A 57,671-nucleotide genomic window follows, 5' to 3' on the forward strand; every position below is an offset into this window, starting at 1 on the left:
CTTTCGGACGATTTCAAGCGAGATGTCCGAGAAAGTCGGATAACGCCGACACATTCGAAGGATTTCAAGCGAGATGTCCGAGAAAGTCGGACAACGCTTCCCTATTAGCCAACTCCAACTCCAACTCCAACGCCAACGCCAACGCCAACGCCAACTCCGAATCCGAATCCGAATCCGAATCCGAATCCGACTCCAACGCCAACTCCAACTCCAACTCCAACGCCAACGCCAACGCCAACGCCAACTCCCACTCCGACTCCCACTCCGACTCCGAATCCGAATCCAAAATCCGATAACCAGCCTATTTTCTGCGATGTGACGGGCTCTGTCACTCCTTCTGCCGGCACGTCATCCGAATGTTTTCTCAAATACGGAAAGTTCTTCGCTTCATCCGAAGTTCGAACTTGAATTTTCCACCCCCTAAAAAAACAAACATGTTCCCTTAAGGAATTACATTGTTTGCGTTTTCCATCCCCCTCATAATGGGAACATCGCAGTTATCATCCATCCAAGGGGGATGTACCAACCATGAAGACAAGCAAAAAAATGTTTGCGGGTGCCCTCGCAGGCGTGCTTGCCGTCAGTCTGGCGGCTTGCGGCAAGTCCGACTCGGACGGTTCGAGCTCCAGCCCGGCAGCCAGCAACCCCGGCTCCGGCGCGAGCCCTTCCGCCTCAGCTCCGGCCTCGGAACCGGCGAAAGAGAACATTACGATCACGTTCCAGAACATTTACCCGGACCCGACCGATCCGAAGTACAAAATGCTGCACAAGCTGGTCGACCAGTACCAGGCCGATCATCCGAACATCAAGATCGAGCTGGACTCCCTGAACACCGATCAGCAGAAGCTGAAACTCAAAACGCAAGCCGCTTCCAAAGAAGTGCCGGACATCACGATCGTCAACCCGGCCGCGCAAATGCAGCCGTTCGTAGACGCCGACCTGTTCGAGCCGCTGAACGCCATGGTCGAGCAGAACGGCCTGAAGGATACGTTCCAACCCGGCCTGCTGGATGCCTATACGTTCAACGGCAACCTGTACGCGCTGCCGGACGGCAACAACATCGCCGTCGTCTACTATAACAAGTCCCTGTTCCAGCAAGCCGGCATCGCCAACCCTCCGGCCACGTTCGAAGAGCTCGTCGCCGACGTGAAAACGCTGAAATCCAAAGGCATCACGCCGCTCGCCATCGGCGAGAAGGACAGCTGGACCGGATCGTTCCTGTTCATGAACATCCTGCTCCGCACGAACAACGGCCCGGGCTTCCTGAAAGACGTGCTGGCCGGCACGAAGAAATTTGACGATCCGGCATTCCTGGATGCGGTGAACGCGTTCCAAGACCTGGTGCAAGCCGGCGCGTTCCAAGAAGGCGCGACTTCCTTCGACTACAACGCAGGCGAGAACCTGTTCAAGACGGGCAAATCCGCGATGTATTTCATGGGCTCCTGGGCAACGGGCGGCATCGAAACGTCCGACGTCGGCAAGGACAACAACGTAGGCGTGTTCAAGTTCCCGACGGTAGGCGGCAAAGGCAACCCGGACGAATTCATGCTGGCTCCGGGCTCCGCTTTCGCGGTCTCCAAGAACAGCAAGCATAAGCAAGAAACGCTGGACTTCCTGAACTGGTTCATGCTGAACTATCCGAAAGAAATTTTCGAACTGAAAGGCGCGGTCGGCATCGGCCAGAAAGTGGAAGGCGACTTCAAAGCCGCCGGTTACTCCCAAATGGCGATCGACGTTCTGAATATGTTCACCCAAGTCAAAGGCGGCGACCTCGCGTTCGACAACACGATGAACCCGGGCACCGCGCAAGCGCACCTGACCAGCATCCAGAACCTGTTCGTCTCCAAGAAGGACGCGAAGGACGTCGCGAAAGAACACCAAGACGCGTTCGACGAGAACTACAAAAAATAACCGGTTGCCGCAAGTTCGATTGCGAAGGGGACGCCCGGCGTCCCCTTTCGGCGTCGGCGGGAGAGAGGAGGCCTAGGCCTTGAAAGTGTTAAGAGTGAAACCATGGACGATCGCGGCTTTCGTAGGGCCCGGCTTGCTGCTGTACGTCTGCCTCGTCTTCGTGCCGATTCTCGTGTCCGTGTACAACGGCATGTTCGATTGGAACGGCATCGGCGCGTCGGAATGGGCAGGTTTCGCGAACTTCCATAAAATGCTGTTCAACGACAAAGTATTCTGGCCGGCGGTCAACCACACGCTGCAAATGGCCATCCTGTCTTTGGTCATCCAGCTTCCGGTCGCCCTTTTCGTGGCCATCCTGATCAGCCGCCACGTTCGAAGAGCCAATTTCCTCGTCACCAGTTATTTCCTTCCCGTCATCCTGTCGGTCGTCGTCATCGGGCAGCTGTGGAAGACGATCCTGAACCCCGCCTCCCAAGGCGGCATGATCAACCAGATTCTCGATAAAATCGGTTTGCATGCCTGGACGCATTCATGGCTCACGGAGCCGAAATACGCCATGTACTCCATTATCCTCGTCGGCTTGTGGCAGTACCTGGGCTATCACGTCCTGATCCAATTCACGGGAATCCAGAACATTCCGGCCGATATCTACGAAGCCGCCAGAATCGACGGCGCGGACGGTTTCAAGGCCGATCGATACATTACGGTTCCGATGATCGTGCCGATTTTCAAAATCTCCGTCGTGCTTTCCTTCATCGGGTCGCTGCAGTCGTTCGACCGCATTCTGGTCATGACGGCAGGGGGGCCGGCGCATGCGACGGAAGTGCTCGCCAGCCACATGTATTACCAGTCGTTCCTGTCGCTGAAATACGGTTACGGAAGCGCGATCGCCTGCTTCCTGGTCGTCTTCAGCCTCGCGGCGACCGTGGTGGTCAACCTGGTGTTCAACCAACTGGAAAAACGGTACACGTAAAGAAAGGGGGCGCACCTGATGAGTCAGACCGCGGTCGCATCGGCCCAGCAAACAACCGCCGCGAACCGGCGCCGCTTCTCCGTCAGCCGGATCCTGATCTACGCCTTGCTCGCGATTCTGTTCGTGACGCAGCTGTATCCGCTCTTGTGGCTGGTCATCTACTCTTTCAAAACGAACGAGGAAATATTGTCCGGCAGCTTCTTCTCGCTGCCCGCGAGCTGGCAATGGGTCAATTACGAGAACGCGCTCGGCGGCGGATCCTATTGGAAGTACTTGGGGAACAGCGTCATCGTCACGGCGGTCACGATCGCCGCCGTCATCGTCCTGTCCGGCATGGTGGCGTTCGCGATCTCCCGTTTCCGGTGGAAATACGGCCAGTACGTGCTGCTGCTCTTCTTGGTCGGCATGATGATTCCGTTGCAAAGCACGCTGCTTCCCCTTATGCTTATGTTCAAGCACATCGACATTCTCAACACGCGATGGTCGATCATTTTGCCGTATATCGCGTTCCAGACACCGATTTCCGTGTTCATTCTGGCCGGTTTTTTCCAGACGTTCCCGAATGAAATCGAAGAATCCGCCATCGTGGACGGTGCCGGCGTCTGGCGCATCTTCACCCGCATCATCCTTCCGGTCTCCGTACCGCCGGTCGTCACCGTCTGCATCCTGACGTTCATCAACATCTGGAACGAATACGTGCTTGCCGCGACGTTCATCTCTTCCGAGCGCCTGAAAACATTGCCGTTCGGAGTGTACAGTTTCGTCAGCCAGTATTCCGTCAACTACGGCGCGATCGGCGCGTTCCTCGTGCTTGGCGCCTTGCCGGTCGTCATCGTGTACTTCCTGCTTGCCGAGAAAATTACCAAAGGCATGGTAGCCGGTGCCGTAAAAGGTTAGGATGACACCCCATGACGAGTCTTCGTACGATCCATGGCCGACTCTTCTTGATTTTCTTATTCAGCTTGCTCGGGTTGCTCCTCATCGTCAGCTTCGTCTATTACCAGAGGGCAACCGAACAAATCCGCGACAAGGTCGCCGTCATTGCCGAGAAGAACATCTCGCAGACGGTCGGCCTTTTTGACCTGATGCTGAAAAGTTATGACAGCGTTACCAAATCGCTCAACAGCAACAATGAGCTGATGAGGCTGCTTTGGCAGTCGCAGGAACCGGTCTCCTCCGACGTAGCCGTGGGCCTGGAGCGGCGGATCACCGACATCCTGGGGGCGATTTTCTATTCCCGCTACGACATCGTGGGCATCTATATCCTCACGAACCAGGGCGAAGTGTTCAGCTTCGACCGCTCGGTCGGAGGAGCCGTCCGCCCTTACGCGGAGAAAGATTGGTTCTCCCAACTCAAGCAGTCGTCCGGCGAGATGATCTGGCTGGGCGTCTACCCGCATTCCCTCGTCAGCGAAAGCATTACGCAGCCGGAACAAAAGGTGTTCGCGTTCGGTCGGGAGCTGTTCGAGCTCAGCACGATGCGGCCGATCGGCACCGTGCTGATCGAGACCGAAGCCGACGCCATCGCCTCGGCGCTGACCAACGCGAGCTTGGGTCCGGGAAGCGACGTCATCATCCGGGACCAGTCGGGCCGCGAGATCATGCGCGCGGGACCGCCCGATCCGCAAGCGGGGGAATCGAGCGCCATCCCCGCGGATTGGCCGGGTCCGCTGAAGCGAGGGCAGGTCATCGTGACCGACCGGAAGGACAAACTCGTGACCGCGGCCCCGATTACCATGGCGAATTGGACCGTCATCGGGGAGACGCCGAAACGGGACTTGCAGCTCGAGCTCAAGCAGACGCAGCAATTCCTGCTGACGGTCATCGTCGTCCTCGTCTTCGCGGCTACGCTGCTGGCGACGTTCGTCTCGCGTTCCTTCTCCTCCCCCTTCAAGCGGCTCATCCAGCAGATGAAGCAGGTCGAGCTCGGCAACTTCAAAGGGATCGTGCGCGTGCAGTCCTACCAGGAGCTCAACGTGCTCGTCGGTTCGTTCAACCGGATGGTGTACCAGATGGACGAGCTGATCGAGCGGATCAAGCTCGCCTCCATCAGCGAGAAGAACGCGCAGCTGCAAGCGCTCCAGTCCCAAGTGAATCCTCATTTTCTGTTCAATACGCTCGACATGATTTACTGGATGCTGGACGAACGGGAGAACGACCGGCTCGGCAAGGTCATCCTGGCGCTGTCGCAGATGTTCCGGTACAACAGCGACTGGAAGGAAGCTTCAAGCGCGACGCTCCGCATGGAAATCGAGCAGCTGCAGCACTATTTGACGGTCATCGAAATGCGGCTCGGCAAACGGGTGAACACCAGCTTCGATATCGAGGAACGGCTGCTGGACGCCGAAGTGCCCAAAATGATTTTGCAGCCGATCGTCGAAAACGCGGTCAAATACGGCCTGGAGCCGTTGAACCGCCCCGGTACGCTCCGCGTCTATTCGCGGGAACAAGACGGCAAGCTCGAAATCGTCGTGGAGGACAACGGGGTCGGCATGGACGAAGAGACGCTGGAACGGCTCCGGCAACTGATGGATGACGGGCCGGGCCTGCACTCCTCCTCCCCCGCCGTCTCGGGCGGCCGCCGGGGAGTCGGCCTGCTCAACGTTCATCAACGCATCCGGCTTCGTTACGGCGAAGCATTCGGCGTGCGGATCGACAGCGAAGCGGGCCGGTTCACGAAAGTCGCCGTATCGTTTCCGGCACCCGCGAGAGAGGGGGATGCGGCATGAACATTCTCGTCGTGGACGACGAAAGCCACATTCGCAAAGGAATCGAGAGGACGATCCGCAAGCATTATCCGGAGCACGGAGTCTGGCTGGCCGAGAATCCGGAGCAGGCGCTGGAGACGCTGAAGGACGCGGCCATCGATCTCGTGCTGACCGACGTGCTCATGCCCGGCATGACGGGGCTGGAATTGATGAAAATCTCGCGGACCCGCCACGCCCACGTCAAATGGGTCGTCATCTCCGCCTATTCCGAGTTCGAATACGCCAAGGAAGCGGTCCGGCTGGGGGCGAGAGACTATTTGCTCAAGCCGATCGGCAAAGACACGTTGATCGGCATGATCGGCAGCCTGGGCGAGGAAATCGCGCAAGACAACGAGCGCACGAAGGAAGCGTTTCTCTTGAAGCGCAACCTCCGGTTTTTGCGGGAGGCGGTCTTCGCGCGTTGGGCCGCGGGCCTTGATCTGGGCGGCACCGATCTGGCGGCGTTCACCGGCCGTCACCCGTATTTCCACCTGATCATGGTGCGGATGGAAAGCGATTCGGACCTGAAGCTGGAGCATTTTATCGTGGAGAACGTGCTGTCCGAGCTGATCGAGAACGAAGGGCACGGGTTCGTCGCCAGCTTCGACGCCAAAAGCCTGCTCGGCCTCATGACGCCGCGGGGCGAAGACGGACCGGGCAAACTCGTCGAACAGCTCCGCAGCCACCTGAAACGTTACCTGAAAATACCGTTTCAAATCCTGCACTCCGAACGTCTGACCGACTTCGCCGAAGTGCCCGCCATCGTCCAGCATATGCGCAAAAGCTCCGCCTCGCAGGTGTACGAGTTCTACGCCGGCGGCGGAGAGAAAGCGATCGAGGTCGCGCTGCAGTATATTTCCGCCCATTATGCCGAGGAGCTGACGCTGGAGAAGGCCGCCTCGGTCGTGTACTTGAACCCGGTGTATTTCAGCCAGCTGTTCAAGCAGAAGACGGGCGTCGGGTTCAAGGACTACCTCACGCAGCAGCGGCTCGACCGCGCGATGGAGCTGCTGCGCGACTCCGAACTGAAAGTCGGCGACATCTCCGAACGCGTCGGCTATCCGGACGTTCGCCATTTCTCGCAAATCTTCCGGAAGAAAACCGGCTTTACGCCGTCGGAATACCGGCAGAGCGTAGGCGGCAAGGAAGCCGGGGAATCGTAGGCCTTTGAGGAACACATCGGGTAATGGATCATGGAAAAACCACAACCCCCAACATCATGAGGTTGTGGTTTTTCGTGCATTTAATTTTTCTGGAATCGTACTACCGTTCCATATGCAAAGATCTCCATCACTTGTTTCTTGCTCATCAAACCGTCTGAAACGGCAACACGATATTCGAACTGACAATTGATCACGGCATCACCGCGAAGTTGTGCGCATTTTTTTCTCAATTGATCTTTGACCCCCTCGAATGCCAAGTTGGGGTCAGCGGATTTCAAAAATCCTTCTTTGTGCGAATCCACCGCAAAAATCGTATCCACCACTTCATAACTCCCTTTCAGGTCGCCTGTTGCAATCAGAATTGACATGTTCTTCCCTCCGTCATTTTTTTCAACAAATTCAATGATTCAACAAATTTTGACAATTTCCTGCTTTAAGCCGCTGCAATTGGGACCAAAAAAGGAAAAATAGTTGAGCAGGCGTGGACCTCTGCGCAACCATTTTTCCTCACGTGAACTTATCGCTTCCGGCGGATCGTCGTTTCGATCGCGTGCTTCAGAGCCCTGCCCGCCCGGTCCCAGGAATACCGGAGCGCGTCCCGCCGAGCCAGACGGCCTTTCCTCCGGCAGAGCACCGGATTCCGATAGGCCCTTCTCATCTGGCTCCGCAGGCTCCGAAGGTCCGGTTCCGCCCACAGCTGGCCTTTCTGCGCGAACAAACGCCGGAACGGCCTGGAGATCGCCGAACGGCGGTTCATGCCGATCGCGGGGGGCCGAAGGCGATAGCGGACCAGGAACCCGTTCTTCCGGTTCACGAAATCCATATGGCCGCCCCAGCCGGTCGCGATCACCGGCACCCCGCTCGCCATCGACTCCAAGAACGGCAAGCCTACGCCTTCGCCCCGCGTCGGGAGCACGAAGGCATGCGCGCGGCCGTATAAGCGCCTCAGCTTGGCGCGGCTCAGATGCCCGGCGATGATCCGCACGGGCGCCGTTCGTTTGCGGAGGTTCAGGCGGGACTTGTACGCCCGGATCCGGCCGCGGATCCAGCGGCCGTTCTCGCGCGGGGAATAACCGTTCGTTTTGATGATCAGTTCGACGTTATCTTCGTCGGAGAACTCGGCCCAATAAGCTTTAAGAAGGCCCTCGGGATTTTTGCGGTGCTGGAATCCGAAGACGGAGAGAAACGTAAACCGGCGCTTCGATTTCCTTGAAGGATGCCGTTTCCTTACGGGCCGGAAATCTCGGGCATGCACGCCATGGGGCACGAGGAACACGGGAACCCGTACGCCGCTGCGCCGGAGGGCCCTCCGGTTGTGGACGGTCGGGACGCACACGGCATCGGACGCGTTGATCGGCTTGACCCAGCTTCTCGGAATCCGGGTCGTCTCCCAGACGGTGTTCACGAGAATCGTATGGAACCGTTTCCTCTCTTTCCTGGGGCGAAGCGTATTGGGAAGATGGTGGTAAACCAGCACCCTCCGCCCTTCCCCGCCCGTTCGACTTCGCGCCGCCCCGACCGTCGTCTGCACGCCTTGGCTTCTGAGCGCCTTGACGTACTCCCGGCTGGCGATGCCAAGCCCCGAGAGCCGACGGACAGGCCCTTTCCACACGACATGATAAACCGGCTTCATGCGCGTTTTACGCCCGGTTTGCGAACGTAACCGCCGCGCTTATGGAACGAGAGGGAGCGGTATTTCTTGGCGAGAGCCCGCAACCGTTCCGCGGAGATCCGCCTGACGTCCGTATGAAGGCTTTTGTTGAGGGTGCTTCGGAAAATGGCACTCCGGGGGTTATTCGCATATACGTAGTTTCCGTAGGTTTCGTATTCGGAGAAGGCAAACGGCTTCGACCGGTCCATCTTGCGCAAGATCGCTCGGTACCAACGGGTATGGTGTTTCGCCTCGATCGTTTTTTTCAGCCGGGCCAGCTTCGCCCGGTTGAACAGCATGTAGTGGGCCACGAAGGAGACGCGGGCGGTCCGCGGTTTTCCCATTAACCGGCGATAGGTACGGAAATACTCGGGCTGGCTCCATTTGCGGCAATAATAGACCGTCTTCTTCCCTTTCATGAACGTATGCGGGCGGATCAGGACGGTATCGGCATCCATGACGAGGAAATTCGGCGTGGCGCACAAGACGTCGCCGCTCATTTTGAGCAGCTGCTGAAGCATCCATCCGGACCGTTCCCACTTCTTCGAGCGGTGACGGATATCGGCTTTCCGAAGCGGAAGCACGGTGGTCTCGTCTACGAACCGGCAGTTTTTCTTCTTGCACAGCCGGCGGATTTTATCGCTTTTCGGCGCGACAACGAAAATCCGGCGAATGGGATGCCGGATCTGCGCTCTGGCGGAGTCGATGACGCGGGGCAGGGTCGCCAAATCCTTCTCGATCGCGGGAATCAGAATATCGATCGCGGGCATATCGGCATCTCTCCATGTTCGGGAAGTCGGAAGTCATGAGATCAGGATATGCCGGACGAGGTCGAAAGGAATGGTTGCATGACGGTCCTGCTCCGCGGAAAAGCGAATTTGCCGCAATCCGGTTACCAGGGAAGGGGACCTTCCTCGTTGTAGAAACCGCCTGTCGGGCCATCCGCTGGAAGCGTGGCCAGCCATACGGCCGCCCGGGCGCCTTGCTGCGGCGCGCGATAGCCCGTGAATCCGTTCATTTCCGTGGCGCAATAGCCGGGGTCGGCCGCGTTCACCTTGATCGGCGTATCCATTAATTCGTTCGCGAAAAACCGGGTCAATGCGTTCACGGCCGTCTTGGACGTGTTGTAGCCGAGCACGAGGAAAGGGGCCAGTTCGAAATTCGGATCGCCCATCAGCGTGAGAGAGCCCAAGGAGCTGGACGCGTTGACGATGCGGCCTTGTTCGGACAACCGAATGAGCGGCAGCATCGCCTTCGTCACGCGGAAAACGCCGAATAGGTTGGTGTCGAATACTTGCTGCATCGTCCCGACGTCGTTCCGGCTCGGCAACGGCTCCTCCAGGAAAATGCCCGCGTTGTTAACCAGAATATCGAGCTTGCCGAACTTGTCCGCTATGTAATGATAAGCTTCGTCGATCGAAGGCTGATCGGTGACGTCGAGCCGGACGAAGCGGGCTTCGATTCCCTGATCCTTCAGCGAACGCTCCGCCTCTTGGCCGCGTGCCGCATCCCTAGCCCCGATGAGCACCGTGATCCCTTTTTCGCCCAACTGTTTCGCGATTTCGTACCCGATTCCCTTGTTGGCTCCCGTCACCAAAGCGACCTTTAACGTGCCGTTCATCCCAACCTCTCCCCATCGCGCGTTTTCCCGTTTTTTCGGAATTCGCTTAATTTTTGCAATTTTCCTCGTCATTTTAGGGGGGAGCGGCTGCCACCGTCAATCATACGATCGTACGGATTCCCACGATGACAAGTCACGGCCGGCATGCCAAAAAGGCGGTCCGAAGACCGCCCCTTGGCGATTGCCTTGCGATTAAACGATCATTCCGGACGCGAGGATAATGACCAGCAGAATGAAAAGCACCAGCACGAATGCAGCAACTCCGCCGATTCCCGTACCAACTCCGTGACTCATGACGATCACCGCCTTGTCGGAATGTGCGTGATTTATCATCACGTCCCTAACATACGGCATGGACACGGATTCGGACAGGACTTCCGCACAATCGGCCGAAATTTACGCGGTTGTCCGAACTTCCTCGACCGCCGCGGAGCACCGCGTCCTTCTTCCCGAAATACACTATACGTATCCTAACGAAGGAGGACGAGCAATGGGGGTTTCCGAAGCGCTTTGCCGTCAACTGGCCCGCATCTTGGGCGGGAAAGAACAGCATGAGGACAACCAATGCACGATCATGGTCAAGCGGAACCTGAATGCGAGAATCTTGGGCAGGCCGTACGACACGGAACATGAGATCGTCATCCAATCCCTGAAGAACGGGAAAACGTTAAACACGGGCGAAATCACTCTTCTGCAGCGGGAGGTCCAGTTCTTCGTCCTCCGTGCCGTAAGGCTCGGACTCCGCGTGACCGCCGTCCACAACCATTGGCTGTTCGATAAACCTAGACTGATGTACGTTCACGTAGAATCGGTGCAGAATCCGATCCGGTTCGCGAGAAATCTGGCCTCCATTCTTCGAAGTTTAAAATAGCCGGCACCCCAAAGAACCGTCAGAACCCGCTTCTGACGGTTCTTTCGTCTATCGGACAACCAGACCGGACGGCTTATCCGGCTCGAACGCCGGTCTCCGCCTTGGGTTTCAACCGGTAGCCCAGCCCCATCGTCAGGAGCAGAAGCACGCCCGTCACCCAGAAGATGCTGTGGACCGAGAACACGCCGCTTAACGCCCCGCCGGCAAGCGGTCCCAGCATGCCGCCGATCTGGTTGGCCGTCTGGTTCAAGCCGAACGCCCGGCCCCGGAAATCCTCCGCCGTCGATCGGACGACGAGTCCGTTAAGCGCCGGGAACACCGCGCAGAAGAAGGCGCCGTACACGAAGCGAAGAATGGAGAACCCCCAGATCTCGTGAAACAAGAGCTGCGCCAGCGTTCCCAAGCCCCCGAACAGCAAGCCGGCCATCAGCACCTTCTGAAACCCGATCCGATCCGCCAGCTTCCCCCACCGGGGCGCGAAAATGATGCTCGAGATCCCCGACAAGGAGAACACGAGCCCGGCGAGCAGCGAAGCGTCCTCGACCGATCCGCCGAGATCCACGATATAAAGAGGCAGGACGGGTTCGATCGTCATGATGGAGAAGGACGTGAACATCGTCAGCGACAGCACGGTGATCAGCGTCCGGTTATGGAAGGCGGCCCGCAGCGAATCCGCGATGGAGCTTCGCGTCTTGGCCGGCACGAAGTTCTGCTCCTTCACCCACAAAATGACCAGAATCGTAGCCAGGAACACCAAGACGCCCGCGCTCGCGAATGCCGCCCGGTGACTCGCCAATCGGGAGATCAAGCCGCCGAGCAGCGGTCCCATGATATTGCCCGTGGCCGTCGCGGTGGACATCATCGACAAGGCGTAGCCCACCTTGGTTTCCGGCGTATTCGTGCCGACCAAGGCGATCGCGCCGGGAATGAAGCCCGAGAGCAGCCCCTGCGTCAGGCGAAGCGCGAGCAGCTCGTACGGATTGGTTACGAAGGCCGTCAGGATATAAACAAAAAACAGGACAAAGCCGGCCCGGATAATCATCGGCTTTCTCCCGTATCGATCCGCCAAAGAGCCCCAATATGGAGAGGATAACGCGCCCGCGAAGAACGCCGAGCTGAACAATAGTCCGGACCACAACTCCGTATGCGAATGCACGCCGATCTGCAGAAGGAACAACGGCAAGAACGGAACGACCATCGAATAGCTGGCCGACGTGATGAACGATCCGATCCACAGCACGAATAAGTTCCTTTTCCATACTTCCACGAAAACGACTCCTTCCTGCGCCCGCCCCGATGCCGAGTCGCTTGTGACTTTTCCGTAACATTCGAACAAATGATAGTATAGCACAAGCCATTCCGGGCGGGACATGGGCACGGCCTGTGCGGATCGCGATCCGGACACGTCTTCCGCGCATGCCGAAAAGACCGCAAGCCTGCTCGGTTGCGGTCTTTTCGCCTGTCGATACGGGCGGGGTGATCGGCTTACGCTCTTGCGCGGTTTTCGTCGCCGACTTCGGAGAAGAACCGGATGCAGTAGATCGCGCACAATCCGACGACAGTGTAGACGATGCGGGACATCAACGAATTCGAGCCTCCGAAAAGATCGGCCACCAAGTCGTAACGGAACAATCCGACCAGCAGCCAGTTCAACCCGCCGACGATGAGCAGCGCGAGCGCGATGACGTTCCAAGTTCTCATGACGTCAACTCCTGTTCCCTGGATTCGTTCGTGACATAAATTTCCCAGCCGAACGAATTTTATGCAGGGAGCGGTCGTCAGCCGAACGCCGTATACGGAATGCGGAATTCCGGTATGCCGGCCGCGTACGGCGTATATTCGTACTGCTGGAAGAAGATGGACAAGCCTTCATGGGTCAAATAGAAGGGCTGGTTCGGCTTGATGGTGACGAAAGGCGTCAACATCGGCACGTTTCGCGCCTTGATTTGCTTGGAGATTTCCGCATTGATGATCTTCACGTACCCGGGATTGCCGCCCGCCGCCTCTTGCAGCGTCAGCTTCTCGCCCGTGGCGAGATCGAAAGCGTAGGGCACGCGCACCGTAATGCCGTGGGCTCCGCCCGTATATTGGTAATAGTCCACGTATAGGCTCAACCGGTTATTCTCGTTATACGTGACATAGTACGAGCCTTGGAAACTGACCGGCCGGATCGCCTCGTCCGGGCCCCCTTCCATGTCGGCGACGGCCCTCTCGAGCACGAATTTGCCGGAGCTGGCGTGGGATTCGGCTTCCGATTTGAGAAAAGCGTTGATCTTGTCTTGCACGGCGGGATCAGCCAGCCCGGAAAGGACCGGGTAATTCACTTCCAAAGACAGCTCGGGCTTGTCCCGGCTCTCCGCGATTTTGGCCGTAGCGATCGTGGCGGCGTTCTCCGCGATCTTCCCGATTTCGATCCGCCGGGTCGCCGGGTCGTAATCGACGCCATAGCCCATTCGTTCCATTAAGAAACGCAGCGGCAAATAGGTCCAGCCGTCCTGATTAACCGTCGGCAGACCATGGATGGATTGATCGTTCAACGTCGTCTCGCCCGTCTTCAATTTCAGGACGAGCGTGCGGCCGTTGCCGAGTACCGTGATCTTCTTCGCGGACTCGTCCCACTCCGTGGTAAGCCCCAGTTTTTCGTTCAACACGCGCAGGCCGACGTAAGTCGAACCTTCTACGTTGATCGCCGGGATGGTAGAAGATACGCCCTCTACCCGGATCGGCTGGTCGATAACCTTGAAGGCCTCGGCCGCCGCCGCCCGATGCGCGCCCGTATCCGCCAGTTGCGTCGCGATCGCGATCGCCGCCGCCGCCAAAACCGCCGCCAGCGGCGGCTTCTTGCTTTTTTCTCGCGCGAAAAACGAACGGTTCCTTCTCATCTCCTCGACATCCTTCCCTGAATTTCAACACCGTTACTTATGAGACGGTTCACGGGGGTTGCAAGTTGCGCCGGCATGCCTGGAAAGAGGTTCCGACCCGGACGAATTACCCAAAGTCTGACGCATTGCCCTGCAATTCGCTAAAATTGGAATCAGATACAGGATTGTGATCAAAAATGTCGAAATGGTTGATTGCCAGTATTTATCGCACGAGGTGCAAGATGAAATCATCCCGCTTAACGGCGTTGTTATCCATGATTGGCGTGATGGTATTTGCGCTTATGGTCCTAAGTCCTAAGTCCGCCTTCGCCCATTCTCCGGATCTCCCCATAACCGAATGGAACATACAGTGGATTCGCGCAGACGATCGGACGGCAACCGCCCCGCCCGAAGGCGGAGCCTGGCTGCCTTCCGGAACCGGCCGCCCTCTCACGGCCATACCGGAAGGGGCCGTCGGCGCGTGGGTACGTCTCGTGATTCCGCCGACCTCCGCATGGAATCATCCGACGCTGCTCATCGAGCGGTTGTATGGCCTCGATGTGTCCGTTTACGAGGAAGGCCGGGTTGTCTACCGAATCAAACGAAATTTTGATTACGAAAGAACCAAGTTGCTTCTCCCGGTCGCGGCCAAGGGCGATTCTACAGACGTGATCTTGCGAATCGAATCGAAAACGCGTGCAGGGCTGGTCAGCGGCGCAAGGATCGGGGAATTCAACGCAATGTCGGAACGATTCGTCCGTAAGGAGTTGCCCGACCTTCTACTCGGCGCGTCGATCGGGTTTCTGGCGATGATCATGATCCTGTTCACCGGGTACCTGAGCCGCCGCCAACGGGGACCTTGGGTGGCGTTAAGTCTGATCGCCTTGTCCACTAGTATTATTCTCATAACTTATTCACCATTGCCCAATATCTATTTCAACGAATACGGACGGATTTTTCAGTTGCTGTTCGACACGTCGATGTGCGTGCTTTTTCCCGCGTTTTGCTTTTACGTCGACTCCGTGTTTGAAGGCCGCTACGCCTTTTTCACGACATTCGGCCGGTGGCTGATCGGTTATTGCGTCTGTTGCTTCGCCATTGACGTCCTGTACCAGGTGTTTGGAGATCCCGTATACCCCATCTATCGACTGTTCACCGGTATGATCTTCGCCGCATGGATCTTCGTCGAATTGTTGATGATTCTCGTCCTGTCCATCATGAACGCCGTTCGGGGCAACCGGGATTCCATTATTCTTTCCCTGGGCTTCCTGTCCCTTGCGATCGCCGGCGTCGCCGACCTCATCCTTTTGTTTGCGTCTCACAGCATGCATGTTCTTTTCATATGGAAATACGGCGTTATGCTGCTAATCGGCTCACTTGTCATGATTTTGGCCCGGCGCATTTCGGCGGATTATGCGAAGCTGCTTTCCTATTCAAAGGAATTGGAGCTGTATAACCATCGGCTACAGCGGACGGAGAAAATGAAAATCATCAGCGATTTGGCAGCATCCGTCGCCCACGAAGTCCGCAATCCGATGCAGGTCACGAGAGGATATTTGCAATTGCTCTCGAGCAAAACGGACGAGGAGACGAAACGTCAATTCTCGATGGCGATCAACGAATTGGACCGGGCGTCGACGATCATTACCGACTTCCTGACGTTCGCCAAACCCGAGCTGGATACGATCGTACCCTTGAACGTGAAGGAAGAGATTCAGCAGATCGAGACGATCATGAGTCCGCTCGCGGCCATGCACGGAGGTGTCCTGATCGTCCGCATTCCTGACGGCCTCTATATCAACGGCAACTCCTCGAAGTTCAAGCAAGCCTTTATCAACATGATCAAGAACAGCATTGAAGCTCTGCAATCGGAAGGGATCATCGAAATCGAGGCGTTCGCGGAAGGGGATACGGCGGTTATCCGCGTCAAAGACAACGGGGAGGGCATGGACGAAGGGCAAATCGCCAAGCTGGGCGAACCTTTCTTCAGCACGAAGTCGAAAGGAACGGGCCTCGGCACGATGGTGACGTTCCGGATCATCGAAGTCATGAAAGGAACGCTCGAATACCGCAGCACCAAAGGAAAGGGAACCGAAGCGATCGTCCGGTTCCCTCTAGTAAGTCGCGATCAATTCCAGTAAATTTGCGGGGCGCTGGATTCGCCGCCCAAGTCCTCCGGTTTCGGCGGAATGACCAGGTAAAATTTCGCCGAGGATTCCGCCACCGCTTTCAAATCGACATCGGCGGGAAACTCGACTCCAAATGCCTGCCGGATTGCGCCTTTCGGATCGGAGAGCAAACTCTGCTTGAACGACGGATCATCCCACGATTTCTTAATGATCTGCATTTTCAGAGTGTCAACGGACATGGCGGCTCACAATCCTTTCTATCAATAGAATAAATTGCTATATCTATGATAGCATGTCCATCGGGAAAAAGCTTCAAATTTTTTTAAAATTTCGACAAATAATAGTCCAGTCCGCCGCCATCCGCCAACCTTCTTGTCGATTCCTCGGCGGTTATCGCGCCTTTGCGGATGTCTTTCGCGATGGTGCTCAGGAAATCGATAAGATCCACGGGCGCGCAAGAACTCCGCCCAAGCCGTTCGCCATAGGCTTCCGCGATATCCGCCAGCTTGTCCAGCGCCTGATGCCGGAAGATCGCCTGCCTCACCGACCGCTCGTCCAGCGGATCCGAGGCGGACATCGAAAGCCGCTCCCGCACGAGCGTCAAGAACGCGTTGCGGTTCGATTCGGGCAAGTCTTCCCGCCAATCCGCCCAGTCGTCGGACAGCTGCAAAACGGCCAGCGCGAGTTCGACGGCTTCTTCCGCATCGGGGATGCCCTCCGCCTGCCCCGCGCGCAGCAGCATTCCCGCCGCGCCGATTTTGACCGGAGCCGCCTTGCCGGCCAGCTGTCCGATCTCCCTCGGATTCGCCTGGATTTCCGGTTCCCGGTGGACGGCGAAAGCCCACTCCTGCAAGTATTTCCGATAATAATCCCACAACGGAGAGCCGCTCGGGAAATGCCATTCGTACCTTTGCCGAAAACGCTCTTGCAAGAGCTGCCCAAGCGCCAGCGGCCAACGGATGCCGCCATGCCGGGTATCCGTTCCCCGGTCCATCGCGTCGTCCAGCACGAAATAGTGGAGCATCATGAGGAGGCTCCCGACGGCCAAATCCCGGCAGAGCTCGATCGGGCCTCCCGTTCGTTCCCGGAACCAGTAGGGGAGCAAATAGCTGATTCCGTTCGTTTTCCCGCCGTTTTTCGACGGGTCGCAGCGCGCCAGCATGTCCAGGCCGATCCCGCTCAGCCCGGCGGGGAACGCCGCGATTTCCTCGGCGGCTTCCGCGAATATCCGATTCGTCTCGTCACGATAGCTTTCTATCGCGCGCAAAAGAAACCCTCCATTTCGCCGCAATTTTTCCAGTTGCCTCCATTATAACGGGATATGGCGGCGAATGTCGCGTTTTATGTTCGAATGTGGTAGTCCCGGTACTCCTGGGGCGTCGCGGAACGGAAAAAGACGCCTCCCGAGAAGCGTCCCAAACGGATCGAGAACCCGTAAAGCCCTGCGGTCCTCTAGACGGATCAGCGTCGTTTTCACGATCCGCATGAATTCCTCATCACCGTTCTCCCGGGCTCCCGCCCGTACCGCGATGACTAACTCGCCTTTCTTATTCTCCGCGTATGCGCGAAATGGGCGGCCAGGATGACTAAGATGACCGGGTAACATACCGCGGAATACCACAGCTTCCACCCGTGGTAGGAAAAGAAACCGGATTGTATCGCCAGCCATTCGTACACGAGCGATGCGGCCGTCGCCGCGCCGATATAGAGGACGTGATAACGGATCGCCTTGCCGTAAGGATAGAAATTCAGATAGATCATGTTCGAAACGGGGAACAGGAGAATCACCAGGTACCCTTTATTCTCAATTCCTTGGCCGAAATACCGATACAAATCCAGCTGCAGGTTCAGCCAAATGTCCGTAATCAGTTCCAACACGAGAGCGAACAGCGACGTGTAGTGCAATTCGAAGCCCGTCATCCGCTTCGGCATCCAGAACGCGAACGCATAAAGGATCACCAGGCTTGCCGCCAAAAAGACCATCCATTCGGTCACCTCATATCGATTGTTGCCGAAGCAAGGAAGACGTAAACCAACCTAACTTTCGCTTCAAGCAAGCAGCGCCTCTTTCCGTTCCGTCCCCGTCTCCTGTTTCCGATACAAATCCCGATAATATCCCCCAAGCCGGAGCAATTCCCCGTGACTGCCCTGCTCGACGATCTCGCCGTGCTTCATCACGAATATCGTATCCGCATGCACGACCGTGGAGAGCCGGTGCGCAATGAGGAGAACCGTCTTGTCCCGGCCGATCCCCTGGATCGACTCCTGCACGAGCTTCTCGCTCTCGTTGTCGAGCGCGCTGGTGGCTTCGTCCAGAATGAGGATCGACGGGTCCTTCAGGAACACGCGCGCCAGCGCGAGACGCTGCTTCTGGCCGCCCGACAGCTTGACGCCCCGCTCCCCGATCTCCGTGTCGTAGCCCTGGGGCAGCGCCGCAATGAAATCGTGCGCATAGGCTTTCTTCGCCGCGGCGGCGATTTCCTCGTCCGTGGCGTCCGGCTTCGCCAGCTTCAAATTGTCCTTGATCGAACAGCTGTATAGGAAGTTGTCCTGGGTGACGACGCCCATCTGCCCGCGCAGGCTGGACAAGGAATACTCGCGAATATCCACGCCGTCGATGAACACGGCGCCTTCCTTCGGGTCGTACATCCGGAACAGCAGCTGGAGCAGGGTGCTCTTGCCGCCGCCGCTTTCGCCGACGAACGCGTAGGTCTTGCCTTTCTCCAGCTTCAGGGACAGGTTCTTGAGCACCGAATCCCGCCCCGCGTACCCGAACGACACGTTCCGGAAGCGGATGGATTCGCCGAACGAACGGAGCTCCGCCGGCTGTTCCTTCTCCTTGATCTCGCTCGGCGTACGGAGGAAATCGAAAATCCGCTGCAGCGCGACGCTGCCTTCCGTGACGGCGGGGAAAGCTTGCACGAGCGCGGCGACCGGGCTTCTCATCTTGTCCACGTACGCATAGAACGCCAGCAAGCTGCCGAGCGTCAAGTGGCCGCCGATGACCAAAACGCTGCCCGCCAGCACGACGAGGAAAGGCGTAATGTCGCTCAGCACGTTCACGGAAGACAAGGTGATCGCGTTCAGCTTCGCCTGCCGGTCGGTCAGCTTCTCGTACGCCTTCAGATGGCGATCCAACTCTTGCCGGTCCCGGTCTTCCGAAGCGAACAGCTTGGCGATGAAGGCGCCTTGGATTTTCTCGAACACGAAACCGCTGAGCACCGAACGGTATCTCATCATGTCGGCCGTGGAGGCTTTGAATCTCTTTGACAGCAGGTAGGCGAGGAAGAATTGGAACCCGACGAGCAGGACGGCCAGCGCCGTCAGCTTCACGTTCATGAACGCCATGGCGCCGACGACGAAAAGAAGCACGACCGTTTCGATCCAGATGTTGGACAGCGCGGCGGTCAGATAACCCCGGATTTTCTCGATGTCGTCGAAAAACCGGGTCCCGATTTCCCCGCTTTTATGGTCCGCCAAATATTTCGCGTCCAGCGCATGGACCTTCGCGAACGTGTCTCTGCGCAGCGCCTTGATCACGTTGTTGTTGGCCTTATGCAAGAAGTACTGCCGGACGAATTCCATGGGCGCCCGGACCAGGAAAAAGACGGCGGCGACGACGAGCGCGATGAGCGTCAGCCGCGCATAACGTTCGGAAGCGGAAAGGGCTCCATTCTGCAGCAATTGATCGAAAATGTACTTGATGATGAGGGGAAGCGCAAGCGGGATGAGGAATCGGAACAGGCTTCCGGCGAATCCCAAGAGGTACAGCTTCAATTCTTTGCGGATGTAAGGTAAGAATGCGGCCACGTAAGGGACCTCCCGTTGTCTGGTATCTCCCGCCCTCCGTCGGAGGGAAAACTTCTGCCTTCAGGATACCGCGCGAGAGTTCCGCCGAACGCGCAAAAAAACGGGGTCAACACGCAAAAACGAACGAGGCGAGCGCAAGGAACGCCGGTCCTACACTTTGAAGCGGTAACCGGCGCCCCAGACGGTATCGATATATTGGGAGTTCGAAGGGTCGGCCTCGATCTTCTCCCGGATTTTGCGGATATGCACGGTGACGGTGGCAATGTCCCCCAGCGAATCCAATCCCCATATCTGCTCGAACAGCTGCTCCTTGCTGAACACCCGGTTCGGGTTCGAAGCCAGGTAAGCGAGCAGATCGAATTCTTTGGTCGTGAAGGCAACTTCCCGCTCGTTGACGAACACCCGGCGCGCCGCCTTGTCGATGAGCAGCCCGCGGATGCGGATTTCTTCCTTCCGCTGCCCGCCCCCGGACAACCGCTCGTACCGCGCCAGATGGGCGTTCACCCGGGCGACCAGCTCGCTGGGGCTGAACGGCTTCATGATATAGTCGTCCGCGCCGAGGCCTAACCCCCGGATTTTATCGATGTCTTCCTTCTTCGCGGACACCATCAAGATCGGAATGTCGAGCTTGGCGCGCAAGGTGCGGCAAATTTCGAACCCGTCGATTTTCGGCAGCATGAGGTCGAGGAGGATCAGATCGAATCCGCCTTCCAGCGCCCGCTTGAGCCCCAGGTCTCCGCTCGTTTCGATGGCGACGTCGTAATTATGGATGGTCAAATAATCCCGCTGCAGCTCCGCGATGCTCGTATCGTCCTCGATGATCAGAATGCGTTTCAAGATGGATGCCCCCCGTTGATCCGTCTCTTCAAGGAAATCATGATGACCGTGCCGACGCCCGGTTCGCTGGCCGCCGAAATCGCGCCTCCGTGCTCCTCCACGATATGCCGGGCGATCGCCAGCCCCAGCCCGCTGCCCCCGGTATCGGAATTGCGCGCGGGATCCGCCCGGTAGAACCGGTCGAAAATATGCGGCAGCGCCTCCGGCGAGATGCCTTGCCCGTTATCCTGCACCACGATGCGGCAAATGCCCGGCTCGGCGTTCAAGCGGACCCAGATGCGGCCGTCTTCCTTATCCATGTATTTCACGGCGTTCTCGATGATGTTCACGAGCACCCGCTTGAGCTTCTCCCGGTCCGCCAGGACGAAGGCCGGCCCGCCGTTCTCCGGCGGTTCGTAAACGAGCTTCGCGCCGCGTTTGTCCGCGTCCATCTGCAGTTCGTCGGTGCAATCCTGCAGGAATGCGTTCAGCTCGACCTCTTCGAAATGGAACGGAAGCCGCTTCAGGTCCAGCTTCGAGAACAGGAACAGCTCGTCGATCATCCGGTCCAGCTGCTCGGTTTTGCTGTGGATCGTCTTCAAATACCGGTCCAGCTTCTCCGGCGAATCGGCCACTCCGTCCATGATGCCTTCTACGTACCCTTTGATGGCGGTCACCGGCGTTTTCAAATCGTGCGATATATTCGAAATCAATTGTTTTCGGTTGTCCTCGAATTGCAGCTGCAGGTCGATCGATTCCTTCAGCTTGACCCGCATCTCCTCGAAAGCCGCGGCAAGCTCCCCGATTTCGTCCCGGGACTCCGGCGTCACCCGATAGGCCAAGTTGCCTTCTTTCAGCTCGCCTGCCGCGCGTTTCAACGACCGAAGCGGCCGGATAATGCTGCGGGACACATAATAGGTCAGCACGCCGTTAAACAAGATCAGAATCACGAGGAACGCGATAAAGACCAATTTAAAAAACTTGGAGAAAAACCAGGCCACGAAATCCAGGTTCATCCATACGAAGTAGCTGCCTTTGGAGCCGTCGGAGAATACGACGTCGTATTGGCGGGTCAGGACCCAACTATTTTCGCCATGATTCATCCCAGGTTCGTGGAGGTTGCCCTCCGCCCCGCTTCCATAGGCAGGCAGACGCGATGCGATATCCGTCCCCTGGAACTTCGAAGAAGCGTATACCACCTGATCCTTCACGCGGACGATCAGCCCCATGTTGATCCGATCCAGGCGGTCGTTGTACGCCCGCATGCGGTCGACGTCCCGAAGAGAGTCCGGGTCGTTGCCGATCCGAAGCCGGATGTCGGCGGCCACGTCCGATTCTTCGCGCAGGACGGCCGCGATCGGATTCTGATTCTGCATGTTCACGGGCAAGAAAGACTTCTTCACGTCCCCGAACACGACCCCGACGATGACCGCGATGGAAATGCCGAGCAAGACCAGCGGGACGACCAGCATGGTCAGGTAGGATAGCAAAAGCCGAATCCGGATCGACATGGCAAGTCTCCTAGACCTCTTTTTTCTCGAACAGGTAAGAACCCGACGTATAGAACACTATACCGCAACCCAGCAGAAAGCTGAAGATGGCGGCGATTTTTCCGAAGGACACCGCGCCCCCGATCCAGAGCTGATGCCAATCCGTGTAAGCCGTGGGAAGGAACGCCGCGATCTGCGGAAACGCGAAGGCGACCAGCTTGGCGGCTGCGTAGACCAGGATGGACACGGCCAAGGCGCCGCTGGCATTCCGGAATCCGAGTGAGAGGAAAGCCGAGACCGTTCCGAGCGCGAACATCGGCACCGCGGCGGCCGCATAAGCTAAGGCCGATTCCGCGACGCCGCCCCATCGGCCGTCCGGGGCGTCCATGAACAGGGAAGCCGCCGTCGAGGAGATCCACCCCAGCAGCAGGCCGAGCGCGGTCACCCCGAAAATGGCCAGCAGCTTGGAAGCGAAAATCTTATATCGGTTGACGGGCCGGACCAGCACGGAGCGGATCGTCCTGTCTCCCAGCTCGCCGGCGAACATGTCGGAGGCCGACAGGAAAATCAGGAGCGGCAGCACGAACAGCGTTAGGCCGCCCAGGAAGGCGATCGGATAGTCGGCGCCGGAGAAAGCCGCGATGCCGACGCCGTTCTGCAGGCGCTGGACGGCCATCAGGCCGAGGAAAGGCAGCACTGCGATCAGCGCCAAGAAGAAGACCGTTTTCTTGCGGGCTCTCAATTTGACCCATTCGTTAATGGTAGCGGACATTAGCAGGCTCATGATCGGCCGCCTCTCTTTCTGCGCGAATCTGTTCGATAAAATACGTTTCAAGGGAGGAAGAAGGACCCGAACCCTGCAGCAGCTCTCCCATGCTGCCTTCCCGGATCAGCTTCCCTTCGTGGAGAATGCCGATCCGGTTGCAGATCATCTCCATCTCCGAGATGAGGTGGCTGGACAGGAAGAACGTCGTCCGCTCCTCCCGGGCCAGCTTTCGGACCAGCTCCCGGATTTCCACCATGCCTTCGATGTCGAGGCCGTTCGTCGGTTCGTCGAGAATCAGCAGCTCCGGCTTGGAAACGAGAGCGCCCGCGATCGCCAGCCTCATCTTCATGCCCAGCGAGTAATGACCGGCCTTCTCCTTGCCGTGCTTGGAGAGGCCGACCAGCTCCAGCACCTCGTCCACCCTCGTCTTCGGGAGGCCGGGATAGAGCCGGGCGGCCAGTTCCAGGTTCCGGCGGCCGCTGAGATATTCGAACGCTTCGCCTTTCTCGATCAGCACGCCGACCCGGCTCATCGCGGGCTCATACTGCTCGTTCACGTCGTAACCGAACAGCCGGACGCTGCCCCGGTCCGCCCGGATCAGGCCGCTGGCGATTTTCATCACCGTCGTTTTGCCCGCGCCGTTCGGTCCGAAAAACCCGTAAATGTCGCCTCTGCGCACCTGCAGCGTAACGTTCTCGATCCCGCGGCGGTTGCGATACGATTTGGTCAACCCCTGGATGTCCAGGACGATGTCCCCGTTCATGAAAGTCCCTCCCTCAAATACCCCCAAAAGTGAAGCAAAGCTCTGCAGCAAATTCCGATTACTTTTGGGGGAGCCCCCGATTATCCACAGGAGCGGCCGCGCGGGCCGCTCCCCGTCTTTCGTCCGTTAGTCGCGCATATCCTTTACCGTTTCGATTTTCTTCCCGGTCAGGTCGATCGTATCCGGCGTAGTAGCGCCCAGTCCCGTCGTCTCGACGGCCGCGCGGATGACGACTTCGTGGCTCTTGCCGGAAGCGTCTTTCCCGGACACCGTAAAGTCGATTTCCTGGCTGCTGACGATATCGTTCTCGTCAATGACGGCGTGCAGCTCGATCTCGTCGAGGTTGACGTCTTGGGTCAGCTTCGGAAAACGTTCGGCGATTTGAGGAATGTCGAGGCCCAGGGCGTCTTTGGCCGGCGAATGGCGGTCCCACCGATCGGCATGCTTCCCGCTCAGCCCTTCCTTCACGAACAGCGAGCCGATGACGTTCACGGCCGCCGGAATTTCCGAGCCCGTCAGCTTCGCGTCGATCGTGCTCGTGCCGTCCGCTTCGGATTGGATGTCGAACTGGTTTTTCAGGTTCCCGACCAGCGCGTCTACCACTTTCTCCATTTCCGCGCTGAATGCCGGATCCCGGAGCGCCTGCTCATGCTCCTTCCATTCTTCCCGGCTCCTGTCCTCCATCACTTCGTAAGTATCGCTGCCGCCGGCTTTGAAAACGTGCTTGCCGTCCTGCTGGTAGAATTCGAAGGTTTGCGAAACGGAGCCGGCCTTGATCTCCGCTTGCCCGCTGGCCGTCCCGGCTGTCTGATCGGATTTGACCGTCGTCGAGACGTTCAGCAGCTCCGTTCCGTTATCCCTCATGGACAACGTAACGCGATCGGTGGAGCTCGCGACGGCCGCCGTCGTTTTCAGCGCGGTTTTGTATGCCTCATAGCCTTTCGCCTCTCCGATTCCCGCGAACGCGGAAGTCGCGACCAGCGCGCTTCCGATCGTCAGCCCGACTCCCAGCATCATTACTTTCTTTTTCATCGATATAACCTCCTAATGGCTTGTGATTTCGGCGCATTCCCTGCTGCCTGTTCCTTATGATAGACCCCGAATCTTAACTCCCGAGAAACCGAGATTAAGCCGATCTAATGAAATTATTAACAAAATCTAAACTTTCGGCCGGGAGGTGCGGAACGGATGACGAAACGAACCGGGCTAACGGACTCCACGGACGTTATTTCGCGTAAAGCGGGCTATGCCAGGTTGTAACGGACACCACGGACCTAATCGACTCTTCATGGCCGCCGCAACCGACATTCCTCCCCGAATAAGCGCATCCGTGTCCGTTAGCGAGACGGGGGGACGAAAAATCCTCTCTTAACGTCCGCTCTGTCCGTTAGAAGCGGTGCAGGGAAGGTCCGGGCGGCGCGAAAAAGGACCGAGAGGGCGGGGCGATGCAAGAGAGGGAGGTCCGGGCGGCGCAGGCGGTGCGGAGAAGGTGTGATTGGGGGCGGACAACAGCGCCTCGATCCGAATCGGCAATAGAAAAGCAGCCTGAGCTCCCTCGGGAAGACGGGACAGGCTGCCTGCCTGAATTTCCGTTGTGGCGAAAAACGGGTTGGGATAAAATATCGACATCATAAACGAATCGGGGAGTTCGATGAAAAACCGGATCCTGGAAATCAATTTCGTCAAGGCCGTCGCCATCTTCGCCGTGCTGGTCATCCACGCGACGGCGACTCCCTCCGTCAAGGTGCCGTGGGGCAGCTTGTCGGCGCTGTTCTACGTGCTGGCCAACCAGCTAAGCATGTTCGCCGTCCCGCTGTTCCTGCTGGTCAACGGGCTCGTTCTGTTTTACCGTTACCACGGCGATTGGAGCGGCGCCCAGGCGCTGGCCTTCTATAAAAAACGGCTCCAATATATTTTAGTCCCTTATTTATTATGGTCGTTATTCTATTACGCGTTTAACCAATGGCTCATGGACCGGCGGATCGAGTTCGATCCCGCTTTCTTCTGGCGGCTGCTCTTATGGGGGCACTCCAGCTACCACCTGTACTTCATGGTGATCGTCATCCAGGTCTACGCGGTGTTCCCGCTGCTCATGTCCTTGGTGCGGCGATTCCGGCTGCAATCCCGGCACGTCGCATGGATCGGGCTGCTGGGGCAAGCCGCTTTTTATTCCGTGAACAAATGGGATCATCCGATCCCGCACATCGCTGCGCTGATGCCGAACTATTTGCTCGTCTTCAGCGTCGGGGCGGCGATCGGGATGGATTACCGGGCGTTCGCGGAACGTTCCCGGCATCTCTGGTGGACGTTCGGCGCCGCCGTCGGAACCGGCTTGCTGTACGTTCTCATGCTCGCGGCGTCCAAAAGCGGGGCCGTCTATTGGTCTCCCCTGTATGCCGCGCTTTACAATCTATATGCCGTACTGGTCGGCGTCAGCGCCCTCTGGATCGGACGGAAAGCCGTCGCGCTGGGCAGCCGTCTCTCCCAAGCCGTGCTGGCGTTCGGCGCGGCCTCTTTCGGGATTTATCTCGTGCACCCGGCCGTTCAATCGATCTGGAGACACTTGTACAATCCGGGGCCGGGCGGAGCCGTTTACCATGCCTATAACGCGCTCACGCTGCTGCTGGACGCGTTCGTCTCTTGGGGGATCGTGCTTCTGCTGAAAAAAATCAAATTTTCGTGGGTATGGTTCGGCAAGTCCTGATCGGTCGCCGATTCCTATTTTTGCATACTTCGGGTCCGTTTGCCGGAAACTAAGGTCAACCTCAACCCGGAGGGACCTCCGTGGACCGCAGGGAAATGATCGAACGCGTCAGGTCGCTGGCCGAACAACGAAACATCGTGGAAAGTGCCGATCAAATGAATCCCCCGAAAGTGACGAGAAGCTCTGCGGCTCATTCCGATTACTTTTGGGGGAGCCCCCGGATCATGAATTCAACGCGAAAACGAGCGGCGCGCGGGTCGAACCCCTTCCGCTCCGCTCGTTTTTTGCGTTCAATACAAATCCTCCGCCGGCAAGATCCCCAAGCTTTTCGCCTTCTTGATCGCTTGGACCCGCGAGTTCACGTGAAGCTTCTGGAACAACTCGGTCAGGCCGTATTCGAGGGAACGCTGGCTGATCATGAGCGTTTTGGAAATCTCCTTGTTGCTCTTCCCTTTGACCAGCTCCCGAAGCAGCCGGTCCTCTTCCTGGGTGATCGTCGTCGGCTCCCGGCCGGTCTCGTCCTGCACCGTGATTTCCTGCCGCCTGAGCTGGCGGAGCAGCTGCATCGGGATGATCGCTTGCTTCCTCCCCGCGCAGCGGATCGCCTGGATCAGCTCCTCCCGGGTCGACGTCTTGGAAACGAAGCCGGACACGCCGGATTCCATCAGCAGGTTGAAGTGAGGCGCGATTTCGAAGCCCGAGTAAATCAGGATCACCGCGTCCGGCACGTAATCGAGCAGCTTGCGGGTCAAGTCGGCTCCGTTGATGTTCGGCATGTACAGATCCAGCAAAATGACGTCGAACTTCTTCAGGCGGACCAAGTCCGTCACTTTGTATACGTCGGTCTCGATCGTCACCTGGATGTCCGGTTCCGATTCGATCAGCATTTTCGTGCCTTCGACGACCGACCGGTGATCGTCGACCAATAAAACTTCCATCCTTCCTCACCTTTCCGTCGTTTGCTTGGGTATTCGAACCGCAACGTGAAAGCCCTGACCCGGGGCCGACCGGAAAACCGCTTGGCCTTCCAAGCTCTGCACCCGCTTCTCGATGCCCGTGATGCCCATATGCTGATAGGATCCTTCCAGGCCGGACAGGTTCGTCCCCACGCCGTCGTCGGAATATCGGAAATGGACGAAGCTCCCGTCATCCGTCAAAGCCATCGATACTTTGTCCGCCTTGGAGTGCTTATTCGCGTTGTTGAGAAGCTCCTGCACGATCCGGTACATGCCCAGGATCTGGTCTTCGTTCAGCGCGACGTCCAGTTGATCGGAGGAGAATTCGATCTCGTAGTTGGCGAACATTCTCGCATACGAGAACAAGCTCTTCAGCGATTCCACCAGACCCATTTTCAGCAAAAACGGCGGCCGCAACTCGTTGCACGTGATCCGGATTTGATGGATGGAGTCCAGCAAACCCTCTTCGATCTGCCCCAGTGCCGCCCGGTTGCGTTCGTCGAAGGAGCCGGCGGAACGGAGCGATTCCAGCTTGCGGTACCAGATGATCAAATCCTGCAGCACCGAATCGTGCAAGTCGCTGGACAGCGAAGCCCGTTCTTTCTCCGACAGCCGGAACAGCAGCCGCAGCATCCAGGTCGGCGTCTCGTCCGCGGCCACCAGGTCCTCTAGCCGTTTCATGAGATCTTCGGTGCGATGGAGATTGTCGTATAGGATGGTGACGTAACGGACGGCCGTTGCCAGCCACTCTTCCTCGCTTTTGTGCAGGGGATGGGCGGCCGTAATGGAAAGGAAGACGGGATGCGGCTTCTCGCCGATCCGGACGCGGATCGTCCCCGGCGGCGGGTCCGGCGTTTCCCCGACGTCCGGCGCCTCGTCGATCGAAACCCCGGCATCCGGGAGCACGGCGCGGACTTCCTCGAGCAGCCGGCTTTCCAGCTCCGACACCTTCATGACGCCGGCCAAATCGTTCGAAAGCCGGTTGAGGCTGGCCTGCAGGAACTTGGTCCGTTCCTCGCTCCGGATCAGATCCCGCTCCTCCTGCTTCCGCTTGGTGATATCCTTGAGAATGCCGTGAATGCCGGTGAGTTCGCCCGATAGGATAATCGGCACGAAGGTGATGCTCACGATCCTTTCCCCGCGGTCCCAATCGGCGAGCCGGCATTCCAAATCGCGCGGTTCCCCGTGCTGCATGACTTCATGGAGCGTTTCGTATACGGAAGCATGGTCCTCGTCGAAGATCATGCCGATAAAGCATCGGTTTTTCAGCTTGTCCGGTTCGATGCCGGTGATGTCCACGAAAGCCCGATTGGCGTCGACGAAATACAAGCCGTTCATCTCGATCGAAAACACGCCGTCCAAATTGTGCATGAACAGGGATTTGTACCGCTGCTCGCTCTCTTCCAGCGCCAGTTCGGAACGCTTCTTCTCGGTAATGTCCAAGATCATGCCGTCCAGCCGCTCCACGTCGCCGGCCGCGTTCAAGTGAGGCATGATCGTCATCTGACCCCAGCGGGTCTCTTCCGGAAGATGGGTCCAACGGAACTCCTGCCGAACCGGCAGCCCCCGATCCAGCTTGTCCTTCACATCGCCCATCAGCGCGACATTGTCTTCCGGGTGGATATGGTCATGGAGCCGGATGGGCCGATCCATGAACTCCTCTTTCGGAATGCCGGCCATTCTCTCGAAGCTGGCGGAGAAATAGTTGTAACGGGTAAAATCCTTGTCGATCGACCACACGGCGGCATTCACGTTGTCCAGGATGTTTTCCAGCAGTTCTTCGGTTTGCTTGCGCGCCGTCACGTCCCGGACGACCGCCACGACGTAAACCGCCTCGCCGCTCTCGTCCAGGACCGGCTTGACCCGCGTATCCGCGTACAGGGGACGGCCGTCGACATGCAGGACCCGATAATTCACGTCTAACGCCCGTTTCTGCTGAATGACCTGCAGGAAGGAAGCACGGACCCTCTCCCGGTCTTCCGGGGCGATGACGTCGAACGCGTCCATCCCCATATATTCTTCCACGCTGATTCCGGTAATGTTCGTGATCGACGGGGACACGTAGCGGACGAGACCGTCGCTTCCGACCAGAACGATGACGTCGGAAGTATTTTCGGCGACGATCCGATACACTTCTTCCTTGATGCTGCTTGCCCCGTTCGGGGCCCGGTTCCCGGCCATGAATCCGTCTCCTCTGCGATGCGGCTGGAAATAGCTTGCGTCCATTATATCCCGGATTCTACTTCGGGAGAATACGGCCCGCTTCCGTGTCGGCTTCGACTTTCCCGACTTCCGTGCGCAAGTCGATGTCGGCAGCCGCGGGCGGCTCCTGCGGATCGATGGTGATATCCCCGGTGGACGTTCGGATGGACAGGTTCTTTTCCATCATGTTCGGTCGCTCCTCGTTGGTTCGAGTTTATTCAGGAAAAGGTCTCTTGCGCGGTTTCGATTCGCATAAGCTTGCGGTTCCGCAGCAGCGGCAGCGCGGCGACCGCCCCGATCAGGAACAAGCCGGCGGCCATCAGGAAAATCGCGCCGAGCGGCAGCCCGGATTTCAGCATGCCGACCAGGCTCATGTTCAGCACCATCCCTCCGATGAAGAGGGGGTTCAGGATGCCGGTCACCCGGCCGACGTACGCTTGCTCCGCATGCTTGATGACCAGCGTATTGCAGGCGATGTGTATGAAGGGAACCATCATGCCGGACAGGAATTGAGCGGCCAAGGCCAGCCCGAGCATTTTGGCGGCGCCCAGCACCGCAACCGCGGCGGCATTCGCCGTAAATCCGACGACGAGCAGGGATTGGGGTTTCGATTTCTTGGAAAGCCCCATCACGAGCATGCCGCCCAGGAACATGCCGATGCCGTTGGCTGCCGTCAGCCATTGCAGATGATCTTCCGTTAAACCCAGGTTCTCCGTAACCAGGAAGATGCCGAGCGGATTGATCAGCCCGAGCGCCAAGCCCGCGGCGAGGAAGAAGCCGCCCATGTAGACGAACATCCGGTTGGAGACGACGTAGCGGTATCCGGTTTTCATGTCGGCCAGCAAGTTGGCCTTCGGCAGGTTCTCTTCCATCCGGTCCGCGGGCAGGAAGGTCAGCATGACGGCGGACAACAGGAAGCCGATGCCCATGATGACGATCGCGGCCTCGATGCCGAAACGGAAGAACACCCAGGTGCCGAGCATCGGACCCAGGACCATGAAGATCGCCTGGATCGTCTGGTACATCGACATGCCCGCCTGCATCCGGTCTTCCGGAACGTGAAGCTTGAACAGCTTCATGCCGGCCGGCTGCGAAAACTGCGAGAGAACCGAGGAGACGAGGGTGGCCAGGAAGATGGCTTTCCAGCTGCCCAGCGTCAGCGCGAGCAAGACGAGGAAAACCGACGCCGAGCTCAGCAAGTCGCAGAGCACCATCGTGCGCTTCGGTCTCCAGCGGTCGGCGAACGCGCCTCCGATGAAGGAGAAGACGAAAATCGGCGCGAACTCGGCCACCGAAATCAGGGAGACGGCGACGGGATCTTGATTCGTCTGCTCCGTCACGTATAGCAGGATCGCGAAATTGCGGACCCAGATCCCGAGCTGCAGGAAAACGGCGGACAGCAGAATGGATCGGATCACGCGGTTGGCGATTATGGAACGCATGCGGGATCAACGCCTTTCGGATAGATGGTGGACTAGGTGGATTCATTGTATTACGGTTCCGGTCATGCAAAACCGCACGTTTCGCGTAAAACCCCGCAAAGATTTGCGGGGCCTGCGCAATCGGTGCGGTCCTGCCTCCGGGCGTTGGAGCGCGATCAGGGTACGCGAACGACATAAGAGAAAGTCGTCACCCGGTCGTTCCGCTGGAACTGGCCCCAGATTTTATAGATGCCGCTTCCCGGGAACGACGCGGAGAAGACCGCTTCCGGCCCGGAGCCCTGTCCCTCTTCGGCATGGACGTGGACGTAGCGTTCGCCGTCTTCCGACAGGATCACGACATGACCGATCGCGCCCAGATAAGGCTGCAAATCGCGGATCGGCTGTCCGGTTGCGGCATCTGACAGGGTAAAGGCGAGCGTCGTGTCCGCATTCGGGGATAACCGGTCGATCGTCAGCCCCGCGCGGAGACCGTCGGCCGTCTTCTCCAGGCTTTCGTCGGGGACGACCGGAACCGGATCCGCCGGCTCTCCCGGCACCCGAATCCAGGCCATCTTCGTCATCGCGTCGCCCTCCGCGGGCTTGAAATCGGCCACGAGCCGATACTCGCCGCCCGCAGGGAACGCATTGTCGATTTCGAATACGCCGCCGCCCTTGTAGTAGGGATGAATATGGTTGAAATAGGACAAGTCTTTGCTGACGACCATCAAGTGCAGCAGCTTCTCATGGTTGAGATCGAAGTTTTCGATAGGTTGGCCGTCCCGCTTCCGGGTCTCCAGCCGGATCCGCTGCACCGCTTCGGTTCCGGACGCCTCCGCGTCGCTAAGCGTCCAGAGCGCGTTCACGTCATCCGACAGGATCCGCTCAGTGCCGGTTTCGTGAAACTCTTCGTCCTCCCAAGAGGAGGCGCCGGAGGAGCAAGCCGCCAGGAGAAACGCCAGGATCAGCAGGACCGATAGGGATGATGTCCGTCGTTTATTCATATCGAAGCGCCTCGCTTAAGTCGGTTTTGGCGGCGCGGGAGGCCGGCATGAAGCTGGCGAGCCAGGTGACCGCAAGGCCGAACAGGGCGATCGCCAACAGGATGATCCAAGGGACTCCGAAGTTGTAGGTCAAGGAATGGATTTCAACGAACGTCGAGGTCACGTAGATCAGAACGACGCCCAGCAGAAGGCCGATCAGCGTGGCCGCGAGGCCGATGCCGAGGGCTTCCATCCTCACCACCCGGACGACTTGGCGGCGAGTCACGCCCACCGCGCGCATCATGCCGAGCTCCCGGACTCGCTCCATGATGTTCATCAGCAGCGTATTGGCGATCCCGATGCCCGAGATCACGATGGACAGCACGACCAGGAAGTCGATCACCGCGAAAGAACCGGTATACGTAGAGCCGACGACGGAAACCCAGTCCTCCGGGCCGAACATGTCCATGACCCGCTCCCCGTATTGATTGAAGATCCGCTCCCTCAGCTGAACCGGGGTGGTAACGTCATCTTTAATGACGAGAATGTTCTTCTCGTACTTCAGCCCGAACGTCTCCCGGAAATTCTCCTTGCTCAGGAACGCGCCGAACCCGTTGTTTTTCATGGTGTCGACGACCGCGGCCACCTTGAACGATTTCGTGCCGTGAAGCGCCGCTAACTCGATCGTTTGACCGATTTCGCCGCCCCATGCGCCGAATGCGATCCGGTCGAGGACGATTTCGTCCGGCTTCAGCTGTCCGATCAGCTTGCTTGGCGTATTTCCGGTTACCGTGAACAGAGGGAATTTGTCGGCCCTCACCGGATCCACGCCGTACACGAGCATTTTCCGTTTCTGCCCGTCCTTCATCCAGACGGCTTCGTGCAGCGGGTACGTTTCCGCGTCGGCGACGCCCGGAATAGCCTTCATCTTCTCCAGGTCCGTATCCTCGATGTGGTGGAGATGAACGTCCAAGTTGCCGCCGTATGACGCATGAATGACCCGCTCGAACGATTGGATGAGCGCGGAGTTGAGCGAGCTCATCAGCACGATCATCGCGATGCCCAGGCAGAGGATGACGGAGGTCATCGCCGTGCGGCCTTGGTTCCGGCTCAGATTGCCGGCCGCGAGCCGGCCGCTGAAGCCCCGGCGGAGCATTGGACGCATCAGGCGGACGAACAAGTCGAACAAGTACGGGAAAATCAAGGTCGCGCCGATCATGAGCGGTACGATCAGCAGCAGATGTTTAATGAAAAACGCGGCCACGATCAGCAGAACGCCCCATGCGGCAGGCCATACGCGGCGGGAAGCGTTCGTTGCGGCATGCTCCTTCAGCACCTCCGCGACGCTGACCCGGCTGGCTTGGCGGATCGGATACAACGCGGCGGCGATCGGCACCAGCAATCCGGCCAGCACGGCGATCGCGACCCCTTTCGACAGTTCCAGAGTCGGCTGATCGTAAACGCTGAACACCATGAAAATGACCGTTTTCAGCAGCTGCGCGAGTCCGAGCCCGATGACCAGGCCGGCCGCGGTTCCGATGATCGACATCAGCGCCACCTCGATCAGCACGAACCCCCTCAGCTGCTCGGGCGTATAGCCGATCGTCTTCATCGCCGCGAACTCTTTCCGGCGTTCTTTCATGCTGACGTACATGGAGTGGAAAATGATGAACGCGCTTAGGGCGATACCCAGGAAGCCGGCCAGGTACAGCAGCAGGAAGAAGGTGTTGATCTCTTTGAACTGCGTGCTGTAATCCAGTACGACGGGCTGCACGTAGACCGATCCGAGGCGCTTGGCGAGCGCGTCGAGCTGCTTGCCGACTTGGTCAAGATCGGCGCCGGCGTCGGATTTGATTTGGATCGACTGGATTTTGCCGTTCAGATCGAACCAGTCCTGCAACACCGGCAGAGGGACGGCCACCGACCAAGGATGGAACTTGGCCATCATCCAGCTGCCGGGCCCCATCAGCTCGACGGTGTAGCGGACGACGGCGGACACCCGGATTTCGCGTGTTCCCTTGTCCGTATCGAATGCGATCGTGTCGCCCGGTTCGACTTTCCAGACTCTGGCCGTGCGATCCGTGATGACCGCGCCGCCTTCCGTCAAGCTTCCCTTGACGACTTTGAAGTTCGTCAGCGGGGTGTCCATGCGGCTGTAGCCGGTTAGATCGACCCGTTTCTGGATGGCGGACACGCCTTCCTTGTCGAGATGCAGCTTCGTGTTTTGTTTAGCCCCCGCGATCGAGATCAGGCCTGCCAGCTTCTCCACTTCCGGCTGGACGGATTGCGGAAAATACGTATCGGTTCCGTTCAGGGTAAAATCGGCTTTGCCGAAGGCGGCCTTCAAATAAAGCGGGAACGCCGACTTCGCCGAGTCGACGGCCGAGATCACCGCCAGCGCGGAAGCCGTGCCGATGACGATCGACAGGATCGTCAGCCAGGTGCGGAGCTTCCGGCGTTTCAGTTGCCGCCAAGCGATCTGCCATGCGTTCACGCCCGGTCCCCTCCTTCCGGCGCGGCTTCTTGCGCGCGATTCGCTTCGTCCCGCACGACTTCGCCGTCCCGGATGCGGACGATCCGGCTCGCCGCTTTCGCGGCTTCCTCGTCATGCGTCACCATGACCACGGTGATTCCCTCTTCCCGGTTCAGCCGGGTGAGCGTCTCCAGGACGCCGGCGCCGGTCTTGCGGTCCAGGTTGCCGGTAGGTTCGTCCGCCAGGATCAGGCGCGGCTTCATCGCCAGGGCGCGGGCGATGGCGACGCGTTGCTGCTGCCCGCCGCTGAGGCGGGACGGGTATTGGTCCGCTTTGTCGGCCAGGTCGACTTCCTTCAGCAGTTCGGTGACGCGATGATGGATCTCGGATTTCGGGGATTTGTTCGCGGCCATGGCCAGCGCCACGTTCTCGGCGACGGTCATCACCGGCAACAGCTGATAGTTCTGGAACACGAAGCCGATCTTCGTTCTCCGAAACAGGGTCCGCTCGTTCTCGTTCAGCTTGTGGAGTTCGGTTCCGTCCACCGCGACGCGGCCCGACGTCGGCAGGTCCAGCCCGCCCATCAGCTGCAGCAGCGTGCTCTTGCCCGAGCCGCTCGGGCCCATGATCGCGATGAACTCCCCTTTCCCGATGGCGAGATCGGTTTCTTTGAGCGCCGTGAAGCTGCCCGCTTCCTGGGTAAACACTTTGGACGCTTTCTCCAGACGGATCATGCTTGATTCCTCCGATGGTTGATTTCGATCCGCGCTGGCTGAGCGTGGATCGGTTGTTATGTTCCCATCATAAGGCGGCGCCGGTCGGCCGAACGCGCAAACGGCTCGCAGGGCTCGCGCATAAAAAAGACCCGTCCCGCGCAAAAAATTGCGGGGCAGGCGCAAAAAAGCCTCGTTCGCGAGGAACGAGGCTTGTCGCATATGAGAGAATAGAGGAACGCTGTTCCGTTATTTCCATACTGAGAACCCTAGCCGGCGAAATAGAAGAACTCAGTTCCGTTAAGCGCACAGCGGTTTCGAACAAAGGCTTCACGATCTCGATCCGGATGCCGTCCCGCTCCGCGATTTCCAGGAAGAACGGACGCTCGTCGGGTTAAAACCCCTGACTCGGCGCCTTATCGGACGGGTTATGTAACATTTTTACTTAATTCCCCCAGATCGGCGTCCCGACGGCTGAGTTATGTAACATTTTTACTTAATTCCCTTGATTCAACGCCTCCGCGGCCGAGTTATGTAATTTTTTTACTTAATTCCCTTGAATCGACGTCCCTTCGGACCGAGATGAGTAACATTTTTACATATCTCCCCCAAATCGACGTCCCATCGGACCGGGTGAGGAACTTGCTGAGTTCGAGGTTCGCGAGCACTTTCTCATCGTCCGTCAATCCCGGATTCGAGAGGCTCTCGTCCCAATCGCGGGTCAGGTCGCTGTTGAAAATGATGGAGGCGAGGTCGTAGATCTGCGTCTGGACCATATCGACATAAGAGCCGTACTGGTCCATCTTCTCGAGGGCGGAGGATTCGATATAGGAGCGTACGATCGAGCGGGATTCATTGAAAATGAGGAAGGACAGCGCTCCGAAAGACAACACGAACAGCAGGACGAAAACCGCGATCAGTTGGTTCCGGAGCGAGTAGAACATGGCCGTCCTCCTCTATCTTCATGAGCCGAACGTTATTTGGATGTCGGAAATTTCACCAAGTCGTCAACTTTCACGAGCTGTCCCGTGCGGATCGACTTGTTCGCGGCGATGCCCGTCAGAATGGAGCGCGCGCCGTCGACGTGGTTGGCCGCCCGGTGGAATTCGTCTTCGACCGGGATGCCGAAAATGTCGTTCAGCAGCACCGGATCGCCGCCGCCATGTCCGCCTGCGCCCATTTCGAAATCGACTTTATACGGTTCGCCGAACATCGGGAAGACGAGGATCGTCACGCCTTTCACCGCGCCTTCCAGCGCTTTGTCGCCGCCCGAGTTGACGTACGACTGCTCGACGATCTTCATTTCGATGCGGCCTTTCGTGCCGTTAAACGCGATATTATAGCCTTCCCACGGCAGATAGGCGTTCAGCGAATACGTGAGCTGCGCTTTGTTCTTGTACTTGACCAGGACGCTCATCGTATCCTCGATCGAAATTCCGTCCCCGAACACGCTTTGGTCGCGCCGGTAACCGTCCTCCGGCTCGGCGTCCAAGTACATCGCCTTCAGATGCTCGTTCTCGTCCAGGTGCAGGGCGAACGGGTCGCCTTTGGCGTTCGGATGGCCGGTGGCCCGGTCGTAGAACTTCGTAATGCCCCGCTTCTCCGCGTTCTCCCGTCCGTAGAACAGCAGATCGCCCATCGCGAATACGGTGTCCGGCTGCGAACCGATCCAGAAATTCACGAGGTCGAAGTGGTGCGTCGATTTGTGCACGAGCAGGCCGCCGCTGTTGCGCTTGTCGCGGTGCCACCGGCGGAAGTAGTCCGCGCCGTGCTGCGTGTTGAGCAGCCATTCGAAATGGATCGAAGTGACGTTGCCGATCGTTCCGCCGGCGATCAGCTCGCGGGCTTTCGTGTGGTGAGGGGCGTAGCGGTAGTTGAACGTCACCCGTACGTTGCGTCCCGTACGTTCGACGGCGTCGACGATTTGTTGGCACTTCTCTTCGTCGACGGTCATCGGCTTCTCGGTGATGACGTCGCAGCCGAGCTCGAGCGCGCGGATGATGTAGGTGTGGTGCGTCCGATCCACGCTGGTGACGATGACCGCGTCCGGTTTCTCGGTCTCGATCATTTTATCGAACTCGTCGCTCTTGTAGGTTCTTACCGCGTGGTAATCGTATTTGTCCTTCAGCAGCTTGTTCGCGTAGTCCATGCGGGTCTGGTTGATATCGCAGAAAGCCAGCAGCTCCGACGTTTCGCGGAAGCTGGTCGCGATCGCGGAGTAGAAAAACTCGGCCCGTCCCCCCGCGCCGACCTGCACGTACGTCTTTTTCTTCATCCTAACCATCGCTCCTCCGAAAATTTGGCGTGCCATTGAGAAAAATGTACCGCAAAATGTGCATATTCGCTCCGCGATTTATGCTACAATTCATGAAAACCCGCATTTTTTGCTCTAATGGAGGCGCCCTGGATGAATCTCGTCAGCGAACTCCGGTTCGGAAGTCCGCAGGATCCGTTCCATCTGGAATACAACCGGAGAAAGGGCCACTATTCCATGACGGTCCAACATATGCACGGACATTACGAGCTGTATTATTTGTTCGGGGGAGAACGGTTCTACTTCATCAAAGACCGCTCGTATTCCATCCAGCCCGGCGACCTCGTGCTGATCCCGGGGCACGAAGTGCACCGGACGTCCGACACGGGCGTGCCGAACCACGAGCGGATCGTGTTCTATTACGAAGAGAGTTTCTTCCGTCAGTTCCCCGCGGAGGAGGCCGAGCTGCTGCGCTCCCCGTTCCTCGGCTCCCGGCGCGTGTTTCGCCTTCCGGCGCCGGACCGGCTGCGCGTCGAGCAGCTGCTGTACGCCATGCTGCGCGAGCTCCAGGACCGGCCGCCCGGATACGCGCTGACCGTCCGCCACGCGGCGGCGGAGGTGCTGCTGCACACGGCCCGCCATGCGCGCAGCGCCGATACGGAGAGCCTGCTCGAGGAGGCCCCCTCGCCGACCGAAACCAAGATGACGGAAGTCGCCCGGTATATCGCCCAGCATTACGCGGAGCCGTTGTCGCTCGACCTGCTCAGCAGCCGTTTCTATCTGAGCCCGAGCTATCTCAGCCGCACGTTCAAGAAAATCACCGGCTTCGGCATCGCCGAATACGTCGGCATGACCCGGATCAAGGAAGCGCAGCGGCTCCTCCGCGAATCGGACGCCCGCATTACCGAAATCGCGGCCGAAGTCGGGTTCGAGAACTTCTCCCATTTCGAGAAGGTGTTCAAGTCGCTCGTCCGGATGCCGCCCCGCACCTATCGGCAACAATTCCGGCAAACACGGCAGCCGGCCAAGTGATGATGCATCGTCGTCAACGGACAACGACGCAACGACGCGCTCGGAAGATACGGGTCGGGAAAACCGATATGATCGTGGAATGGATTGCTTTAGCTTGATCGCGGAACGGAAATACCGGCTTGAACATGGAACGGGAGAACAACGGAATTCCGGCGCTTCCCCAGAGTTGTTGCTTTAATGCAATAACTCCGATCCTTTAAACCCGAAATCCCACGCATCTCCCCATGTTCCCCTTCGAAATCCCGGCCGCTGGCTTTGGACAAAAAACCGCCGGTCCCCGAGTTGGGGGACCGGCGGTTCTAATCCGTTGCCGCATATCCTGGGATAACGGGTGACCGAAGAATCTGCGCATTCGCATGCCAAAGTCGTTTCAGCGCGCGATCGCATGCCCGTCCAACCATTCCAGCAGGTCCCAGGCAAAAAGCTCCCGCCGCAAGTCGTCGAACGGACGGTGCCGCATCCCGGCGTATTCGAAGACCCGCTTATCCGCGGAACCGACGGAACGGTAAAAATCCCGCAGCTTGGCCGGGGGCGTAATCCGATCCTCGAGTCCGAATTGCAGCAGGAGCGGGATTCGGAGAGACACGACTTCTTTTCCCAGCCTGCCGACGGCTTTCATCAACCCGAGACCGAGGCCCGAGGTCGCCGTGTCGTGCCGGAGGGGATCGGAGGCCAGCCGGGCCCGAATTTCGGAATCTTGCGTCAACCATTCCTGATTTCCCTTTTTTTGGACGGCGAAGTCGGGTTTCCACGCTCCCAAGAGAGCAATGAGGCATTTCTCGAAAAAAGTCGCTTCGTACGAAATGGCGGGGGAGATCAAAACGAGCCCGGACATCCCCTGACCGCGGGATAAGGCATAATCCGCGCAGATCACGCCGCCCAAGCTGTGCCCTGCTAGAAACAGGGGAAGGGACGGGGTTTCCGATACGACCCGCTCCCGAAACGAGTGCAGATCCCCTTGGAACTCCTCCCACGTCCGGATGAACCCCCGTTTTCCCGGACTTTTTCCGTGACCGCGCAAATCAAGGGCGTACGCGAGATAGCCGTTTTCTACCAATGCGGTCAGCAGGTTCCGCAATCCGCCGCTGTGATCGCCGAGTCCATGCACGGCTATTACGACGCCTTTGGCCGATTCCACGGGAGCCGCCATTCTGTAAAACAGCCGGGCACCGCCTGCCCCGGCAAACTCTCCTTCCCGTTCCCGCATCTCCGCGTCCTCCTTGCCGCCCGGCCCGCTGCCGTTCTCATGGTTTCGGCAAATATACCGTAACCCTCGTTCCTTGCTCCAGAGCGGAATCCACCGTCAAGCTCGCGCCGGGGATCGGGGCCAGGCGCTTGCGGACGTTCGTCATGCCGATGCCGCCGCCCCTGTCGGGGCGTTCTTCCGCGCGGATGCGGTAAAGCACTTCGTCCGCCATGCCGACGCCGTCGTCGACGATGTCGAACCGGAGATATTCTCCGCCGTCCGAGACCGTCAGCGTGACCGTGCCGACCCCTTCTTTCTCGAACAGGCCGTGCCGGATCGCGTTCTCGACGAAAGGTTGGATCGTGAGCGATGGCACGAGCACCTTCTCGAGCCCCGGGTCCACGTGCTGCTTGAAGACCAACCGGTCGCCGAATCTCGCCTTTTCGATTTCCACGTAAGCCTGGATCAGCTCCAACTCCCCCTTCAGCGGAACGAGCGGCGCCTGCTGATCCCGTTCGAAAACATACCGCAGGTAACGGCTCAGCATCGAAAGCAGGTAAGCGGCTTTCTCCCCGTCGGTGTAACAGAAGGAGACGATGCTGCTGATCGCGTTGTACAGAAAATGCGGCTTGATCTGCGCCTGCAGGAACGCGGCTTCGTGCTTGACGGCCTCTTCCATCGCCGCTTTCCCCGCGAGCAGGGTCCGGACCCGCGCCGCCAGCGTTTTCGGGTCGAAAGGCTTGGCGATGAAATCGTTGCCGCCTGCGCGGAAACAGAGCTCGATGTCGTGCAGGGAGTCCCGCACCGTCGCGAACAGGATGGGCAAGTCGAGCACCGAGCGTTTCTCCCGCACGGTCCGGCACAGATCGATGCCGGACATCTCCGGCATCATGACGTCCAGGATCATCAGATCGATGCCCGGGCGGTCCCGGAGTTTCGCGAGCGCCTCCTTCGCCGAAAAAGCCGTCAACACGTTATACTCGTCGCCCAGCAGGTTGAGCAGAATCCGGACGTTCGCCGCCTCGTCGTCGACGACGAGAATCGTGCGGCCTCTCCGATGGTCAAAGATATCCAGTTCCGGCCGTTGCGCCTCGATGCCGTCCTCTAAAGAAGCCGCCGCTTCGAGATGTCCCAAGCCTAAGTCTGCCGCGTCAACGGCCGGCAGCGTAAACGTCATCCGCGTACCCTGACCCGGCTCGGACCACTCCACGCCGATTTCGCCGCCCATCCGTTCGACCAATTGCCGGCTGATGTACAAGCCCAGACCCATCCCCGTGTATCCGTCGTTCGGCAGCAGTTGTTCGGCCTGCTCGAAATAGCCGAAAACCGCTTCATGGCTTTCCTTCGGAATTCCGACTCCCGTATCCTCCACCGAGATGACGGCCCGGCCTTCCTCCGTCTTCGCGCCGATCTCGATCCGTCCTTTTTTCGTATGCTTGATCGCGTTATGGATGAGGTTGTACAACACCTGGCGCACCCGGTTCTCGTCCGCCCGGACGAAGGTCCCGGGTTCGATCCGGTTCACCCAGCGGACGTCCTTGCCGGACAACTCGAACTCCAGCACCTGGAACGCCGTCTGCGCGGCCACGCGCAGATCGAGCACCGATTCCGCCAGCCTCAAGTCTCCATGCTTGAGCCGGACGACGTCGACCAGGTCGTTGACGAGCGCCGACAGCTTCGTCGACGTGTCCTGGATGAGCGAAAGCTCGCTGCGCTGCCGCTCGGTCAGCTCTCCCGCTTTGCCGTCCAACAAAAAGGAAACCATGTTCTGGATGCCGTGAAGCGGCGTCTTCAGCTCGTGCGACGTATTCGCGAGAAATTCGTCCTTCAGCTTGTCCCGCAAAATCAACTGGTCCGTCAGCTGCTCCGTGCGGTCCGTCGCCCGGGCGAGCCGGAAGGCGAGCAGCGTGTTCATGAACGTGATCAACGACAAAAACGAGATTCGGCGGCCGAGGTCCGTCTGGACCCATCCAATCGCATAGAAAAAACCGACCAGCAAAATGGCCGAAATGGACAAGAGAACGCCGCCGAGCAGCGCCGTCTCCTTCCGGTCCAACTGGCCGTCCTGCTTGACGTACAACCGTATGGCCCGGTACAGATAGAAGGCGACCAACAGCAGGGCGTAGTCCCAAGGCAACATGCCGAGGAACGAATACGCCGAATTCGGCAGCGTGACGACGGCCGCCAGATAGACGACGATCGGGGCCGCGAGCGCCATGAGCAGCCTGCGAGACAGCAGCTTGCCGTCCAGATGGTGAAGAAAAGCGCCCAGCACCACGAAATTCGAGAAACCGCTCAAATCATACAGTTTATCGGCCAAATTATACGAAATGCCCGGCGCCATCTGGAGCAGCAGCTTATCCCCGTCCAACGCGACGAAAACGATGAAGGTCAGGAAATAAAGGCCGCTGTATAAATAGGCTTTGTCCTTCATCCTCATGACATAGATGCTCAAATGATAGCCGCCGAACAGCAACAGGGCGAACAGGCCGAAAAACTCGAACGAAAAGACGATTTCGTCTTTCCGGAGCATCTCCGTCTGGGTACCCAACTGCAGATCTTCGAAACCCCCGATGTGTGCGGCATCGTCATTCGCCACTTGAACCAGGATGTCGAGCGCTTGGGTATCCGCATGAAAAAAAGTCGTGTACGGCTTGTTCTCCGGCACGAACTCCCGCGGATCGTCAGACGGGTTTCCCCCGCTGCCGATCAGAACGCCGTTCACGTACAGGCGGTGGGCCCGGTTGATATTATTCACCCGGATGCCGTAGCTGCCGCCGCTCTCCTTCAGCCGGATCTTCAGCCGGTACGTGCCGTAAGGCGTCCCCGACGCTTCGTCCGGAGAACGGCCGCCCTGCCAGGCGTTCGGTATATGGGCGGTGACGGTTTTGGCGGAGTCCGCCCCTTCGCTTCGGATATCGCCCGGCGACAGCAGCCGGCCCGGGTAGAACGTCCATTCCCCGTCCAAATTGACGAACCCGCTCCGGCCGAAATCCCAGCGGCTCAGATCGAGAACGCCTTGCCGGGCTTCAGGCGCCGACCAGTTCGGCACGGTATGGTCATAGATTCCGATCAAGAGAACGACCGAAAGCAGCGGAATCAGCGAGAGGCCCGCCGCCCGGAAGGGGAACCGCCATACGTTCGGCATCCGATGCCGCCATTTCCTCACTTTCGTCACGCCCCGACTTCCTTTTTGGACAGCATAGCCGATTCCGCTCCCAAAATTCTCCCAAGCTTCAGCCTTACCGGATGTCCTTCTCGGATATAGACCACTTCGCCGTCCGCGGAATGGATTTGGATCAGGGTATCCTTGCCCAAGCTCCATTCATACCGCCCGCGGATCCAGCCTTCCCCGAATTTCGCCTCGATCCAGGCGCCGGCTTCGACGGGATGTCCGTCAACGAAATGCTTCAGTTCATGGCTTCCCTCTTCGCGGCCCAACAAGATGGGAGCTTCCGCCAGGGCTTGATCCGGCTCGTTCTCCGGGCGCCGACCCGCATCCGCATTCGCGTACGCTTTCGCCATTTCCCGCCGAATCCACCCGGATGTCTCCTCGTCGGATACCGGTCCGGCCCAAGCCCGCATGGCCGCGAAGATGGGCTGCAGCCCTTGTCCTCTTTCGGTCAACTCGTATTCCACGTGCAGCGGCACTTCCGAGAAAAGCTTCCGCGTCACGATTCCTTTTTCCTCCAGCAGGCGCAGCCGGTCCGTCAGCGTCTTCGGACTGATCGGGTCCAGCGCGCGGCGCAGTTCGCCGAAACGCTTAAGGCCGTTAAACAAACCGCGCAGGATCAGCAGCGTCCACTTGCCCTCCAGCAGTTCCAAGATCGGCTCGATGGCGTCGGAACATTTCGGGTCGATCATTCGGATCCCCCTATCGTTCATTAGATGAAACTATAGCACTTTTTTGTAACTACTTTACAAAATGTACCACATCTCATTACCCTTGTGGAGAGGGTACCCCAAACAATCCCGAGGAGGAACAAAACATGAAAGTGAAACTGTGGGCCACGCTGTCGGCCAACGGCAATTATGCGCAATCGAGCGCCGAAAACCCGCCGAAAAAAGAAGCTTTGGACGATTTTGCGGCACACGTGAGAGAGGCGGGCAATTTTATCGTCGGGCGCCGGACGTTCGAGTTTTTCCGGGCAGGCGGGGGCGCGGGCTTCAGCGGCATTGACATCGTCGTCGTCTCGAAGGGCGTCACGGAAATCCCCGGCGTCAAAGTGGCGAAGTCTCCGCAAGAAGCGTTGGACTACTTGCGGGACAAAGGCCATGCGACCGCGCTCGTCTCCGGCGGCGCCGATCTGCATAACGCGTTTCTCGGAGCCGGGCTTGCGGACGAACTGATCTTCAACGTGGCGCCTGTGCTGGAGGGCAAGGGTCTGAATCTGCTCGCCGACACGGAACGATACCGGTTCGAAGCCGTGGAACTGGTGGACTGCAAGCCGCTGGGCGGCGGAGTCGTCCAGTTGCGTTACGCGGTAGCCTGAACGGCAAAGACTCGCGCTTGGGCGAATAACAAGAAAACACCCGGTCCTTCCTTGTCGGAAGACCGGGCGTACGGGTTGCGAGGCGGTCATCGGATACGGGCGATTCGTGCCGCCAAAGCTATTTTTTCTTCTTTTGGCTTCTTTCCGCGTTTTCCTTCGCTCGATACTTGGCTAACTCGGCGACCAAATCCAGCGGCAGCGGCTGGTCCATCGGCAGCTTGATCGTCGTTTTGGAAACCTCGTACGGGGACAGCTCCTGTCGGAACGCTTCGAAAATCTTGAAAGGCGGAGGAAACGTCACCGAGTAATGACCCTTGTATGCCGAGTAGTAGATCAGCATCCCCTGGTACTCATACGCCGGCAGTTGGTAATGGACCATTTCCTTGGCCTCCGGAACCGCCTCCTTCACGGTTCGGCGGATTTGCTCCAATCCGTCTTGGACCGCCGGCGGAAAGGTGCCGATGTATTCGTCCACGGTTTGGAAATTCGTCTTCGTCGCCAATTCGCTCACCCCCTCGCCTAAGATTGAAAAATATGAATCTATTTTCCAATCTTATAAATTTATCTCCAGTATACCGATTTTCCGATGGGGTGCAATCGATACCAGGAGACGCTTGAAGCGGAGGTCAATTCCGCCGGCTGGGAGTCTTGGAGGCGCCGTGCGTTTTTTTCAGCAAGATCCATTCCACGATAACGAAATCGAACGCGAGCCCGGCCCATATGTTGACCGTCAGAATCGCATCGAGCATGCCTGTTCTGCCTTGCGGCAGCGAAAAACCGTTCAGCGCCAAATACAGCAGGATCAAGATCGGCGTCAACACGCGCGCGCTTACAGCGACCAGGGTCATGCCGAAACTGCGGGTCATCCAGACGCGATGCGCCGCGAAATCCTTTTTCGCCGCGTATCGGAATCCGTTCCACGTCGTGACGAGCCATAGAGCATCCAACGTCAGGAACGCCAATGACCGGACATAGTCTTTCTCATACGCCGTCACGCCGAGCGCCAACACTCCGCTGATCATTACGCCCGCGACATAGATCCTGCCGACCAGTCGATGAAGCCCCGGCCTTCTCTCGCGTAAACCGACGATGAACTGCGGAAATCCGGCGATTAACGCCACAAAAGCGGTCCCGATATGGGCGACCAGCAAACCGTAATGCACCGTCGATTCGACGGCCACGCGGCTCCGGCCGGGGTCCAGAGTCAGATAGGGTGCGGAGAAGAAGGACATGACGCCCAACGACAGCAGAAACAGGAGCCACCACCGCTTGCTCTTGTTCATGGTTGATCTCTCCTCTCTGCCCATGCGGTAACGTTCATCAACGAATCCCCATCCTTCCGTCGCTCTTTCTGATTCTAACGGACACATCGTCCGTTATTTGGTCGAAAATCCATCATTTTCAAAACGTAACGGACCCAGCGGCCTTTATCCGTAACTTGTCCCGGTTATAAGTGGGGCTTTTCCCCAAATAAGCGCAACTGTGTCCGTTAAAATGCGCGATGCCGAGGAGCGACCCCCATAGCGTCCGCGGTGTCCGTTAGCCTTACCCGACTCGAAGCATGAGGCAGCCGTCGTCTGACCTCTCCGCCCATTTTACGATGGAGATCTTGATTTTCCCTAAACGAATTCTTATCAAAAAATAAAATCCGGCGTTCCCGCCGGATTTTCCATCTTTCCCTTACAGCAGCCTCTCGATCGCCGGTGCGAGTATAAGCGAATCCGCCGGCGTCTCGAAACGGTCCCGGACTCGTCCGTCGCGGCCGATCAGGAATTTGGTGAAATTCCACTTGACCCCGTCGCCTTCGTAAATCTCCGGGTATTTTTCCCGCAAAAAACGCTCCATCCATTCGCCTTCCGCGTTCTCCATATCGTAGCCCCGGAACGGAGCCTGCTCCGTCAACTCGCGGAAAAGGGGATGAGCGGACGGCCCCCTTACGTCGATTTTCCCGAACAACGGAAACGTCACGCCGAAATTGGCTTCGCAGTACCGCTTCACCTCGGCGCTCTCGTCCGGTTCTTTCGCGTTGAACTGGTTGCAAGGAAACCCGAGTACCGAGAATCCCTGCTGACGGTATCGGTCATGCAGTTGCTGCAGGCCGGCGAATTGACGGGAATAGCTGCAGCGGCTGGCCGTGTTGACGACGAGCAGCACCTGCCCCCGGTATTCCGATAGCTCCACGAGCGTGCCGTCCACGGCGGGGACTTGCTTTTCGAAAATCGACATGGAGGGCTCCTCCCGAGGTCACTCCGCCGGCACCGCGAAAGCCAGTCCCGCAGGGAAGTGTCCGTTGATTTACCTTCATCTTACGGCTTCGTCCCTTGATAGGTCCAATATATCGTTCATATAAAGTCTATAGGAAGGAGCGATCAACACGAAACGAGCCTGACTCCCATGGCGGCGGCCAGACCTTTGGCGCCTTCTTTCATGACCTGATCGTGATTCCAGACAAATGCGGGACGCAACACCGGAGCCAACGCGTTCATCCATTTCTTGTTCGTGTTGACCTTCCAAATATAGCGGGCGTGCGTGACCCCGCCTTCCTGCGATAAAGTCCAATAACCGATGCCTTCCAACTCGCCGGTAGACCGGATCTCCAGGTACTCCGGGTCTTTCCGCGCGACGATCTCCGCCGTCCAGGACAATTGATAAGGAAGCTTCGTGCGGAGGACGTATTCGTACTTGTCGCCGATTCCCCCGGGGTTGCCGCTCCGGTGGATTTGGCGCGAGCTGATGCCGTTCCACCACTCGTGGTACCGGATGCCCCCGATGATCTCCCAAACTTGATGAATGTCCGCTTCCAACTTCCAGTCCGATTCGAATTGATAGGCGTAGGCTGACATGCGATTCCCTCCATATTGCCGCGATTGGATTTGGGTTGTGATAAGTACGAGTTTACCGTGCCGTTCTCACAGAACGCTCCCAAGACGTTCGGATTTCTTGCGGACGAAAAAAAGAAAGGCGCCGGCGGTTGTGCCGACACCTCTCCATCCGATTTGCCGAAAAACGGCTTCTCTCATCTTCCCTCAGCATAAGGCTTGAAATTGAGGCGCGCAGCCGTCTCGTAATCGTGGACGATATTGGCCCCGCTCACCGCGAAAAACACCAGCTTCTCCGTCCCCGTGTTCACGACGCGATGGCCCCATCCCCCGCCCGCATAGGCGATGTGTCCGGCCATGACCGGCAAGCTGCGGAGCTCCCCGGCCCGATTCTGGACGAGCATCTCGCCGCTGCCGGAAATGCCGATCACGGCTTCCGCGGTATCCGGCTCGGCGTGGAAATGGCCTTTGGTCATATACGGTTCGCGGCCGACCCTGCCGGGATAAAGAACGGTGACGTTCGCCAGCAAGTCCGTTTCGTCGTTCGGATGGGGCAGCTCGTAAACCTCATAGATCACCGGATCGCCCGATTCCAGGATCCGGTCTACCGAGTCCTGATCGGAATAGAGCGTCCTCATCTGGGACAGCGTCCGAACCGTCTTCAGGGCTCCATATCGCTCATACTCCACCGGCAGCAACGGAATCGAAAACAGCTTCTCCATTTCATCCTCCTTACTCGATCGCGAAAGCCCGCACGGGAAGCCGGTCGTCTCCCGAGGCGACATAGTAGTGGGGCACGTGCCCGCCGTCTCCGGGGATGTAACCGACATAATGCCCGCCGGAAGCGTCGATCGCGTACAGTGTGATACCGCTGAAATGGTTCGGAAGCTCCCGGACGTCGGACAACGCTTCCTTCACCGCTTCCTCCACGGGTATCCCCATCTTCAGATAAGCCACGGTCATGCGGGCCAAGCCCGTGCGGATCGACAGCTCGCCCGTGCCGGTGCAGGCCGCGGCGCCATACCGGTTGTCGGCGTAAAATCCGGCGCCGGCGATCGGGGAGTCGCCAAGGCGTCCGGGATACTTCCAGGCCCATCCGCTGGTGCTGGTCGCCGCCGCGATATTTCCGTCCGCATCCTGCGCCAAATAGACGGTCGTTCCCCCGGACCGCTGCGGATCCTTGCCGCCGGTGACGGCTTGGATCAATCCTTCGGGACGCTGCGGGTCGAGCCCCATGCGCCGCGACCATTCGAGCCAATTCCCGCGCATGGCGTCGGTCAGCAGCTCGGATCGCTCCGCGCCGATTTCTTCCGCGAACCTGGCCGCGCCCTCTCCCACCAGCAGCACGTGCGGAAGGCGGCGTTTCACCTCGTACGCGATGCTGATCGGATGCTTGAAGCCTTGCAACGCCCCGACCGCGCCGCTCTCCCTCGTCCTGCCGTCCATGACGGCGGCGTCCAATTCCACGACGCCCAGCGCGTTCGGATAGCCGCCGCGTCCGACGGAAGGGTCCTCCTCATTGACTTCCACCGCGCGGATCCCGGGCTCGATGGCTTCCAGCGCCGATTTCCCTTGCCGGAGCAGTTCCCACGTCACGGCCGCCCCGCTGTTCTTGAAATCTCCCGCCAACAGAATCATCGGATATCCTCCACGTTCGTATTCGAGAACACGATCCGGCTGAACGCTTCCGGGCGATGATTGTCCGCCGTGCCGATCGGGTCCCAAGTCCAGCCGACATGGGCTCCCGTGGAAATCAATTTCTCGTACCTCGCGAATTGGATCCGCCACTCGTCCCCATCCTTCGGCGGCAGCGACCTTCCGCCCGCCAGCCACTTCATGCCTTCCCAGGGAAACGCCAGCTCGACCGTCCACCCTCTATCGATCGTGGAACGATCGTTCAGCTTGCCGTCCACTTGCACGGCCGTGCGAAGTCCGGGGAAGTCCCAATCCCGGAACGCCCATCGGAGCCCGCGCGGATGGGTCCCCCGCCAAAAATGTTCGCCCGTCCGGTCGTCGTTGCCGCCGAATGTGTACGCGTCCCTCTCCACGACGTCGAATTCCGGCACGTCGAACTTCCCGCCGCGCCGGTACGCGTCCTTCCAGATCAGGAACACCTCGTAAACGGTATTGAGCGCGTTGATTTCGAATTCGTAGTAGGCGTCTCCCCCATCGATGAAGACCTCGACGTCGTTTTCGAGGAAAATGAGCGAGTCCCTCTCCGTCTGGCGCGCTTCCACGTACGGCTCTTCGATCCAAAATCCGATATACAAGTACTCGTCGTCCCATAACACCGCCGCTCGGGTATCGTAAAGCGCAGGCGCGCCGGTGACCACCTCGACGAACCTCGGGGATTTCGGCGCTTTCTTCCATGCCTCTTCCGAAAGCTTCCCGTCGACCTGGATCTTCTCCGACGTGCGGTAGCAGGTGTAGGGGACGAAAAACTCCCGCTCTCCCGCCTTCTTCCCGTCTGCCATCTTACGCATTCTCCTCTCGAGCAAGCGTGAACATCGCGCTGTCGTAATCGCCGCGCAGCTCGGGGCGAAGGCCGGCCGCCATCCAGGCGCTGCCGCTGCGGACGGCGCCGGTCTGCTCGCAGCGGTAGCGGGCAGCCGGTTCCAATCCCTGCAACCGAACGAGGGGACAGGGGCGGCTGAACCGCTGGGCATGCAAATAGAGGAAGACAACGGCGACGCCGCGATCCTTGGCGGTATATTGAACGGCGGACACGTCCCCCGCACGGGGTGAGAGCAGCCGGTACAAATCCCCCTCTTGGATGACAGGCCGCAGCGCCTTATACCGTTCGATCCATTGCCGGCATTCTTCCAGCTCTTCATCCCCGGCATGGCGCAGGTTCAATCCGATGCCGAGCGCGCCGGCCATGGCGCTGTGGAACCGATACTTGAGGCTCGCGGAACGGCGGTTCAATCCGTGCGGCGACTCCGTCACCCAGGCGCGCATCTGCTTCGTCGTATAGGCGTACGAGTACCCTTCCTGCTGAAACAGCCGATCGTAAGGATCGGTATTGTCCGTAATCCAGAACTGGTCGGAATAGCGCATGATGCCCAGATCGACGCGGCCTCCCCCGCCCGCGCAAGACTCGAACGAGACACGGGGATGCTTCGCGCGAAGCCGGCGCCAAATCTCGTACAAGGTGTTGACGTGCCGCAGCCAGATTTCCTTCTGCCTTTCCGCCGGCTGTCCCGGCCATCCCGGCTCGGAGATGTACCGGTTCATGTCCCACTTGATATAGTCGATGTCGTATTCGCAGAGCAGCCGGTCGACGCTGTCGAAAACGAACTCCCGCACGTCCGACCGAGCGAGGTTCAGCACCATCTGGTTCCGGGATTCCGTCCGCTCGCGGTCCGGGTAATGATAGACCCAATCCGGATGCTTCCGGTACAGGTCGCTGTCCGCGTTCGTCATTTCCGGCTCGACCCACAAGCCGAAGCGCATCCCCAGTCCGTGCACGTGGTCGATCAGCGGCGCAAGGCCGTTCGGGAACTTGACGGGGTCCGGCGTCCAATCGCCGAGTCCCGCCTTGTCGCCGTTGCGGCCGGCGAACCACCCGTCGTCCATGACGAACAGCTCGATTCCGATCTTCGCGGCAATGTCGGCGAGCTCCATCTGGGAACGCTCATCCACGTCGAAATAAGCGGCTTCCCACGAGTTGTACAGTACGGGCAGAGCCTCCGCTCCGCGATCGGATACTCGTTCGCGCTGGTAATCGTGCAGCATCCGGCTCATTTGGCCGAAGCCCCCCCGCGTATATCCGCCTATGCATACGGGGGAAACGAGGCTTTCGCCGGGCGCGAGGGTCCAGGCGAAGTCGAACGAACTATAGCCGGCTCCGACCTGCAGGAACCCATAAGGGGATTTCTCCGCCATGATGCTCCAATGGCCGCTGTAGGCAACGGCGCCGAAGTACACCTCGCCGGACGTTTCATCCGCGTCGCCGAAATCGACCGCGAACCATGGATTGCTCTGATGCCCCGTGAGCCCGCGGCGTTCCTCCAATACCGTTTTGCCTTCCGACAACCCGTTTTGCCGCAGCTGCATTTCCGCACCCCAGTGTCCCGTCAGATGCGTCAGCCGGTAATTCCCGCGCTCGGGCAAGTGCCAGATCGCGCCCATCATCCTCTCTACTCGGACCTCCTCCTCCGATTCGTTCACGAGCTCGACCCAACGCTCCAGCAAATCGTACTTTTCCTGTACCCGGTAATTCAGCCTGACTCTCACCTGCTTCAGCCGATCGACCATCTCGATCCGAAGCTCGCCGCCCTGCACGGAATGTCCGTCATACGCCAGAACCAAGTCCCGCGTACCGTCCCCGAAGGTAAGCTTGAGGCCCGGGTCCGCATGCAGCAGCCGATGCCACGGCATGATCTCTTCCCGGCTCATTCCCCGAACGTCCTCGAAAGAACGGAACGGCTTGACCTCCGCTAACGCGGCATAATCCGCCTGCGACGCCAGCCTGGGGCCCCAGTATTCATGCTCCAGCCGTCCCCAGGCGTCGATTCCGATGACATAGTCCATGTCTTCCGTTTGCAAAACCCACCGTTGCTCTCCCTCGATAAACCGAATGGACATGCCGATTCTCCTTCATTTTCGAATAAGCACGGACAGCACCCGGATCGGTTATAGCGAACCTCCCAGGCGGCGCTTGATTTCTTCCTCCGTGTATTTGGGAATCGCGATCGCGACGGAGGTCCCCATGCCGGGCGCGCTCTCGATCGCGATGCCGTACGGTTCCCCGAAAAACAGATTCAATCTGCGCATCACGTTGCCCAAGCCGTAACCCAGCTCCTGCGACGGGTTCGACAGCTGGGATTGCAGGCGCGCCAAGACGTCCGCGTCCATACCCGCCCCGTCGTCCGCCACCGTGAATACGATCCGGTGGTCTTCCGCCCGGCCGGAGATGTACAGGTTCCCCCGCTTCAGCGGCTTGATGCCGTGCAATACCGCGTTCTCGACGACTGGCTGAAGGAACAGCTTTAGCGAGTAATAGCCCAGGACCTCCTCCTCGACCTCCACGGACGTGTCGATGTCCAGCCCGTAGACAAACTTGGCGATTTCGATGTAGTGGGAGACCAGTTCCAGCTCCGCGCCTAGGCTGGAAAGGATTTTGCCTTTGTTGAGGATGCCCTTGTAAAACTGGATCAAATGGTTCGTGACCCGTAAAATGTCCTGTTGTCCGTTCTGCTTGGCCAGCGAGCTGATCATCCCCAGCGCGTTGTAATGCAGATGGGGGTTGATCTGCTGCTGCAGGAGCTCCAGCTTCGTCTGGTCGATCAGCGCCTTCGTCTTGTACTCCCGATCGATCATTTCGCGAAGCCGTTTGATCATCCGGTTGAAGTTTTTGTCCAATTGGCCGATTTCGTCCCGCCCCGGAATGACGGCGTCGATGACCAGATCCGCGCTCTCCTGGATCCGGTTCGTCTTGCGGACCAGGACGCTGATTCTGCGGGTCAAATAGGAACTGAGAAGAATCGCCAGCAGGATCGAAACGAGCAGCGAGCCCCCGCCGATCAGCGCCGTGACGTTGCGGATCGTATCCACCGTTTTCGTCACGATGTCGAGCGGCATGAAATAAACCAGCTTCCATCCCGTCATGGCGGAGAGCTGGTAACCGCCGATCCATGCCCTTCCGTCGACTTTCGCGTCATAAATCCCGTCCGCTTCCGGCAGCCCGGCGAACGATTCCCAAGGGAGCGGGTCCGACGCGTTGCCGTTGGTGGCGATCAGCCGGTTGTCCCCGTCGAGGAAGTAAAACCGGGAATCCGAGATCAGGTTGTTCTGCGCGATGATATTGGCGAAGCGCTCAGCCGGAATCAGAAGCTGCATGACGCCGAGCTCTTCCCGCGAATCGAAGTCGATCAAAGTGCGCGTGAGCGCGATGTACGAGTTGCCGGAAGCGTCCTTGATCCCGCTCTGCCACATGAATTTCCGTCCCGATTTCCGGAAAGCGGCGAACCAGGGCTCTTGATCCAAATCCCCGTAAGGAAATATGCTCCGGCCATCCGAAAACAGCGTCTCGTTCCGGACGTAGATGCGAAGCTGCAGGTTTCCGCCGAAATAATAGGAGTGCTTGAGATACGGGTATTTCAAGTCGCCGATCAAGTCTTTCAGGATGGAATTGATCGTGTAATGGGACTGCACGATTTCGTCGATGTTTTCGTTCCGCTCCCGCAGTTCCGTCTGCATCTGGGGATTGTCGATCAACGTCTGGCTTTTGTTGAAATAGATCTCCAGAAAGCTGTCGATGGCGTTGTTCAATTGGCTGACGCTTTGCTGGATCGAATGCTGCTGGGCTTCGATCATCCGGGATTTGAAAATGGAATAGGTGACCGTTCCGATCAGAAGGGCGGGAAACAGCACGAGCAAAGAGAACGCGGCGATCAGCTTGTATTTGAGCCGCGTGTTGTGATGGAGGCGGACCACCCATCCGAATGCGGATCCCCGGCGCCCCGCCATCAGCAGCCCCTGAACTCTTTGGGACTTTGCCCGGTATACTTTTTGAACAGATTGCTGAAATACGCCGTATGCGAGTAGCCGACCGCCTCGGCCACTTCATACAGCTTCTTCTCCCGGTCGGCGAGCAGCCGCTTCGCTTTCTCCATCCGGCATTGCGTCAGATAATCGTATACGGTGATGCCGGTTTCCTTCTTGAAGAGGGAGTTCAAGTAATTGGGACTGTAGTGGAATAACTCCGACAGCGTCTCCAGATTCACGGACGATTGGCATTGGGCCTCGAGGTACTTCCGGATCTCGTCCGCGATCTTTTTGTTTTGCGAGTTTTGCTGCCGCCGAACCCGATGATTGGCGTTCTTCAGCGCGCGGGCTACGATCCGCTTGGCTTCCTCCGCGGTCTCGGCGGCGAGCAGCCGATCCCAATCCGCGGCCGGGCTTTCGGAAGAGTCGTCGGAAGAATGCGCTTCGGCCGTCCTGTCGTTTTGCAGACAGATCAGGATGTAAACGCACAAGCCTTTGACTTCGGATGCCGCGGGCAGCGAATCCGCCTGGGTGAACAAGCTTTCCAAATAGGGATCGATGTCCGCCGCTTCCGAGGAATGGACCAAAAAGCGCACATCCTTCTCGATCCCGCGGAAATCGTAGGCGATCTGAGGTTTGCTGGCGGGAACGTCTTTGCCGTACAGAACCTTGCCTTTGCCCAGCGTGAATTTCAGGCGCAAGATATACAAGCACTGCTCATACAAAAGGTGCAGCTCCGCCCCATTCCGGGTGAAATCGCTTACGGCAGCCGACAGCGTAAGGTCCGTCTTGGCGAAAGATTCCGTCAGACGGCCGACCAGACGGTCCACTCGGGAGGAGATTTCCGGATGAGGGGATGAATCGGCGAAATGATGCAACACCGCGAAATGGGAATCGTCCATCTTCACCAGTACCGCGTCGGAGTCGTCCTGAAGCAAATCTTCCAGGCGCCTTCCGACCCGATGGGAGAGGAAGTGGACTTCAGCGGCCGTACGCCCGGCGCGGATCGCGGGGAAGTCGTCGATCTCGAGCAGCGAAAGCCGATAGCACCCCTGCTGCAGCGACACACCGAGGAAAGTCAGTCGCTGGTGAAGGTCGCCGCTGTCCCCGATGCCGTAAAGATGGTCCTTCAACAAGCCGCCTACGATTTGCGGGCGATAAGTCTCGAGCTGGTTTCTCAATTCCTCCTGCATGCGCTCCCGTTCTTTCTCCGACGACAGCGTATCCGTTACTTTCCGGATGCTCTCGCGAAGGTCCGCCGGATCCACCGGCTTGAGCACATAGCCGTAACTGCCTAAGTACAACGCCTTTTGGGCATATTCGAATTCGTCGTAGAAGCTGCTGAAGACGATTTTGACGTTCGGATATCGGGTCCGCACGTTCTTGGCCAGGTCGAAGCCGTTCGCGACGGGCATCTCGATGTCGCTGATAATGAGATCAGGCGCATGCTCCTCCACCAACCCCAGCGCTTCCGCGCCGTTCTCGCATTCCCCAACGATCCGGAGCGAAGAAACGAAAGGTTGAGACGCCAGGATGTCCCGCAAATTTTCCCGATCAACCGCAGAATCGTCCACGATCAGCACTTTGTACATCGTCTGCCTCCCCGAGCGGCAAGGATCTGGATGAAAACGGGGAGAGTCCTTGAGAGACTCCCCCGTGACCCGGCATCGGAACCGCGAATTACCGACCCGAATTCGCTTGGAACCATTTCGCCATCGCGGCGCGGGCTTCCTCATATTTTACTTCTTTTTTGTAAGCATTTACATAGGGATCCCAGACGGAGTCGAACTTATCCGGCTTGGGTACGAGCACCTTGGCCACGTCGAGCGCTTCGAACTTGCTCCAGTAATGTCCGTTGACGTTGTTGGTCAAATCCGTGCCGTCCCCGTAAGAAGCTTTGCCTTCCGTATCCAACCCCGCCGCCGATGCGTACGCCTGGTTGAGGAAGTAGACGTCCGGCTTGGGCGGGTAGCTGCGGATGAAACTCTTCGGATTGTACTTGTTGCCCCACGACAATCCGGAAGCGCCTGCCTTGCTGTAGAACACCGGCTCCTGGTTGTTGATCGTGTACAGTCCGTAATAGTCGGACCCTTTGCCGCCGAGCGTGCCGCTCAGCATGTCGGCTTCCACCGCCGGATCCTTGAACAGTTTCTTGCCGTCCTTCATTTCCCATAGACCGGCGCTTTCCGGTCCCCAAGTCAGCGTCTCGAGTCCTTCGTCGCTGAGCGACCAGTCGTAGAACTCCATCAGGCGTTTCATGTCCTTGAAATCTTTCTTGACGATGAGGCGCCAGTACGCGCCTTCGTAGATGTCGTAGAACCCTTTGCCCTGCGTTTTCTTGGGCCACGGAATGTAGCGGATTTCCGCGTCCGGGTTCATGCTCTGCAGGTTGCTTCTCGCGGCTTTCACGTCCGGGATGTAAATACCGGAGGCGACTTGGCCGGAGGCGATTTTGGACTGCAATTGGTCGTCCTTCTGGATGATGAAGTCTTTGTCGAGCAGGCCGTCGTTGTACATCCGGTTCAGGAATTGGTAATAATCCTTGGCTTCCTTTGAACCGAGCCAGCCGTCGACCGAACCGTCGTCGTTCAGCTCCCAATGGCCGAATTGGAACATCGTGCCCAGATGGAATTGGGACCAGCTGCTGGACGAGAACGGGATGAGCGACCGGCCGCTCGCCTTGACGTTCAGCGCCTGGATTTTCTTGAGCAGGTTATAGAAATCGTCCGGCGTGTTGATCGGCGGGTCGATGGCGAAATCCTCCGCCGCGGGCTTCTTGCCCTGGTCAGCCGTTTCCGCTTTGATGTCCTTCAGCTTCTTGAACGTGTACCCGGCTTGCGCGAGCAGGTCCTCCCGCACCCAGATCGCCCAGTTCGGAATGCCCGAATAATAAGGATCGCTGTCCAGTTCCGGATTCATCCCCGTCGTGACGATGGGAAGCTGGTACTTCTTGCCGTCGTTCTCGAAGCGCGGCCAGAATTGATCCGGGAACCATTTCGCCAGGTTCGGCATATCCGCGACATAGTCGGTCAGGTCCGCGAATTCTCCCGTCGCCACCGCGTAGTCGGCGGTTTCCTTGCCCAGTACGAGCACGTCGGGTATGGAGTCCGTCGCGATCCAGGCGTTCAGCCTTTCCTTGAACGGCTGGTCGGTCAGCGGCAGGAACTGCTTGACCTTCAGTCCGAATTTCTGTTCGACGTACGGAGTGACCACGTCCGTCGCTTCCGGCGCCAGCTTCAAGGTACGGAAGTTGTCGTTGTAAATCGTATACTCGATGACGTCTTTCGGCGCGTCGGACGGTTGATCGGACGCCGCCTGCGAGGAGGACCCGCCGCCGCTGCCGGAAGCCGGAGCGGAAGAATCGGCGGAGTCGTTCTTGGCGGAGCTGCACGCGGCAATCGCCGTAATCAACGAGACCAGCAAAATCACGCTTAACCCGCGTTTCAACATTTGCTTTTCCCCCGTTTTGCGAATGGATGTGTTGCATGTATAGTGACGAACGCCTCGCCGCTCTGCAGTAACGGCCGGCGGTCGGCGACTATCAGCCTTTGACGGCTCCGACCAGGAAGCCTTTGATGAAATACTTCTGCAGGAACGGATAGATCAGCACGATCGGAACGGTCGAAATGATCAGCGTGGTCATTTTGAGCGATTCCGGCGAGGTTGGCGTCTTGCCGTTCCCGAGGGCACCCAGGTTGCCCTGCGCCGCCAGCGTCTGGGAGAGGGTGCTTTCCTTCAGGATCTTCTGCAGCAAATACTGCAGCGGATACAGCTTCTCGTCGGTGACGTACAGCATGGCGTCGAACCAGGCGTTCCAATGCCAAACCCCGTTGAACATCGCGATGGTAGCGGTTACAGGCATCGAAAGGGGAAGCACGATTTTCAGGAACACCTTGAAGTCCGACGCGCCGTCGATTTTCGCGGACTCCTCGAGCGCCGCCGGGATCGTGTCGAAAAAGGTGCGGACGATCAGCATGTTGAACGCCCAGAAGCCGTAGGGCAGGATATAAACGAGCGGATTGTTGAAAAGCTCCAGCTTGTAGGTCCAGATATACGTGGGAAGCAAGCCCCCCGTGAAATACATCGGAATAATGAGGAACAGCGCGATCAGTCGGTTGCCCGGCATCTGCCTTTTGGTGATCGCGTATGCGGCCAAGGCGACGATCGCGCCCGCGTACACGACGCCGGCCGCCGTACGCAGCACCGTGATAAGGAAAGCTTGCACGATCGTCGAATTTTCGAAGACGACTTTATAATTGTTCAGCGTGAACCCGGCGGGCCACACGGTGATCCGCTCCACCATGGCGCGGTTGCTGTCGCTCAGCGAGTAAGCCAGGCTGTACAGAAACGGGTAGAGCATTACAGCGCAAATGAGGG

At 58.5% G+C, this 57,671-nt stretch carries 51 protein-coding genes and 1 pseudogene (1 of these 52 running past the window's edge); 10 read left to right on the top strand and 42 right to left on the bottom strand.

All coding sequences use genetic code 11. The annotated features are described in order from the left end of the window. Positions 1-64 precede the first annotated feature (64 nt). Positions 65-286 (bottom strand): hypothetical protein, encoded by a 222-nt coding sequence (locus tag PTZ19_RS19540; RefSeq protein WP_276356873.1) that lies wholly within the window; start codon positions 284-286, stop codon positions 65-67. A 242-nt stretch (positions 287-528) separates the two neighbouring features. On the opposite strand from PTZ19_RS19540, the gene PTZ19_RS19545 reads away from it, so the two are divergent. The 5 genes from PTZ19_RS19545 (at position 529) to PTZ19_RS19565 (ending at position 6,794) form a co-directional block, all read left to right on the top strand. Then, positions 529-1,911, top strand: a complete 1,383-nt coding sequence (locus tag PTZ19_RS19545) for an extracellular solute-binding protein (protein ID WP_276356875.1) — start codon at positions 529-531, stop codon at positions 1,909-1,911. Between the two features lie 79 nt (positions 1,912-1,990). Beyond that, positions 1,991-2,884: a carbohydrate ABC transporter permease gene (locus tag PTZ19_RS19550; RefSeq protein WP_276356877.1), complete on the top strand. Its 894-nt coding sequence runs from the start codon at positions 1,991-1,993 to the stop codon at positions 2,882-2,884. 18 nt (positions 2,885-2,902) lie between these two features. Next, positions 2,903-3,781, top strand: coding sequence for a carbohydrate ABC transporter permease (locus PTZ19_RS19555; RefSeq protein WP_276356878.1), 879 nt, complete (start codon positions 2,903-2,905; stop codon positions 3,779-3,781). 11 nt (positions 3,782-3,792) lie between these two features. After that, positions 3,793-5,613, top strand: a complete 1,821-nt coding sequence (locus PTZ19_RS19560; protein ID WP_276356880.1) for a cache domain-containing sensor histidine kinase — start codon at positions 3,793-3,795, stop codon at positions 5,611-5,613. Next, positions 5,610-6,794 carry a response regulator gene (locus PTZ19_RS19565; RefSeq protein WP_276356882.1) on the top strand — a complete coding sequence of 395 codons (1,185 nt, stop codon included), beginning with the start codon at positions 5,610-5,612 and terminating at the stop codon, positions 6,792-6,794. Before PTZ19_RS19560 ends, PTZ19_RS19565 begins: the two co-directional genes overlap by 4 nt. A gap of 80 nt (positions 6,795-6,874) precedes the next feature. Here PTZ19_RS19565 and PTZ19_RS19570 read toward each other — a convergent pair whose 3' ends face one another. The 5 genes from PTZ19_RS19570 to PTZ19_RS19590 all read right to left on the bottom strand — a co-directional run bounded on the left by PTZ19_RS19570 (position 6,875) and on the right by PTZ19_RS19590 (position 10,360). Beyond that, on the bottom strand, positions 6,875-7,162 hold the full coding sequence (locus PTZ19_RS19570) for a hypothetical protein (protein ID WP_276356884.1): 288 nt from the start codon (positions 7,160-7,162) through the stop codon (positions 6,875-6,877). Between the two features lie 149 nt (positions 7,163-7,311). Continuing rightward, positions 7,312-8,427 (bottom strand): glycosyltransferase family 4 protein, encoded by a 1,116-nt coding sequence (locus PTZ19_RS19575; protein WP_276356885.1) that lies wholly within the window; start codon positions 8,425-8,427, stop codon positions 7,312-7,314. Further along, entirely contained in the window at positions 8,424-9,215 is a 792-nt protein-coding gene (locus tag PTZ19_RS19580; protein ID WP_276356887.1) for a DUF6492 family protein, read from the bottom strand. The genes PTZ19_RS19575 and PTZ19_RS19580 overlap by 4 nt, the downstream gene beginning before the upstream one ends. Positions 9,216-9,337: 122 nt before the next feature. Continuing rightward, a complete protein-coding gene (locus PTZ19_RS19585; protein ID WP_276356888.1) occupies positions 9,338-10,066 on the bottom strand; it encodes an SDR family oxidoreductase in 729 nt (242 codons plus the stop codon). 192 nt (positions 10,067-10,258) lie between these two features. Continuing rightward, complete coding sequence (locus PTZ19_RS19590) at positions 10,259-10,360, bottom strand: sporulation protein YjcZ (protein ID WP_276356890.1); 102 nt, start codon at positions 10,358-10,360, stop codon at positions 10,259-10,261. 196 nt (positions 10,361-10,556) lie between these two features. Between PTZ19_RS19590 and PTZ19_RS19595 the strand changes: the two genes are divergently transcribed. Then, on the top strand, positions 10,557-10,937 hold the full coding sequence (locus PTZ19_RS19595; protein WP_276356891.1) for a DUF1259 domain-containing protein: 381 nt from the start codon (positions 10,557-10,559) through the stop codon (positions 10,935-10,937). Between the two features lie 73 nt (positions 10,938-11,010). Here the strand turns inward: PTZ19_RS19595 and PTZ19_RS19600 are convergent, their stop codons facing one another. The 3 genes from PTZ19_RS19600 to PTZ19_RS19610 all read right to left on the bottom strand — a co-directional run bounded on the left by PTZ19_RS19600 (position 11,011) and on the right by PTZ19_RS19610 (position 13,819). Continuing rightward, entirely contained in the window at positions 11,011-12,204 is a 1,194-nt protein-coding gene (locus PTZ19_RS19600) for an MFS transporter (protein ID WP_276356893.1), read from the bottom strand. Positions 12,205-12,422: 218 nt separating this feature from the next. Further along, positions 12,423-12,638, bottom strand: coding sequence for a DUF378 domain-containing protein (locus PTZ19_RS19605; RefSeq protein ID WP_276356894.1), 216 nt, complete (start codon positions 12,636-12,638; stop codon positions 12,423-12,425). A 77-nt stretch (positions 12,639-12,715) separates the two neighbouring features. Next, positions 12,716-13,819, bottom strand: a complete 1,104-nt coding sequence (locus PTZ19_RS19610) for a PdaC/SigV domain-containing protein (RefSeq protein WP_276356895.1) — start codon at positions 13,817-13,819, stop codon at positions 12,716-12,718. 221 nt (positions 13,820-14,040) lie between these two features. On the opposite strand from PTZ19_RS19610, the gene PTZ19_RS19615 reads away from it, so the two are divergent. Next, positions 14,041-15,939 carry a sensor histidine kinase gene (locus PTZ19_RS19615; RefSeq protein ID WP_276356897.1) on the top strand — a complete coding sequence of 633 codons (1,899 nt, stop codon included), beginning with the start codon at positions 14,041-14,043 and terminating at the stop codon, positions 15,937-15,939. Here the strand turns inward: PTZ19_RS19615 and PTZ19_RS19620 are convergent. The 9 genes from PTZ19_RS19620 to PTZ19_RS19660 form a co-directional block, all read right to left on the bottom strand. After that, on the bottom strand, positions 15,927-16,166 hold the full coding sequence (locus tag PTZ19_RS19620) for an NHLP leader peptide family RiPP precursor (protein WP_276356899.1): 240 nt from the start codon (positions 16,164-16,166) through the stop codon (positions 15,927-15,929). The two genes, PTZ19_RS19615 and PTZ19_RS19620, sit on opposite strands and share 13 nt — an antisense overlap. 83 nt (positions 16,167-16,249) lie before the next feature. Then, positions 16,250-17,194, bottom strand: a complete 945-nt coding sequence (locus tag PTZ19_RS19625) for a hypothetical protein (RefSeq protein WP_276356900.1) — start codon at positions 17,192-17,194, stop codon at positions 16,250-16,252. Positions 17,195-17,460: 266 nt separating this feature from the next. After that, on the bottom strand, positions 17,461-17,910 hold the full coding sequence (locus PTZ19_RS19630; protein ID WP_276356901.1) for a CBO0543 family protein: 450 nt from the start codon (positions 17,908-17,910) through the stop codon (positions 17,461-17,463). 66 nt (positions 17,911-17,976) lie between these two features. Beyond that, on the bottom strand, positions 17,977-19,737 hold the full coding sequence (locus tag PTZ19_RS19635; RefSeq protein ID WP_276356902.1) for an ABC transporter ATP-binding protein: 1,761 nt from the start codon (positions 19,735-19,737) through the stop codon (positions 17,977-17,979). Positions 19,738-19,887: 150 nt separating this feature from the next. Beyond that, positions 19,888-20,574, bottom strand: a complete 687-nt coding sequence (locus tag PTZ19_RS19640; protein WP_276356903.1) for a response regulator transcription factor — start codon at positions 20,572-20,574, stop codon at positions 19,888-19,890. After that, positions 20,571-22,064 (bottom strand): sensor histidine kinase, encoded by a 1,494-nt coding sequence (locus PTZ19_RS19645; RefSeq protein WP_276356904.1) that lies wholly within the window; start codon positions 22,062-22,064, stop codon positions 20,571-20,573. The genes PTZ19_RS19640 and PTZ19_RS19645 overlap by 4 nt, the downstream gene beginning before the upstream one ends. Before the next feature lie 10 nt (positions 22,065-22,074). Next, positions 22,075-22,827, bottom strand: a complete 753-nt coding sequence (locus PTZ19_RS19650) for an ABC transporter permease (protein ID WP_276356905.1) — start codon at positions 22,825-22,827, stop codon at positions 22,075-22,077. After that, on the bottom strand, positions 22,799-23,572 hold the full coding sequence (locus PTZ19_RS19655) for an ABC transporter ATP-binding protein (RefSeq protein ID WP_276356907.1): 774 nt from the start codon (positions 23,570-23,572) through the stop codon (positions 22,799-22,801). The genes PTZ19_RS19650 and PTZ19_RS19655 overlap by 29 nt, the downstream gene beginning before the upstream one ends. Before the next feature lie 126 nt (positions 23,573-23,698). Continuing rightward, positions 23,699-24,604: a hypothetical protein gene (locus PTZ19_RS19660; RefSeq protein ID WP_276356909.1), complete on the bottom strand. Its 906-nt coding sequence runs from the start codon at positions 24,602-24,604 to the stop codon at positions 23,699-23,701. 619 nt (positions 24,605-25,223) lie between these two features. On the opposite strand from PTZ19_RS19660, the gene PTZ19_RS19665 reads away from it, so the two are divergent. Next, the gene (locus tag PTZ19_RS19665) at positions 25,224-26,276 is read left to right on the top strand and encodes an acyltransferase (protein ID WP_276356911.1); all 1,053 of its coding nucleotides are present in this window, start codon (positions 25,224-25,226) and stop codon (positions 26,274-26,276) included. A 290-nt stretch (positions 26,277-26,566) separates the two neighbouring features. Here PTZ19_RS19665 and PTZ19_RS19670 read toward each other — a convergent pair whose 3' ends face one another. The 9 genes from PTZ19_RS19670 to PTZ19_RS19710 all read right to left on the bottom strand — a co-directional run bounded on the left by PTZ19_RS19670 (position 26,567) and on the right by PTZ19_RS19710 (position 37,296). Beyond that, positions 26,567-27,214, bottom strand: a complete 648-nt coding sequence (locus tag PTZ19_RS19670) for a response regulator transcription factor (protein WP_276356913.1) — start codon at positions 27,212-27,214, stop codon at positions 26,567-26,569. A gap of 6 nt (positions 27,215-27,220) precedes the next feature. Continuing rightward, entirely contained in the window at positions 27,221-29,413 is a 2,193-nt protein-coding gene (locus PTZ19_RS19675) for a sensor histidine kinase (RefSeq protein WP_276356914.1), read from the bottom strand. 58 nt (positions 29,414-29,471) lie between these two features. Beyond that, complete coding sequence (locus PTZ19_RS19680; protein WP_276356916.1) at positions 29,472-29,621, bottom strand: hypothetical protein; 150 nt, start codon at positions 29,619-29,621, stop codon at positions 29,472-29,474. A 31-nt stretch (positions 29,622-29,652) separates the two neighbouring features. Beyond that, positions 29,653-30,876 (bottom strand): MFS transporter, encoded by a 1,224-nt coding sequence (locus PTZ19_RS19685; RefSeq protein ID WP_276356917.1) that lies wholly within the window; start codon positions 30,874-30,876, stop codon positions 29,653-29,655. A gap of 155 nt (positions 30,877-31,031) precedes the next feature. Continuing rightward, the gene (locus PTZ19_RS19690) at positions 31,032-31,856 is read right to left on the bottom strand and encodes a hypothetical protein (RefSeq protein WP_276356919.1); all 825 of its coding nucleotides are present in this window, start codon (positions 31,854-31,856) and stop codon (positions 31,032-31,034) included. Continuing rightward, entirely contained in the window at positions 31,849-34,329 is a 2,481-nt protein-coding gene (locus PTZ19_RS19695; protein ID WP_276356921.1) for an FtsX-like permease family protein, read from the bottom strand. Before PTZ19_RS19695 ends, PTZ19_RS19690 begins: the two co-directional genes overlap by 8 nt. Then, complete coding sequence (locus PTZ19_RS19700; protein ID WP_276356922.1) at positions 34,326-35,042, bottom strand: ABC transporter ATP-binding protein; 717 nt, start codon at positions 35,040-35,042, stop codon at positions 34,326-34,328. The genes PTZ19_RS19695 and PTZ19_RS19700 overlap by 4 nt, the downstream gene beginning before the upstream one ends. Before the next feature lie 509 nt (positions 35,043-35,551). Further along, the gene (locus PTZ19_RS19705) at positions 35,552-35,965 is read right to left on the bottom strand and encodes a hypothetical protein (RefSeq protein WP_339329344.1); all 414 of its coding nucleotides are present in this window, start codon (positions 35,963-35,965) and stop codon (positions 35,552-35,554) included. A gap of 32 nt (positions 35,966-35,997) precedes the next feature. Beyond that, complete coding sequence (locus PTZ19_RS19710) at positions 35,998-37,296, bottom strand: Gfo/Idh/MocA family protein (RefSeq protein WP_276356923.1); 1,299 nt, start codon at positions 37,294-37,296, stop codon at positions 35,998-36,000. Between the two features lie 132 nt (positions 37,297-37,428). On the opposite strand from PTZ19_RS19710, the gene PTZ19_RS19715 reads away from it, so the two are divergent. Then, on the top strand, positions 37,429-38,307 hold the full coding sequence (locus PTZ19_RS19715; RefSeq protein WP_276356924.1) for a helix-turn-helix domain-containing protein: 879 nt from the start codon (positions 37,429-37,431) through the stop codon (positions 38,305-38,307). A 370-nt stretch (positions 38,308-38,677) separates the two neighbouring features. Here the strand turns inward: PTZ19_RS19715 and PTZ19_RS19720 are convergent, their stop codons facing one another. The 3 genes and pseudogenes from PTZ19_RS19720 to PTZ19_RS19730 all read right to left on the bottom strand — a co-directional run. After that, a complete protein-coding gene (locus tag PTZ19_RS19720; protein ID WP_276356925.1) occupies positions 38,678-39,514 on the bottom strand; it encodes an alpha/beta hydrolase in 837 nt (278 codons plus the stop codon). 37 nt (positions 39,515-39,551) lie between these two features. Beyond that, on the bottom strand, positions 39,552-42,671 hold the full coding sequence (locus tag PTZ19_RS19725) for a hybrid sensor histidine kinase/response regulator (protein ID WP_276356926.1): 3,120 nt from the start codon (positions 42,669-42,671) through the stop codon (positions 39,552-39,554). Positions 42,672-43,063: 392 nt separating this feature from the next. Continuing rightward, positions 43,064-43,357, bottom strand: a pseudogene (locus PTZ19_RS19730) (winged helix-turn-helix transcriptional regulator); the annotation flags it as partial. Between the two features lie 125 nt (positions 43,358-43,482). Between PTZ19_RS19730 and PTZ19_RS19735 the strand changes: the two are divergent. Next, positions 43,483-43,986: a dihydrofolate reductase family protein gene (locus tag PTZ19_RS19735; protein WP_276356927.1), complete on the top strand. Its 504-nt coding sequence runs from the start codon at positions 43,483-43,485 to the stop codon at positions 43,984-43,986. Positions 43,987-44,104: 118 nt separating this feature from the next. Here PTZ19_RS19735 and PTZ19_RS19740 read toward each other — a convergent pair whose 3' ends face one another. From PTZ19_RS19740 to PTZ19_RS19795, 12 genes are all read right to left on the bottom strand, one after another. Further along, the gene (locus PTZ19_RS19740) at positions 44,105-44,488 is read right to left on the bottom strand and encodes an iron chaperone (protein WP_276356928.1); all 384 of its coding nucleotides are present in this window, start codon (positions 44,486-44,488) and stop codon (positions 44,105-44,107) included. A gap of 124 nt (positions 44,489-44,612) precedes the next feature. Next, entirely contained in the window at positions 44,613-45,269 is a 657-nt protein-coding gene (locus PTZ19_RS19745) for a DUF2306 domain-containing protein (protein WP_276356929.1), read from the bottom strand. 397 nt (positions 45,270-45,666) lie between these two features. Then, entirely contained in the window at positions 45,667-46,212 is a 546-nt protein-coding gene (locus PTZ19_RS19750) for a glutathione peroxidase (protein ID WP_276356930.1), read from the bottom strand. Between the two features lie 143 nt (positions 46,213-46,355). After that, positions 46,356-46,829 carry an SRPBCC family protein gene (locus tag PTZ19_RS19755; RefSeq protein ID WP_276356932.1) on the bottom strand — a complete coding sequence of 158 codons (474 nt, stop codon included), beginning with the start codon at positions 46,827-46,829 and terminating at the stop codon, positions 46,356-46,358. 173 nt (positions 46,830-47,002) lie between these two features. After that, the gene (locus PTZ19_RS19760; protein ID WP_276356933.1) at positions 47,003-47,527 is read right to left on the bottom strand and encodes a glucose-6-phosphate isomerase family protein; all 525 of its coding nucleotides are present in this window, start codon (positions 47,525-47,527) and stop codon (positions 47,003-47,005) included. 10 nt (positions 47,528-47,537) lie between these two features. Further along, entirely contained in the window at positions 47,538-48,443 is a 906-nt protein-coding gene (locus PTZ19_RS19765) for a glycosylasparaginase (RefSeq protein WP_276356934.1), read from the bottom strand. After that, the gene (locus tag PTZ19_RS19770) at positions 48,440-49,279 is read right to left on the bottom strand and encodes a carbohydrate-binding family 9-like protein (protein ID WP_276356935.1); all 840 of its coding nucleotides are present in this window, start codon (positions 49,277-49,279) and stop codon (positions 48,440-48,442) included. The genes PTZ19_RS19765 and PTZ19_RS19770 overlap by 4 nt, the downstream gene beginning before the upstream one ends. A gap of 1 nt (position 49,280) precedes the next feature. Then, positions 49,281-51,392, bottom strand: coding sequence for an alpha-galactosidase (locus PTZ19_RS19775; protein WP_276356936.1), 2,112 nt, complete (start codon positions 51,390-51,392; stop codon positions 49,281-49,283). A 48-nt stretch (positions 51,393-51,440) separates the two neighbouring features. Next, positions 51,441-53,276 (bottom strand): cache domain-containing sensor histidine kinase, encoded by a 1,836-nt coding sequence (locus PTZ19_RS19780; RefSeq protein ID WP_276356937.1) that lies wholly within the window; start codon positions 53,274-53,276, stop codon positions 51,441-51,443. After that, the gene (locus PTZ19_RS19785; RefSeq protein WP_276356938.1) at positions 53,276-54,886 is read right to left on the bottom strand and encodes a response regulator transcription factor; all 1,611 of its coding nucleotides are present in this window, start codon (positions 54,884-54,886) and stop codon (positions 53,276-53,278) included. Before PTZ19_RS19785 ends, PTZ19_RS19780 begins: the two co-directional genes overlap by 1 nt. An 88-nt stretch (positions 54,887-54,974) precedes the next feature. Further along, on the bottom strand, positions 54,975-56,744 hold the full coding sequence (locus PTZ19_RS19790; protein ID WP_276356940.1) for a type 2 periplasmic-binding domain-containing protein: 1,770 nt from the start codon (positions 56,742-56,744) through the stop codon (positions 54,975-54,977). A gap of 91 nt (positions 56,745-56,835) precedes the next feature. Then, positions 56,836-57,671, bottom strand: the 3' portion of a protein-coding gene (locus PTZ19_RS19795; RefSeq protein ID WP_276356941.1) for a carbohydrate ABC transporter permease. The gene runs 55 nt beyond the window's last position; 836 of the gene's 891 nt are visible here — the last part of the coding sequence; its start codon lies beyond the right edge, outside the window; the stop codon is at positions 56,836-56,838.

Origin of the sequence: Cohnella caldifontis (assembly GCF_029360585.1) — a bacterium.
GTDB lineage: Bacteria > Bacillota > Bacilli > Paenibacillales > Paenibacillaceae > Cohnella > Cohnella caldifontis.

What these genes read in the sequence shown, in the direction of transcription:
- PTZ19_RS19545 (WP_276356875.1), top strand. Translation starts at nt 529, where the DNA reads ATGAAGACAAGCAAAAAAATGTTTGCGGGTGCCCTCGCAGGCGTGCTT.
- PTZ19_RS19555 (WP_276356878.1), top strand. Translation starts at nt 2,903, where the DNA reads ATGAGTCAGACCGCGGTCGCATCGGCCCAGCAAACAACCGCCGCGAAC.
- PTZ19_RS19560 (WP_276356880.1), top strand. Translation starts at nt 3,793, where the DNA reads ATGACGAGTCTTCGTACGATCCATGGCCGACTCTTCTTGATTTTCTTA.
- PTZ19_RS19565 (WP_276356882.1), top strand. Translation starts at nt 5,610, where the DNA reads ATGAACATTCTCGTCGTGGACGACGAAAGCCACATTCGCAAAGGAATC.
- PTZ19_RS19570 (WP_276356884.1), bottom strand. Translation starts at nt 7,162, where the DNA reads ATGTCAATTCTGATTGCAACAGGCGACCTGAAAGGGAGTTATGAAGTG.
- PTZ19_RS19575 (WP_276356885.1), bottom strand. Translation starts at nt 8,427, where the DNA reads ATGAAGCCGGTTTATCATGTCGTGTGGAAAGGGCCTGTCCGTCGGCTC.
- PTZ19_RS19580 (WP_276356887.1), bottom strand. Translation starts at nt 9,215, where the DNA reads ATGCCCGCGATCGATATTCTGATTCCCGCGATCGAGAAGGATTTGGCG.
- PTZ19_RS19585 (WP_276356888.1), bottom strand. Translation starts at nt 10,066, where the DNA reads ATGAACGGCACGTTAAAGGTCGCTTTGGTGACGGGAGCCAACAAGGGA.
- PTZ19_RS19590 (WP_276356890.1), bottom strand. Translation starts at nt 10,360, where the DNA reads ATGAGTCACGGAGTTGGTACGGGAATCGGCGGAGTTGCTGCATTCGTG.
- PTZ19_RS19595 (WP_276356891.1), top strand. Translation starts at nt 10,557, where the DNA reads ATGGGGGTTTCCGAAGCGCTTTGCCGTCAACTGGCCCGCATCTTGGGC.
- PTZ19_RS19605 (WP_276356894.1), bottom strand. Translation starts at nt 12,638, where the DNA reads ATGAGAACTTGGAACGTCATCGCGCTCGCGCTGCTCATCGTCGGCGGG.
- PTZ19_RS19610 (WP_276356895.1), bottom strand. Translation starts at nt 13,819, where the DNA reads ATGAGAAGGAACCGTTCGTTTTTCGCGCGAGAAAAAAGCAAGAAGCCG.
- PTZ19_RS19615 (WP_276356897.1), top strand. Translation starts at nt 14,041, where the DNA reads ATGAAATCATCCCGCTTAACGGCGTTGTTATCCATGATTGGCGTGATG.
- PTZ19_RS19620 (WP_276356899.1), bottom strand. Translation starts at nt 16,166, where the DNA reads ATGTCCGTTGACACTCTGAAAATGCAGATCATTAAGAAATCGTGGGAT.
- PTZ19_RS19630 (WP_276356901.1), bottom strand. Translation starts at nt 17,910, where the DNA reads ATGGTCTTTTTGGCGGCAAGCCTGGTGATCCTTTATGCGTTCGCGTTC.
- PTZ19_RS19645 (WP_276356904.1), bottom strand. Translation starts at nt 22,064, where the DNA reads ATGTCGATCCGGATTCGGCTTTTGCTATCCTACCTGACCATGCTGGTC.
- PTZ19_RS19650 (WP_276356905.1), bottom strand. Translation starts at nt 22,827, where the DNA reads ATGAGCCTGCTAATGTCCGCTACCATTAACGAATGGGTCAAATTGAGA.
- PTZ19_RS19655 (WP_276356907.1), bottom strand. Translation starts at nt 23,572, where the DNA reads ATGAACGGGGACATCGTCCTGGACATCCAGGGGTTGACCAAATCGTAT.
- PTZ19_RS19660 (WP_276356909.1), bottom strand. Translation starts at nt 24,604, where the DNA reads ATGAAAAAGAAAGTAATGATGCTGGGAGTCGGGCTGACGATCGGAAGC.
- PTZ19_RS19665 (WP_276356911.1), top strand. Translation starts at nt 25,224, where the DNA reads ATGAAAAACCGGATCCTGGAAATCAATTTCGTCAAGGCCGTCGCCATC.
- PTZ19_RS19670 (WP_276356913.1), bottom strand. Translation starts at nt 27,214, where the DNA reads ATGGAAGTTTTATTGGTCGACGATCACCGGTCGGTCGTCGAAGGCACG.
- PTZ19_RS19675 (WP_276356914.1), bottom strand. Translation starts at nt 29,413, where the DNA reads ATGGCCGGGAACCGGGCCCCGAACGGGGCAAGCAGCATCAAGGAAGAA.
- PTZ19_RS19680 (WP_276356916.1), bottom strand. Translation starts at nt 29,621, where the DNA reads ATGATGGAAAAGAACCTGTCCATCCGAACGTCCACCGGGGATATCACC.
- PTZ19_RS19685 (WP_276356917.1), bottom strand. Translation starts at nt 30,876, where the DNA reads ATGCGTTCCATAATCGCCAACCGCGTGATCCGATCCATTCTGCTGTCC.
- PTZ19_RS19690 (WP_276356919.1), bottom strand. Translation starts at nt 31,856, where the DNA reads ATGAATAAACGACGGACATCATCCCTATCGGTCCTGCTGATCCTGGCG.
- PTZ19_RS19700 (WP_276356922.1), bottom strand. Translation starts at nt 35,042, where the DNA reads ATGATCCGTCTGGAGAAAGCGTCCAAAGTGTTTACCCAGGAAGCGGGC.
- PTZ19_RS19705 (WP_339329344.1), bottom strand. Translation starts at nt 35,965, where the DNA reads ATGTTCTACTCGCTCCGGAACCAACTGATCGCGGTTTTCGTCCTGCTG.
- PTZ19_RS19710 (WP_276356923.1), bottom strand. Translation starts at nt 37,296, where the DNA reads ATGAAGAAAAAGACGTACGTGCAGGTCGGCGCGGGGGGACGGGCCGAG.
- PTZ19_RS19715 (WP_276356924.1), top strand. Translation starts at nt 37,429, where the DNA reads ATGAATCTCGTCAGCGAACTCCGGTTCGGAAGTCCGCAGGATCCGTTC.
- PTZ19_RS19720 (WP_276356925.1), bottom strand. Translation starts at nt 39,514, where the DNA reads ATGCGGGAACGGGAAGGAGAGTTTGCCGGGGCAGGCGGTGCCCGGCTG.
- PTZ19_RS19735 (WP_276356927.1), top strand. Translation starts at nt 43,483, where the DNA reads ATGAAAGTGAAACTGTGGGCCACGCTGTCGGCCAACGGCAATTATGCG.
- PTZ19_RS19745 (WP_276356929.1), bottom strand. Translation starts at nt 45,269, where the DNA reads ATGAACAAGAGCAAGCGGTGGTGGCTCCTGTTTCTGCTGTCGTTGGGC.
- PTZ19_RS19750 (WP_276356930.1), bottom strand. Translation starts at nt 46,212, where the DNA reads ATGTCGATTTTCGAAAAGCAAGTCCCCGCCGTGGACGGCACGCTCGTG.
- PTZ19_RS19755 (WP_276356932.1), bottom strand. Translation starts at nt 46,829, where the DNA reads ATGTCAGCCTACGCCTATCAATTCGAATCGGACTGGAAGTTGGAAGCG.
- PTZ19_RS19760 (WP_276356933.1), bottom strand. Translation starts at nt 47,527, where the DNA reads ATGGAGAAGCTGTTTTCGATTCCGTTGCTGCCGGTGGAGTATGAGCGA.
- PTZ19_RS19765 (WP_276356934.1), bottom strand. Translation starts at nt 48,443, where the DNA reads ATGATTCTGTTGGCGGGAGATTTCAAGAACAGCGGGGCGGCCGTGACG.
- PTZ19_RS19770 (WP_276356935.1), bottom strand. Translation starts at nt 49,279, where the DNA reads ATGGCAGACGGGAAGAAGGCGGGAGAGCGGGAGTTTTTCGTCCCCTAC.
- PTZ19_RS19775 (WP_276356936.1), bottom strand. Translation starts at nt 51,392, where the DNA reads ATGTCCATTCGGTTTATCGAGGGAGAGCAACGGTGGGTTTTGCAAACG.
- PTZ19_RS19780 (WP_276356937.1), bottom strand. Translation starts at nt 53,276, where the DNA reads ATGGCGGGGCGCCGGGGATCCGCATTCGGATGGGTGGTCCGCCTCCAT.
- PTZ19_RS19785 (WP_276356938.1), bottom strand. Translation starts at nt 54,886, where the DNA reads ATGTACAAAGTGCTGATCGTGGACGATTCTGCGGTTGATCGGGAAAAT.
- PTZ19_RS19790 (WP_276356940.1), bottom strand. Translation starts at nt 56,744, where the DNA reads ATGTTGAAACGCGGGTTAAGCGTGATTTTGCTGGTCTCGTTGATTACG.